Origin of the sequence: Sulfitobacter sp. TBRI5, assembly GCF_051013555.1 — a bacterium.
Lineage (GTDB): Bacteria > Pseudomonadota > Alphaproteobacteria > Rhodobacterales > Rhodobacteraceae > JL08.
Genome location: NZ_CP112884.1, coordinates 2,336,764 through 2,393,460, shown reverse-complemented (window position 1 = coordinate 2,393,460; position 56,697 = coordinate 2,336,764). Strand labels below are relative to the sequence as shown.

General features: G+C 57.7%; 58 protein-coding genes and 1 tRNA gene (2 of these 59 cut by a window edge). 15 read left to right on the top strand and 44 right to left on the bottom strand.

Going from position 1 to position 56,697, the window contains the following annotated elements; translation table 11 throughout:
* Window positions 1-1,091, bottom strand: the 5' portion of a protein-coding gene (locus OLX72_RS12025; RefSeq protein WP_433990461.1) for a primosomal protein N'. The gene continues 1,075 nt to the left of window position 1, outside the view; only the first 1,091 of its 2,166 coding nucleotides appear in the window; its start codon is at window positions 1,089-1,091; its stop codon lies off the left edge, out of view.
* Between the two features lie 123 nt (window positions 1,092-1,214).
* Between OLX72_RS12025 and fsa the strand changes: the two genes are divergently transcribed.
* The 4 genes from fsa (at window position 1,215) to OLX72_RS12005 (ending at window position 4,377) form a co-directional block, all read left to right on the top strand.
* Complete coding sequence (gene fsa, locus OLX72_RS12020; RefSeq protein WP_114871052.1) at window positions 1,215-1,868, top strand: fructose-6-phosphate aldolase; 654 nt, start codon at window positions 1,215-1,217, stop codon at window positions 1,866-1,868.
* Between the two features lie 37 nt (window positions 1,869-1,905).
* On the top strand, window positions 1,906-2,613 hold the full coding sequence (locus OLX72_RS12015) for a DUF484 family protein (protein WP_433988742.1): 708 nt from the start codon (window positions 1,906-1,908) through the stop codon (window positions 2,611-2,613).
* Window positions 2,610-3,530 carry a tyrosine recombinase XerC gene (locus OLX72_RS12010; RefSeq protein WP_433988741.1) on the top strand — a complete coding sequence of 307 codons (921 nt, stop codon included), beginning with the start codon at window positions 2,610-2,612 and terminating at the stop codon, window positions 3,528-3,530. The genes OLX72_RS12015 and OLX72_RS12010 overlap by 4 nt, the downstream gene beginning before the upstream one ends.
* A gap of 145 nt (window positions 3,531-3,675) precedes the next feature.
* Window positions 3,676-4,377, top strand: coding sequence for a CDP-alcohol phosphatidyltransferase family protein (locus tag OLX72_RS12005; protein WP_114872362.1), 702 nt, complete (start codon window positions 3,676-3,678; stop codon window positions 4,375-4,377).
* A gap of 3 nt (window positions 4,378-4,380) precedes the next feature.
* Here OLX72_RS12005 and OLX72_RS12000 read toward each other — a convergent pair whose 3' ends face one another.
* Window positions 4,381-4,836: a methylated-DNA--[protein]-cysteine S-methyltransferase gene (locus OLX72_RS12000; RefSeq protein WP_114871055.1), complete on the bottom strand. Its 456-nt coding sequence runs from the start codon at window positions 4,834-4,836 to the stop codon at window positions 4,381-4,383.
* A 264-nt stretch (window positions 4,837-5,100) separates the two neighbouring features.
* On the opposite strand from OLX72_RS12000, the gene OLX72_RS11995 reads away from it, so the two are divergent.
* The gene (locus OLX72_RS11995; RefSeq protein WP_302622779.1) at window positions 5,101-5,235 is read left to right on the top strand and encodes a hypothetical protein; all 135 of its coding nucleotides are present in this window, start codon (window positions 5,101-5,103) and stop codon (window positions 5,233-5,235) included.
* Window positions 5,236-5,258: 23 nt separating this feature from the next.
* On the opposite strand, the gene OLX72_RS11990 is transcribed toward OLX72_RS11995, so the two are convergent.
* The 6 genes from OLX72_RS11990 to OLX72_RS11965 form a co-directional block, all read right to left on the bottom strand.
* Window positions 5,259-5,726 (bottom strand): hypothetical protein, encoded by a 468-nt coding sequence (locus OLX72_RS11990; RefSeq protein ID WP_254684622.1) that lies wholly within the window; start codon window positions 5,724-5,726, stop codon window positions 5,259-5,261.
* A 103-nt stretch (window positions 5,727-5,829) separates the two neighbouring features.
* Complete coding sequence (gene ileS, locus OLX72_RS11985) at window positions 5,830-8,733, bottom strand: isoleucine--tRNA ligase (protein ID WP_433988740.1); 2,904 nt, start codon at window positions 8,731-8,733, stop codon at window positions 5,830-5,832.
* A gap of 193 nt (window positions 8,734-8,926) precedes the next feature.
* The gene (locus tag OLX72_RS11980; RefSeq protein ID WP_433988739.1) at window positions 8,927-9,637 is read right to left on the bottom strand and encodes a VIT1/CCC1 transporter family protein; all 711 of its coding nucleotides are present in this window, start codon (window positions 9,635-9,637) and stop codon (window positions 8,927-8,929) included.
* A 68-nt stretch (window positions 9,638-9,705) separates the two neighbouring features.
* A complete protein-coding gene (locus OLX72_RS11975; protein ID WP_433988738.1) occupies window positions 9,706-10,719 on the bottom strand; it encodes a YcjF family protein in 1,014 nt (337 codons plus the stop codon).
* Between the two features lies 1 nt (window position 10,720).
* The gene (locus OLX72_RS11970) at window positions 10,721-11,167 is read right to left on the bottom strand and encodes a GNAT family N-acetyltransferase (protein ID WP_114871060.1); all 447 of its coding nucleotides are present in this window, start codon (window positions 11,165-11,167) and stop codon (window positions 10,721-10,723) included.
* A complete protein-coding gene (locus OLX72_RS11965; RefSeq protein WP_114871061.1) occupies window positions 11,164-12,579 on the bottom strand; it encodes a YcjX family protein in 1,416 nt (471 codons plus the stop codon). The genes OLX72_RS11970 and OLX72_RS11965 overlap by 4 nt, the downstream gene beginning before the upstream one ends.
* Window positions 12,580-12,678: 99 nt before the next feature.
* Here OLX72_RS11965 and truA point away from each other — a divergent pair, with 99 nt between their 5' ends.
* Window positions 12,679-13,470, top strand: a complete 792-nt coding sequence (truA, locus tag OLX72_RS11960) for a tRNA pseudouridine(38-40) synthase TruA (protein ID WP_114871062.1) — start codon at window positions 12,679-12,681, stop codon at window positions 13,468-13,470.
* On the opposite strand, the gene OLX72_RS11955 is transcribed toward truA, so the two are convergent.
* The 6 genes from OLX72_RS11955 to OLX72_RS11930 form a co-directional block, all read right to left on the bottom strand.
* The gene (locus OLX72_RS11955) at window positions 13,467-13,901 is read right to left on the bottom strand and encodes a DUF3726 domain-containing protein (RefSeq protein WP_205388974.1); all 435 of its coding nucleotides are present in this window, start codon (window positions 13,899-13,901) and stop codon (window positions 13,467-13,469) included. The two genes, truA and OLX72_RS11955, sit on opposite strands and share 4 nt — an antisense overlap.
* Window positions 13,898-15,496 carry a hypothetical protein gene (locus OLX72_RS11950; protein WP_433990460.1) on the bottom strand — a complete coding sequence of 533 codons (1,599 nt, stop codon included), beginning with the start codon at window positions 15,494-15,496 and terminating at the stop codon, window positions 13,898-13,900. The genes OLX72_RS11955 and OLX72_RS11950 overlap by 4 nt, the downstream gene beginning before the upstream one ends.
* Before the next feature lie 50 nt (window positions 15,497-15,546).
* Window positions 15,547-16,530: a membrane dipeptidase gene (locus tag OLX72_RS11945; protein WP_433988737.1), complete on the bottom strand. Its 984-nt coding sequence runs from the start codon at window positions 16,528-16,530 to the stop codon at window positions 15,547-15,549.
* Window positions 16,531-16,578: 48 nt separating this feature from the next.
* The gene (locus tag OLX72_RS11940; RefSeq protein WP_254684623.1) at window positions 16,579-17,157 is read right to left on the bottom strand and encodes a hypothetical protein; all 579 of its coding nucleotides are present in this window, start codon (window positions 17,155-17,157) and stop codon (window positions 16,579-16,581) included.
* A complete protein-coding gene (locus tag OLX72_RS11935) occupies window positions 17,144-18,985 on the bottom strand; it encodes a glycerophosphodiester phosphodiesterase family protein (protein WP_433988736.1) in 1,842 nt (613 codons plus the stop codon). The genes OLX72_RS11940 and OLX72_RS11935 overlap by 14 nt, the downstream gene beginning before the upstream one ends.
* A 65-nt stretch (window positions 18,986-19,050) precedes the next feature.
* Window positions 19,051-20,286 carry an acyl-CoA dehydrogenase family protein gene (locus OLX72_RS11930; RefSeq protein WP_114871064.1) on the bottom strand — a complete coding sequence of 412 codons (1,236 nt, stop codon included), beginning with the start codon at window positions 20,284-20,286 and terminating at the stop codon, window positions 19,051-19,053.
* Between the two features lie 103 nt (window positions 20,287-20,389).
* Here OLX72_RS11930 and OLX72_RS11925 point away from each other — a divergent pair, with 103 nt between their 5' ends.
* Entirely contained in the window at window positions 20,390-21,406 is a 1,017-nt protein-coding gene (locus tag OLX72_RS11925) for a phosphotransferase family protein (RefSeq protein WP_433988735.1), read from the top strand.
* Between the two features lie 6 nt (window positions 21,407-21,412).
* Here OLX72_RS11925 and bhcD read toward each other — a convergent pair whose 3' ends face one another.
* The 4 genes from bhcD to bhcA all read right to left on the bottom strand — a co-directional run bounded on the left by bhcD (window position 21,413) and on the right by bhcA (window position 25,803).
* Entirely contained in the window at window positions 21,413-22,402 is a 990-nt protein-coding gene (gene bhcD, locus OLX72_RS11920; protein ID WP_114871066.1) for an iminosuccinate reductase BhcD, read from the bottom strand.
* Window positions 22,403-22,467: 65 nt separating this feature from the next.
* Window positions 22,468-23,634, bottom strand: coding sequence for a 3-hydroxy-D-aspartate aldolase BhcC (gene bhcC, locus OLX72_RS11915; protein WP_114871067.1), 1,167 nt, complete (start codon window positions 23,632-23,634; stop codon window positions 22,468-22,470).
* A gap of 12 nt (window positions 23,635-23,646) precedes the next feature.
* The gene (gene bhcB / locus OLX72_RS11910) at window positions 23,647-24,609 is read right to left on the bottom strand and encodes a beta-hydroxyaspartate dehydratase BhcB (RefSeq protein WP_433988734.1); all 963 of its coding nucleotides are present in this window, start codon (window positions 24,607-24,609) and stop codon (window positions 23,647-23,649) included.
* Between the two features lie 3 nt (window positions 24,610-24,612).
* Window positions 24,613-25,803, bottom strand: a complete 1,191-nt coding sequence (gene bhcA, locus OLX72_RS11905) for an L-aspartate--glyoxylate aminotransferase BhcA (RefSeq protein WP_114871069.1) — start codon at window positions 25,801-25,803, stop codon at window positions 24,613-24,615.
* A 211-nt stretch (window positions 25,804-26,014) separates the two neighbouring features.
* Between bhcA and OLX72_RS11900 the strand changes: the two genes are divergently transcribed.
* Together OLX72_RS11900 and OLX72_RS11895 are read left to right on the top strand one after the other, a co-directional pair.
* Entirely contained in the window at window positions 26,015-26,839 is an 825-nt protein-coding gene (locus OLX72_RS11900; protein ID WP_114871070.1) for an IclR family transcriptional regulator, read from the top strand.
* Between the two features lie 247 nt (window positions 26,840-27,086).
* Window positions 27,087-29,177 (top strand): DEAD/DEAH box helicase, encoded by a 2,091-nt coding sequence (locus tag OLX72_RS11895; RefSeq protein ID WP_433988733.1) that lies wholly within the window; start codon window positions 27,087-27,089, stop codon window positions 29,175-29,177.
* On the opposite strand, the gene OLX72_RS11890 is transcribed toward OLX72_RS11895, so the two are convergent.
* The 6 genes from OLX72_RS11890 to gabT all read right to left on the bottom strand — a co-directional run bounded on the left by OLX72_RS11890 (window position 29,147) and on the right by gabT (window position 38,015).
* Complete coding sequence (locus OLX72_RS11890; RefSeq protein ID WP_114871071.1) at window positions 29,147-29,800, bottom strand: sugar transferase; 654 nt, start codon at window positions 29,798-29,800, stop codon at window positions 29,147-29,149. The two genes, OLX72_RS11895 and OLX72_RS11890, sit on opposite strands and share 31 nt — an antisense overlap.
* 205 nt (window positions 29,801-30,005) lie before the next feature.
* The gene (locus OLX72_RS11885; protein WP_433988732.1) at window positions 30,006-30,977 is read right to left on the bottom strand and encodes a C45 family autoproteolytic acyltransferase/hydolase; all 972 of its coding nucleotides are present in this window, start codon (window positions 30,975-30,977) and stop codon (window positions 30,006-30,008) included.
* An 18-nt stretch (window positions 30,978-30,995) separates the two neighbouring features.
* Window positions 30,996-32,456 carry a biotin carboxylase gene (locus OLX72_RS11880; RefSeq protein ID WP_433988731.1) on the bottom strand — a complete coding sequence of 487 codons (1,461 nt, stop codon included), beginning with the start codon at window positions 32,454-32,456 and terminating at the stop codon, window positions 30,996-30,998.
* 13 nt (window positions 32,457-32,469) lie between these two features.
* Entirely contained in the window at window positions 32,470-35,208 is a 2,739-nt protein-coding gene (locus tag OLX72_RS11875) for an aminotransferase class I/II-fold pyridoxal phosphate-dependent enzyme (protein WP_433988730.1), read from the bottom strand.
* A 72-nt stretch (window positions 35,209-35,280) separates the two neighbouring features.
* The gene (locus OLX72_RS11870; protein ID WP_114871075.1) at window positions 35,281-36,255 is read right to left on the bottom strand and encodes a carbon-nitrogen hydrolase family protein; all 975 of its coding nucleotides are present in this window, start codon (window positions 36,253-36,255) and stop codon (window positions 35,281-35,283) included.
* Between the two features lie 371 nt (window positions 36,256-36,626).
* Window positions 36,627-38,015, bottom strand: a complete 1,389-nt coding sequence (gabT, locus tag OLX72_RS11865) for a 4-aminobutyrate--2-oxoglutarate transaminase (protein WP_433988729.1) — start codon at window positions 38,013-38,015, stop codon at window positions 36,627-36,629.
* Window positions 38,016-38,213: 198 nt separating this feature from the next.
* Between gabT and OLX72_RS11860 the strand changes: the two genes are divergently transcribed.
* Entirely contained in the window at window positions 38,214-38,777 is a 564-nt protein-coding gene (locus OLX72_RS11860) for a cupin domain-containing protein (protein WP_114872368.1), read from the top strand.
* Here the strand turns inward: OLX72_RS11860 and OLX72_RS11855 are convergent.
* Window positions 38,774-39,547: a hypothetical protein gene (locus OLX72_RS11855; RefSeq protein WP_162798106.1), complete on the bottom strand. Its 774-nt coding sequence runs from the start codon at window positions 39,545-39,547 to the stop codon at window positions 38,774-38,776. The genes OLX72_RS11860 and OLX72_RS11855 overlap by 4 nt on opposite strands.
* 190 nt (window positions 39,548-39,737) lie before the next feature.
* Entirely contained in the window at window positions 39,738-40,271 is a 534-nt protein-coding gene (locus tag OLX72_RS11850) for a Hint domain-containing protein (RefSeq protein WP_433988728.1), read from the bottom strand.
* Window positions 40,272-40,859: 588 nt separating this feature from the next.
* Here OLX72_RS11850 and OLX72_RS11845 point away from each other — a divergent pair.
* Window positions 40,860-42,107: a flavin-dependent oxidoreductase gene (locus OLX72_RS11845; RefSeq protein WP_433988727.1), complete on the top strand. Its 1,248-nt coding sequence runs from the start codon at window positions 40,860-40,862 to the stop codon at window positions 42,105-42,107.
* A gap of 24 nt (window positions 42,108-42,131) precedes the next feature.
* On the opposite strand, the gene OLX72_RS11840 is transcribed toward OLX72_RS11845, so the two are convergent.
* Genes OLX72_RS11840 through OLX72_RS11815 form a run of 6 tightly spaced genes read right to left on the bottom strand, consistent with a single transcriptional unit; the run spans window position 42,132 to window position 47,135 of the window.
* Window positions 42,132-42,572 (bottom strand): cupin domain-containing protein, encoded by a 441-nt coding sequence (locus OLX72_RS11840; RefSeq protein ID WP_114871080.1) that lies wholly within the window; start codon window positions 42,570-42,572, stop codon window positions 42,132-42,134.
* 25 nt (window positions 42,573-42,597) lie between these two features.
* On the bottom strand, window positions 42,598-43,296 hold the full coding sequence (locus OLX72_RS11835; RefSeq protein ID WP_114871081.1) for an ABC transporter ATP-binding protein: 699 nt from the start codon (window positions 43,294-43,296) through the stop codon (window positions 42,598-42,600).
* A complete protein-coding gene (locus OLX72_RS11830; RefSeq protein ID WP_114871082.1) occupies window positions 43,293-44,039 on the bottom strand; it encodes an ABC transporter ATP-binding protein in 747 nt (248 codons plus the stop codon). Before OLX72_RS11830 ends, OLX72_RS11835 begins: the two co-directional genes overlap by 4 nt.
* Entirely contained in the window at window positions 44,036-44,983 is a 948-nt protein-coding gene (locus tag OLX72_RS11825) for a branched-chain amino acid ABC transporter permease (RefSeq protein WP_114871083.1), read from the bottom strand. The genes OLX72_RS11830 and OLX72_RS11825 overlap by 4 nt, the downstream gene beginning before the upstream one ends.
* Before the next feature lies 1 nt (window position 44,984).
* The gene (locus tag OLX72_RS11820) at window positions 44,985-45,911 is read right to left on the bottom strand and encodes a branched-chain amino acid ABC transporter permease (RefSeq protein WP_433988726.1); all 927 of its coding nucleotides are present in this window, start codon (window positions 45,909-45,911) and stop codon (window positions 44,985-44,987) included.
* 57 nt (window positions 45,912-45,968) lie between these two features.
* Window positions 45,969-47,135: an ABC transporter substrate-binding protein gene (locus tag OLX72_RS11815; protein ID WP_254684625.1), complete on the bottom strand. Its 1,167-nt coding sequence runs from the start codon at window positions 47,133-47,135 to the stop codon at window positions 45,969-45,971.
* A gap of 179 nt (window positions 47,136-47,314) precedes the next feature.
* Between OLX72_RS11815 and OLX72_RS11810 the strand changes: the two genes are divergently transcribed.
* Window positions 47,315-48,136, top strand: coding sequence for an alpha/beta hydrolase (locus OLX72_RS11810; RefSeq protein ID WP_433988725.1), 822 nt, complete (start codon window positions 47,315-47,317; stop codon window positions 48,134-48,136).
* Here OLX72_RS11810 and OLX72_RS11805 read toward each other — a convergent pair.
* The 9 genes from OLX72_RS11805 to OLX72_RS11765 form a co-directional block, all read right to left on the bottom strand.
* On the bottom strand, window positions 48,125-48,712 hold the full coding sequence (locus tag OLX72_RS11805; RefSeq protein ID WP_433990459.1) for a GNAT family N-acetyltransferase: 588 nt from the start codon (window positions 48,710-48,712) through the stop codon (window positions 48,125-48,127). The genes OLX72_RS11810 and OLX72_RS11805 overlap by 12 nt on opposite strands.
* A complete protein-coding gene (locus OLX72_RS11800) occupies window positions 48,712-49,104 on the bottom strand; it encodes a ketosteroid isomerase-related protein (RefSeq protein ID WP_433988724.1) in 393 nt (130 codons plus the stop codon). Before OLX72_RS11800 ends, OLX72_RS11805 begins: the two co-directional genes overlap by 1 nt.
* A complete protein-coding gene (locus OLX72_RS11795; protein ID WP_114871088.1) occupies window positions 49,101-49,559 on the bottom strand; it encodes a low molecular weight phosphatase family protein in 459 nt (152 codons plus the stop codon). The genes OLX72_RS11800 and OLX72_RS11795 overlap by 4 nt, the downstream gene beginning before the upstream one ends.
* Window positions 49,560-49,562: 3 nt before the next feature.
* Window positions 49,563-50,042 (bottom strand): UPF0262 family protein, encoded by a 480-nt coding sequence (locus OLX72_RS11790; RefSeq protein WP_114872371.1) that lies wholly within the window; start codon window positions 50,040-50,042, stop codon window positions 49,563-49,565.
* A 13-nt stretch (window positions 50,043-50,055) separates the two neighbouring features.
* Window positions 50,056-51,357, bottom strand: a complete 1,302-nt coding sequence (gene hisD, locus OLX72_RS11785; RefSeq protein ID WP_433988723.1) for a histidinol dehydrogenase — start codon at window positions 51,355-51,357, stop codon at window positions 50,056-50,058.
* Between the two features lie 63 nt (window positions 51,358-51,420).
* Window positions 51,421-51,915, bottom strand: coding sequence for an N-acetyltransferase family protein (locus OLX72_RS11780; RefSeq protein WP_433988722.1), 495 nt, complete (start codon window positions 51,913-51,915; stop codon window positions 51,421-51,423).
* Window positions 51,912-52,391: a DUF2948 family protein gene (locus tag OLX72_RS11775; RefSeq protein ID WP_433988721.1), complete on the bottom strand. Its 480-nt coding sequence runs from the start codon at window positions 52,389-52,391 to the stop codon at window positions 51,912-51,914. Before OLX72_RS11775 ends, OLX72_RS11780 begins: the two co-directional genes overlap by 4 nt.
* Window positions 52,388-53,656, bottom strand: coding sequence for a UDP-N-acetylglucosamine 1-carboxyvinyltransferase (murA, locus tag OLX72_RS11770; protein WP_433988720.1), 1,269 nt, complete (start codon window positions 53,654-53,656; stop codon window positions 52,388-52,390). The genes OLX72_RS11775 and murA overlap by 4 nt, the downstream gene beginning before the upstream one ends.
* A gap of 5 nt (window positions 53,657-53,661) precedes the next feature.
* Window positions 53,662-53,880 carry a hypothetical protein gene (locus tag OLX72_RS11765; protein WP_114871092.1) on the bottom strand — a complete coding sequence of 73 codons (219 nt, stop codon included), beginning with the start codon at window positions 53,878-53,880 and terminating at the stop codon, window positions 53,662-53,664.
* A 110-nt stretch (window positions 53,881-53,990) separates the two neighbouring features.
* On the opposite strand from OLX72_RS11765, the gene OLX72_RS11760 reads away from it, so the two are divergent.
* A tRNA-Thr gene (locus tag OLX72_RS11760) sits at window positions 53,991-54,065 on the top strand.
* Window positions 54,066-54,150: 85 nt separating this feature from the next.
* Here the strand turns inward: OLX72_RS11760 and OLX72_RS11755 are convergent.
* A complete protein-coding gene (locus tag OLX72_RS11755; protein WP_433988719.1) occupies window positions 54,151-54,576 on the bottom strand; it encodes a hypothetical protein in 426 nt (141 codons plus the stop codon).
* Window positions 54,577-55,085: 509 nt separating this feature from the next.
* On the opposite strand from OLX72_RS11755, the gene OLX72_RS11750 reads away from it, so the two are divergent.
* Complete coding sequence (locus tag OLX72_RS11750; protein WP_433988718.1) at window positions 55,086-55,370, top strand: hypothetical protein; 285 nt, start codon at window positions 55,086-55,088, stop codon at window positions 55,368-55,370.
* 78 nt (window positions 55,371-55,448) lie between these two features.
* Here the strand turns inward: OLX72_RS11750 and OLX72_RS11745 are convergent, their stop codons facing one another.
* Window positions 55,449-55,988, bottom strand: coding sequence for a hypothetical protein (locus OLX72_RS11745; RefSeq protein WP_433988717.1), 540 nt, complete (start codon window positions 55,986-55,988; stop codon window positions 55,449-55,451).
* An 88-nt stretch (window positions 55,989-56,076) separates the two neighbouring features.
* On the opposite strand from OLX72_RS11745, the gene OLX72_RS11740 reads away from it, so the two are divergent.
* Window positions 56,077-56,301 carry a hypothetical protein gene (locus OLX72_RS11740; RefSeq protein ID WP_433988716.1) on the top strand — a complete coding sequence of 75 codons (225 nt, stop codon included), beginning with the start codon at window positions 56,077-56,079 and terminating at the stop codon, window positions 56,299-56,301.
* A gap of 354 nt (window positions 56,302-56,655) precedes the next feature.
* On the opposite strand, the gene OLX72_RS11735 is transcribed toward OLX72_RS11740, so the two are convergent.
* A protein-coding gene (locus tag OLX72_RS11735; protein WP_162798004.1) for a LysR substrate-binding domain-containing protein crosses the window boundary here: on the bottom strand, window positions 56,656-56,697 show its end. It continues 846 nt past the right edge of the window; 42 of the gene's 888 nt are visible here — the last part of the coding sequence; its start codon lies off the right edge, out of view — the gene reads right to left on this strand; its stop codon occupies window positions 56,656-56,658.

The following is a 56,697-nucleotide window of genomic DNA, read 5'->3' as shown; positions in this document are numbered from 1 at the left end:
TTGTCGTATTTTCCGGCTTGCGCGTTTGTCCAGCTTTCCAGCGACGGTGTGGCGCTGGCCAGCACCACGCGCGCGCCGCAAATAGAGGCCCGCAAAACCGCCATGTCGCGCGCATTGTACAGCACCCCGTCTTCCTGCTTGTAGGATGTATCATGTTCTTCATCGACCACGATCAGGCCCAGATCCTGAAACGGCAGAAACAGGGCCGAGCGCGCACCAACGACAAGTTGCGCGCCCCCCTGCCCGATCATGCGCCATGTGCGGCGCCGTTCCGTCATCGTGACGCCGGAATGCCATTCGGCAGGCTGCGCCCCGAAACGCGCCTGCACGCGGGTCAGAAATTCGGCTGTCAGGGCAATTTCGGGCAACAGCACCAGCGCCTGCCGCCCCATCGCCAGACATTCTGCCACCGCTTCCAGATAAACCTCGGTCTTGCCCGATCCGGTGACGCCGCGCAGCAATGTGGTGCCGTAGGTTTCCGCCCGCACCGCCTGTTTCAGCGTTGCAGCGCCCGCCGCCTGATCCGGGGTCAGCGCCTTTCCGGGCAAGGCGGGGTCAAGCCGCGCGAACGGCATGTCGCGCGGGCTGTCTTCTTCGCGCACCACGCCTTGCACAGCCAGCCCTTTGATAACGGATGTTGATACGCCTGCCACCTCGGCCAGTTCCTTCAGCGTAAAGGCCAGACCGCCATATTCCTCAAGCGCGTCAAGAACACGGCTGCGCGCTGCCGTGGCGCGATCGGGCAAACCGGTCCCGCGCCGGTACACCTTGCGCATCGACGGCGGATCGCCCAGCCCCGGTGCCCGCGTGGCAAGCCGCAGCATGGCGGGCATTGGCGTCAGCGTATAATCGGCCGCGCGGCGCAGAAATTCGCGCATTTCCTCGCGCATCGGGGCGGCATCCAGCACCCGGATGACCGAACGGATTTTTGCAAGATCATAATCGCCCTTGCCCGGCCCCCATACCACACCCAGCACCTTGCGCGGGCCCAGCGGCACCTCGACAAAGGCGCCGCGCTGACAGCCACCTTCGGGTGCCTTGTAATCCAGCAGCCGATCCAGCGGCTGGGCGGTCAACACCCCCACCAGCATGCCTTCGTCAAAGAATTGCGGATCGGTCACGCGGCCTCGTTCAAGAATTCAGGGTTTCAGCGTCGCACGTCATGAGGTAAAGCCATCGCAAGCCAACGCCAACCCATCAAAGGACCGCTGCCCATGAAATTTTTTGTCGACACCGCCGAAATCAACGAAATCGCCGAACTGAACGATCTGGGCATGGTCGATGGCGTCACGACAAACCCGTCGCTGATCATGAAATCGGGCCGCGACATCCTGGAAGTGACCAAGGAAATCTGTGATCTGGTCGATGGTCCTGTCAGCGCCGAAGTCGTCGCGACCGAAGCAGACGCCATGATTGCCGAGGGCCGCAAGCTGGCCAAGATCGCAGACAACATTGCCGTCAAGGTGCCGCTGACATGGGCTGGCCTAAAAGCGTGCAAGACATTGTCGGGCGAAGGCAACATGGTGAACGTGACCTTGTGTTTTTCGGCCAATCAGGCGCTGTTGGCGGCCAAGGCTGGTGCGACATTCATCAGCCCCTTTATCGGGCGGCTGGACGATATCAATCTGGACGGCATGGACCTGATCGCGGACATTCGCACGATCTATGACAATTACGGCTACGAGACCGAGATTCTGGCGGCATCGATCCGGACGGTGAACCACATTACGCAAAGCGCGCTGATCGGGGCTGATGTCATCACCGCCCCGCCTGCCGTGATCAAAAAGCTGGCGGATCACCCGTTGACCAAGTCCGGCCTTGACGCCTTTTTGGCAGATTGGGAAAAAACAGGTCAAAAAATCCTGTAAGTCGTGTTATAGCCAAACAAATCGGTAAGAGGTCGGTATGAGTGGACAGCCAAAAATAGAAGATGCTTTGCGTAAAACGATCATGTCTCAGCCTGATGTGATTCTGGATGATCAGGATGTGATGCAGGCCCTGGTCGCTGCGAATGAAAAATCGATGGGCGGCAACATCATTGATTTGCGCGGCATCGCAATGGAACGGCTGGAAGCGCGGCTGGACCGGCTGGAAGACACCCACCGCAGCGTGATTGCCGCGGCCTATGAAAATCTGGCCGGTACAAATCAGGTTCACCGCGCAATCCTGCGCCTGCTGGATCCGGTCGAGTTCGAGACCTTTCTGCGGGATCTGGGCGGTGAGGTGGCCGAAATTCTGCGGGTGGACGCGATCAAGCTGGTTCTGGAATCTGTCCAGTGCGAAGCTGACCCCGCTGTTGCGCGGCTGGACGGAGTTCTCAATGTTGCGGCCCCCGGATTTATCGAAAGCTACCTGAACGATGGTCGTGGCGATAACTCTCGTCAGGTCACATTGCGCCAGGTTCAGGATGCATCACCCTTTATCTATGGGCAGCAGGCAGACTGGATCCGCTCTGAAGCGGTGCTGAGGCTGGATTTTGGCGAAGGCCGTCTGCCCGGGTTGCTGGTGATGGGGGCGGAAGATCCGCACCATTTCACCCCGCAGCACGGCACTGATCTGCTGGCATTCTTCGCGGGCGTGTTCGAGCGTGCGATGCGCCGCTGGTTGTCTTGACCCTGATTTCACCCGCTGCACAGGACAGTCTGGCCCGTTGGCTGGAAACACAAAAATCGCTTGATGGCGCGTCTGACAACACGATCACGGCCTATCGGGGCGATGTCAGCGAATTCATTGCCTTCATGAGCACACATCACGGGCAAAGCCAGGGTCTAGGCGCATTGGCACAAATCGACGTTGCCGATATGCGATCCTGGATGGCGCATATGCGCAGTACGGGAACAGGTGCCCGATCCCTTGCGCGCAAGCTGTCGGCGGTGAAATCCTTTTATCGCTGGCTTGCGACGCGCGAAGGGTTTGAACCCACGGCGGTATTGTCCACCCGATCGCCCAAATTCCAGAAAAAGCTGCCACGCCCGCTGGCCGAAGACGCGGCGCGCGCCATGATCGACACTGTCGAACTGCAAAGCCAGAGCGATTGGGTCGCTGCGCGGGACGTTGCTGTTGTGACTGTGCTTTACGGTTGCGGATTACGCATATCCGAAGCTTTGGGGCTGTCCGGCAAAGAGGTCCCATTGCCCAAGGTCTTGCGCATTGTCGGCAAGGGCGGAAAAGAACGCGTCGTTCCCGTGATCGATGCCGCGCGTCAGGCTGTATCCACATATGTGCGCCTGTGTCCCCACCCGATGGAACCGAAACAACCGCTGTTTCGCGGCGTGCGCGGCGGCCCGCTTAATCCGCGCGCCATACAAAAAGCGATGGCGGCCGCGCGCATGCAGCTTGGCCTGCCTGCATCGGCGACGCCGCACGCCCTGCGCCACAGCTTTGCAACGCATCTGTTATCGGCGGGGGGCGATCTGCGCGCGATACAGGAATTGTTGGGGCACGCATCCCTGTCGACCACACAGGCCTATACGGCGGTCGATACGGCGCGCCTGATGGAGGTGTATAACCGGACGCATCCCAAAGCCTGAATGGGGTCCCCCCCTGTTGTCCGGTCTATGCAATCCACATTCACGCAACCTGTCCGTGCCTCTTGCGCAACCTCTGGATAGAGATTGCCCGTCTGGTCCGGTTTTCGTTTTGCAAATCCGGTGCGCTTGCGCCATGACGGACGGCATGACACCTCAACGCCAAGCTCTTGCCGTGCACCTTCTTACCGCCACCGGTGCTGTTTTCGCGATGTTGGCCATGCTGGCTGCCGTCGATGAAAAATGGGACCTGATGTTTCTGTGGCTGGTCGTCTCGTTCGCGGTAGATGGCATAGATGGTCCGCTGGCGCGAAAATACCACGTCAAGAAATATGCACCCGAATTTGACGGCGTGTTGATGGACCTGATCATCGACTATCTGACCTATGTGTTCATTCCGGCTTTTGCACTGTTCAAATCCGGGCTGATGGACGGCTGGACCGGCTGGTTCGCGATTATTGTCATCACCTTTGCCAGCGCCATGTATTTCGCAGACACCCGCATGAAAACAAAAGACAATTCCTTTTCGGGCTTTCCCGGATGCTGGAACATGCTTGTGCTGGTTATCTTTGCGCTGGAACCGAATTTCTGGGTGTCGCTTGCCCTTGTTACCGCGCTCGCCATCGCGATGTTCCTGCCGCTGAAATTCGTGCATCCGGTGCGCACGGAACGGTGGCGCACCCTGACCCTGCCGATGGCGCTGGCCTGGACGTTTTTTGCAGGATGGGCCGCTTGGGTTGATTTCCATCCCGAAAGCTGGGCCCATTGGGGGCTGGTCATCACCAGCGTCTACCTGACATTTGCAGGCATCGCGCAGCAGATCATTCCGGAAAAAAACGCGGCCGACTGATCGTCAGATCAACAATCCTGCCGCCCCTTCGTGCCGCAACAGTGCCACTTTGGTTTCTATACCCCCGGCACCGGAAAATCCCGTCAATCCTTTGGCGCCCATCACCCGGTGGCACGGGATGATAACCGGGATCGGATTGCCCCCGCAGGCACCGCCCACAGCCTGCGCCGGCGCGCCAAGCGCCTTGGCAATATCACCGTAGGTTTTGGTATCCCCGAACGGAATGTCTGAAATCGCTGCACAAACCGCTTGCTGAAAATCCGATCCAACCACCTTTAGCGGCAAATCAAAACGCGTCAGACGACCTTCGGCATAAGCGCGCAGCTGGCTTACTCCTTCGCGTAAAAGTGCGGAGGGTGCGCCGACGCTTTGCGATGTCCATTTCAACGCAACAATCGCGCCGTCTTCCTCGACCAGACCAAGCGGGCCGAATTGCGTATCAAGGGTAAGCGTTGCCATGGCATATTGTGCGGTGCCTGATGGCCGGGCGCAATCCGGAACCTGCGGTTTTGTGCCTTTGCGATCTTCGTTGAAAGACGTCTTTGGCACTGGTATTATGCCTGCGCAGGCGTTCGATGATCCGGGCGTTTCCGGTTTGTCGAAAAACCTGCTGCCTCATCCGAAATCATCGCCCTGACAGCCATTGTCAGGCAACCCTGATCTTCCTGAGCAACGACCCGATGGGCACAAGCCGTTCGGTGATCCAGCAAAAAGGAAATGACCATGTCCAAAGGTAACAACAAGCGCGGCAACAAAGAGGCCAAGAAACCCAAGGCAGAAAAGCCCAAGGTTCTGGCAACCGCGAACTCCGGAGCGTCAAAGGCTTCGCCCGTGATCGCAGGTAAATCTGTCAAATAGGTCCGGAACGATCGCAGGCGGGCCTACATCACATCCTGAAGCGTGAAGGTTTGACCGTTATGGGTGAATGTATCGCCCGCCTGCAGACCCTCCATCGCCTTGTAGATCGGACTGGCGGTGGAAATACCCATATAGGTGATCCCGTCACAGTCGAACCGTTTGGTTGATGCAACGACAATGAAATGGCGGTTGTTGAACGCCACAACAGCACCCGGACGCACTACATCCGTCACGGAAAAGTTGGCGTTTTCAATCGCGTCGATCTTGGCATGGTGGGTGTGCACCGGATGATCGAAAGCTGCGGCCAGATCGGCATTGCCGCGCGCCAGTGCAATGTCTTCGCGATCGGGATTGTCACGCTCGTCCGTCATCGCCTCGTGCAGGTAATGCTCGTAATGGGCCACGGCGGTTTCCAGCTCTTCGGCCTCAAGGGCCAGCATGGTATCGCGCAATTTGGTTTTCAGCGCCTGTTTGTCAGTCATGTCGGACATGGGGCATTCCTTCGATTATCTGGCGATTATCCGGATCGCGTCAGACCAGCCTGACGCCGCCTTTCGGAAAATGCAATATACATTCCGAAAGGCGCATCAGTGATCAGGCAAGCGCGCTGTCGCACCGTTTGCATACACCCGGATGTGTGTGACTGCCGACATCCGGCAGAATTTTCCAGCAGCGCTGGCATTTTTCGCCGGTCGCTTTTTCAAAAACGACCCCCACACCCGGCACTTCGGGCAGGTGGAACGCTTCGGCAGGGGCAGGATCGGCGGTAAGCGAAATGGCAGACGTGATACACAGATCATCAAAGGCCACCGATTTCAGCGCCGCCAGCATGGTGGCATCTTCGATATGGACCACCGGTGCCGCCTCAAGCGAGGCGCCGATCACCTTGTCGCTGCGCTGGATTTCCAGCGCGGCGGTCACCGCACGGCGCGCGGCGCGTACCTTGGCCCATTTTGCGGCCAGATCGGGGTTTGCCCAGGCGGCAGGTGTTTGCGGCATATCGATCAGGTGCACCGAACTGTCATCGCCGGGGAACCGCTCCAGCCAGACCTCTTCCATGGTGAACACCAGAACCGGCGCAAGCCATGTTGTCAGTCGGTGGAACAGGATATCCAGAACCGTGCGCGCGGCGCGGCGGCGATCGGTGTCGCCGTCGCAATACAGAACATCCTTGCGGATATCGAAATAGAACGCCGAGAGATCGACTGTCGCAAAGGTAAACACCGCCTGAAACACGCCCTGAAAATCGAAAGCGGCGTATCCGTCGCGCACAACCTTGTCCAATTCGGCCACGCGGTGCAGCACCCAGCGTTCCAGTTCGGGCATGTCGGCAGGATCAACACGATCCGCTTCGTCGAACTGATCCAGCGCGCCCAGCATAAAGCGCATGGTGTTGCGCAACCGGCGGTAACTGTCGGCCACACCTTTCAGGATTTCCGGCCCGATCCGCTGATCCGCGGTATAATCGGTCTGCGCCACCCACAGACGCAGAATATCCGCGCCATATTGTTTGACGATGGTTTCGGGCACGATGGTGTTGCCCAGCGACTTGGACATTTTCATGCCCTTTTCGTCCAGCGTGAACCCATGCGTCACCACATTGCGATAAGGCGCGTGCCCGGTGGTGCCGACCGATTGCAACAGCGACGAATGGAACCAGCCGCGATGCTGGTCGGTGCCTTCCATGTAGACATCGGCGATGCCGTCCTTGGTGCCATCGACACGGTCGCGCAGGGTAAAGGCATGGGTTGATCCGGAATCAAACCACACGTCCAGAATATCGGTGACCTGGGTATATTCCTCGGGGTTCACGATACCGTTCAGGAACCGTTCCTTTGCACCGTCTTCGTACCAGGCATCCGCGCCTTCGGTTTCAAACGCTTCGATGATACGCATGTTCACCGCAGGATTGCGCAACAGGAAATCATCATCGGTGGGCAGCGCGCCGACCTTGGTAAAGCAGGTCAGCGGCACACCCCATGCGCGCTGGCGTGACAACACCCAGTCAGGGCGCGATTCGATCATGGAATACAACCGGTTGCGGCCCGATTTCGGTGTCCATTTGACGTTGTCGATTTCGGTCAGGGCACGTTCCCGGATGGTTTTGCCGAACGTGTCCTGCCCATCACCCACAGGTTTGTCGATGGCGGCGAACCATTGCGGTGTGTTGCGGTAGATCACCGGCGCCTTGGATCGCCACGAATGGGGATAGCTGTGCTTGATCTTGCCGCGCGCGAACAACCCGCCCACTTCGGCCAGCTTGTTGATCACGGCGGTGTTGGCATCGCCTTCCTTGCCGTTCGGTTTCAGGATGGCCTTGCCGCCGAAAAACGGCAGGTCAGACCGGAACGTGCCGTCTTCGGTGACGTTGTAGGTGATCACCTGCCCCAGCATGCCCAGATCGCGGTAAAGTTCGTATTCCTCAAGCCCGTGGGACGGGGCGCAATGCACAAAACCTGTGCCTTCGTCATCGGTGACGAAATCGGCGGCGCGGAAATCGCGGAGATCGTCCCATTCGCCGTTGCCGCCTTCGGCACCGGCAAGGGGGTGGCGCAAGGATGTGCCGGAAAGATCGCCGGCTTCGCCAACGCGCTTGAAAGCGTCAACGCGCGCCTTGCCCAAGACATCTTCGGCCAGCTTGTCGGCCAGCAGAAACCTTTCACCGGTCTTGACCCAGTTGTCTTCGGGCGCATCTGTCACTTCGTAGATGCCGTATGAAATATCATTTGAGAATACGACGGCTTTGTTGGATGGCATTGTCCACGGCGTTGTAGTCCAGATCACCACTTGCGCGCCCTCAAGTGCAGGATTGTCCGTCTTGTGCACGGCAAACTTCACCCAGATCGTAAAGCTTTCCTTGTCGTGATATTCCACCTCGGCCTCGGCCAGTGCGGTTTTTTCCACCGGCGACCACATCACCGGCTTTGATCCCTGATAAAGCGTGCCGTTCATCAGGAATTTCATGAATTCCTCGGCGATCACGCGTTCGGCGTGGAAATCCATCGTCAGATACGGATCGGACCAGTTGCCGGTGACGCCCAGACGCTTGAATTCCTCGCGCTGGATATCGACCCAACCGGCGGCGAATTTGCGGCACTCGGCGCGGAAATCGTTGATCGGCACCTCGTCCTTGTTCTTGCCCTTCTGGCGGTACTGTTCTTCGATCTTCCATTCGATCGGCAGGCCGTGACAATCCCAACCGGGGATGTAACGCGCATCAAAGCCCATCATCTGGTGGCTGCGCACGATCATGTCCTTGATCGTCTTGTTCAGGGCGTGGCCGATATGCAGATGCCCGTTGGCATAGGGGGGGCCATCGTGCAGCGTAAAAGGCGTACGCCCCTGTTTTTCGCGCAAGCGGTCATAGACACCGATTTTTTCCCAGCGCTCCAACCAGCCGGGTTCGCGGTTGGGCAGGCCCGCGCGCATCGGAAAATCGGTTTTGGGCAGGTTCAGCGTTGATTTGTAATCGGGTGTCTGGGGCGTGTCGGCGCACATGGCGGGCGTCCTTGGATAGAAGTGTCTGATGTGTGAAAGGGGCGGTGCGAAGGATCAAACACCTGTGTCCCGGCCGTTTGGAAAGATCAAACGCCGGGGGATATAATTCGAATAATGATCGCGGTCGGGCGGTTCATGGGCGCGTTATAGGCCCGCACATCCGCCGCGTCCAGAGGCCCGCAATGCCGCACCGTCAGACGTAAAACAACGACCCGACAAAATAGGCGATGCCCGCCGCCAACCCGCCAATCAGAAAGGTTTCGATACCCGATCGCCACCACGGTTCAAGCGACCATTTGCTTTTGAGCGCGCCAATCGCAAAGAACACCGCCAGCGTCATGCCCGAGGATACAACAAAGGCGTTCTGCACGCCGAACAGAAACGGCAGCAGCGGGATCATGCCCGCCACCAGAAAGGCACCGAACGTGGCCAGCGCTCCGCGCATCGGATGCGGCATGGTGTTGGACAGGCCGTATTCGCCCTCGAGCATCAGTTCGATCCAGTTGTCATGATGGCGGGCAATTTCATCGGTGGCCTGTTCCAGCACATCGCCACTTAAACCCTTAAGGGACAGGATATGGCGCAGCTCGCGTCTTTCGCCTTCGGGATTGGTGGCAATGTGGCGTTCTTCCACCGCCCGCAGGCGCAGCATGTTGTCTTTTTCGGCCTTGGTGCCCGAATAGTTGCCCGCCGCCATGGAAAAGCCGTCGGCCAGAACATTGGCCAGCCCCAATGCGACAATCACAAAAGGCGAAAGCCCTGCCCCCGCAACACCAGCAACGATCGCAAAGGTCGTGACCGCGCCGTCAATCGCGCCATAAACCGTATCGCGCAACACACCGTGGCCGGTGGCGCTTTCGATGCGGGCTTCAATCTCGTGCTGGCTATGTCCGTGATCCGGCATATCTGGTCCCCTGTTTGGCTAACAGGGGTGTTTATGACCAGTTTGCCAACCGCGCGCTCTGCGCCAGATCAAACCGGGGCGTCAGGGGCCTTGGCAGAGCCGAACAGCCCGGTCAGGCTGCGTTTCACAATGCCGCGCACAGACGGGCGCTTGGCGCGGGTAAAGGGCAGCGGGCGGCAAACCTCAATCGCGGCCACACCAACACGGGCCGTCAACGCCCCGTTCACCAATCCTTCGCCAAAGCGGCGCGACAGCTTGCCAAGGATTGACCCGCCCAGAAACGGTTCCAGCATGTCATCGCCCACGGACACGGCCCCCGTGGCCACCAGATGCGACAGCACCGCACGAGTCAGCCGCCAGCTTCCCAAGGTGCCGGACCGCCCGCCATAGACTTCGGCGATGCGGCGGATCATGCGCAGATTGGCCGTCAGAGCCGCAACCACATCCGCCAGCGCAATCGGCACCAGCGCCGTCACGGTGGCGACCTGTCGCGCCGCAGCCTCAACCTCGCGGCTGGCGGCAATGTCCAGCGGTGCCAGAACCTCGGCTTCGGCCAGCCCGATCAGGCTTTCTGCATCGAACTGGTCGCCCTGCCGTTCCGCCAATCGATCACGGCCCCAACTTGTATCATCGCGATGCCGGTAAAGCGCGTTCAGTTTGCCAACCACATCGCGTGCCGCCGCCAGATCGTTCCCGGCAAGCGCCTGGGTTGCGCCGTGGCGCAGGCTGTCGATACGCGCCAGCCGCGAAAACGCCGCCGCCTCGCGCAGGGCAATGGCCAGCAGCACCAGAACAAAGGCGCCGATCAGCCCGGTCATGGCCCAGCCAAGCAGCGGATTGCTGGCCACCAGCGCCGTTACAAAGTTCCATGCGGCCAGCGACACCATCGCGCTGACCAGCGCGGCCAACAGTCCCCAGAACCAGCGCGCCAAACGCGATGGTTTGCGCGTCGCCAGCCGTGCCGCAGCCTGCATCGCGCGCCCGTCCGGGGTTGGCACCCCCAGATCAGGCACTGGCGGTGCATCCGCAACATCCGTTACCGGTTTGTCATCAAGTTCGATCAAGACCGGACCCTGTGCCATGTCAGCCTGCCTCTCTTTGCCATTCAAACCGGATGTCGGGCAGCCCCGCATCGTTCCCGGACCCGTCCGTGCGCTGCGTTTCGCAAAACCCCAGCGCGCGGTAAAACGCCTGCGCGTTCATGTTGGCCTGATAGACCCACAACCGCAACGCAGGTTCAACCGCCTGTGCGGCCTGAACAAACGCACGCCCCAAGCCCTGTCGCTGCACCGACGGATCAAGGTACAACCCGTGAATGTCGGCCCCGTTGCGCGACAGGAAACCGGCAATGGCCCCGTTGCGACGTGCGACCTGAACCCAGCCCGCATCAATCATGTCTGCCGCAAAGCGGATTTCCTGCGCACGGCTGTGCACGCGGGGAAGCCACGGCGCATCATCCGTCGCCCGTGACAGGATCGCGCCAACAGCACCTGCATCCAGCGGCCGCGCCGCATCCAGAGACACCGTCACAGCATATCCCCGATCAGAAACTCTGCCGCCCTGTCCAACCGGATATGGGGCGGACCATCGCCTAGTTTAAGGGTCAGCGGCGCGGGTGCAAAGGACATCACCTGATAATCTTCATCCAGCCATTTTTGCGCGCCGTCACGCGCCGGCCCCAGAAGATGCGCTGGATCTTGCGGCAATGCACCGGGATAAAACGCGGCCTGCTTTCCAGTCTCAAGCAAGGTACCGCGCACCAGATTGAGGTCTTTGCCATTGTGCTGGCGGGTTTCCTCGACCGTGGCGCGCAGCGACGCGATGGACATCGCCGCTGTTTGCGCTCCGGCAAAACGCGCACGATCCCGCGCCTCGCGGGTCAGCGCCTCCATGATTGCGGTCAGGCTTTGGTGTTGCGTGTGGTGCAGATGATCCGCCTTGGTGGCCGCAAACAGGATTTTTTCCACCCGTTTGCCCAACAGCAGCCGTGTCAGGAACGCATTGCGTCCGGGGCGAAAGGCGGACAGCAAATCCGCCATCGCGTGGCGCATATCCTCGACCGCCTGCGGGCCTTTGTGGATCGCGCCCAACGCATCCACCAGAACGACCTGCCGGTCGATCCGCGCAAAGTGATCGCGAAAAAACGGCTTTACCACTTGCGATTTGTAAGCTTCGTAGCGGCGTTCCATTTCACGGATCAGCGATTTTCGCGGCATCGCGCCACAATCCGGCAGCGGCGCAAATGTCAGCACCGGCGATCCTTCCAGATCACCGGGCAACAGGAACCGCCCCGGCGTGCAATCATAAAACCCGTCGCCCCGCGCGGCCTGCAGATAGGCGGTAAAGCTGGCAGCCAGCGCTTTGGCCTGCATTTCGTCCAGAGGTGCAGTACCATCAACGGTCGACATCTGCGCGATGTACTCTGCGGCTTGTGGCCGGTTCCTGATCCGATCCAGTACATCGCGGGACCATTCGCTATAGGATTTGTCCAGCAGCGCCAGATCCAGCAGCCATTCACCGGGATAATCGACGATATCAATGTGCACCGTGCGTGGCCCCTGCAACCCCGACAACAGCCCCTTTGGGCGGACCCGCAGAGACAGGCGCAATTCGCTGACCGCGCGGGTGCTGTCGGGCCAGTGGGGCGTTTTTGCCGTGAGCGCCCCGATATGCGTTTCATAATCAAAGCGGGGCACCGTATCGTCCGGTTGTGGTTGCAGATAGGCAGCGCTGATGCGGCCTTCGGCTGCAGCGATAAGGCCGTGCATCCGCCCGCGATCCATCAGGTTGGCCACCAGCGATGTGATGAACACCGTCTTGCCCGACCGGGCAAGACCGGTCACGCCCAGCCTGATGACAGGTTCGAAAAACGTTTCGGAAACCGTATCCTGCACGTTTTCGACGCCGCGCCAGATACCGCCCGCAATCGTTGAAATGACCAAATTACTGCCCCTGTTTCTGCGTTGTCGCAAGATAGGGTGTGCCAGGCGCGGTTACCAGTGGGGATTGCCCGGCACGTCCCGTCAGTTTAAGGCACAGATATGCCCCGCTATGCACTGAAAGTTGAATATCACGGCAAGCCTTTTGCAGGATGGCAAAGGCAAAAGGACCAGCCGTCTGTGCAGGGCGCGATCGAGGCCGCGCTGGCCAAACTGGAACCGCGTGATCATGCAATCGCTGCCGCCGGACGCACCGATGCAGGTGTACATGGTCTGGGCCAGGTGGCGCATTGCGATCTGGAGCGGGACTGGGACCCGTTCCGCCTGTCCGAAGCGTTGAACTACCATCTGAAACCCGCGCCCGTTGCCATTCTGGACTGCGCCATCGTGCCCGATGACTGGCACGCCCGGTTTTCCGCACGCGAACGGCGCTATCTGTTCCGCATCCTGATGCGTCGCGCGCCCAGCGCCCATTTCAACGGTCTGGTCTGGCAGGTCGCGCATGAACTGGACGTTGAAGCAATGCAAAACGCTGCCGGCTTTCTGGTTGGAAACCATGACTTTACAACCTTTCGCTCAACCATATGTCAGGCCGACAGTCCGGTGAAGACGCTGGATCGCCTGGATATCCGGCAGGTCACCACGATGGCAGGACGCGAGGTGCATTTCGATGTGCGGGCGCGATCCTTTCTGCACAATCAGGTGCGCAGTTTTGTCGGAACACTGGAACGCGTCGGGGCAGGATCGTGGCAGCCCGAAGATGTCAAATCAGCGCTTGATGCTCGCGCGCGCGGCGCCTGTGGGCCGGTGTGCCCGCCGCATGGGTTGTATCTGCATTCGGTCCAATACGACGTGAATCCTTTTGCGCAGGGCACTGATATAACAGCGTTTTAATCGTTGTCCGTAAGGCCCGCACCGGCACCTGCGGCGCGCGATTCTTCCGAACTGGGCACATAGGTGCGTTTCGCCAGTACATTCAGGCGGGCCCAGACCTGACCAGACACATCCTGCGCGCCTGATGCCGGTTCGGTATTGCAGTCCGGCAATACCCCGCGTGCCGCCGCCATGGCGTCGTAAAGTGCAGGCAACAACCCGGAGGGCGCGACTGCATCCTGTCCGCATTGACGCGCATCCAGTGCCGAAACGGCATCTTGCAACGGTACAAAGGACGCCCCTTCCAGCACATCAACAACATCACTCAGCGCATTGTTTTTCAATATGAACGGAACAGCCACCCACAAGTCTTCGGCGATACCCAGTGGCACACCCGCCCCGCGCGCAGCCTTGAGAACAAGCCCCTGTATTTCATTGACCGAGCGTTTCATACCAGTCCGAAATGCGGCAGGAACCAATCATCGGCGCGGGACAGTTCATCAAACAGCGGCGCGCCTTGCGCCAGATTGATCCGTGTCCAGCGATCCGATTTCGGATCGAATTTTGCCGCCCCGAAAAAGGACAGTTTGCAGCGCAGCATATCAATCGGGCGGCACTGCGCACCAATCAGGTTGTCGCGGATTTCCGCATAGGGGTGGCGCTCCAGTGTCTGAACCCGTCGCAGCGCAGACCGGTGTTGCGGATGCGCCCGAAGAAAGCCGGCGACATCGCCAGTCGCGCCTTCAAGATCGGCCCACAACGCCTTGACCTGCCTTGCAATATCCAGCGGGCTTTCCAGATCGGCACCGTCTTCGGCAAACCGGTTGCCAAGGCGCGGCTCCAGCTTTTCTTCCGACACGTACCAGAATTGCGCGCAATTTTCGCGCTGCGTGTAATCCGGCGTCAACGCCCAATCCCAGCGGGTTTTCAGGATATCGCGCAGTTGATCCAGCCCCATTTGCGGGTCCAGTTGCGGGGTAAAGGGCGTGGCCATGCAATCGGCTAGCCCATCGACAAGATCGCCAAACGGTTCCAGTACAAAGGCAACAATCAGTTCCTGCATCTCGACGGACCAGCGCGCACTGTCCTTGATCAGCGCATCAATCGGAGAGGCGGCAGTCATCGCATCCGGTGTCAGGCTGGCGGTGACCTGTGGCCATTCGCGGCGCAAAACATCAATTGCTGCTTGCGCCTGCGGATCGGGCACCTGCCATTCGGCCAGATGCTGAGCCACGCGCGGGGCCAGACTGTAAAGATGTTCTATCTGCTCTATACTCAGGAATTCAACGCTGCGCACGCGGGCCAGTGCGGTTTCACGCACCTGCATCCACGCATCCAGCAACAAGGGATGGGATACCAGAAACGGCGCCATGCCCAGCCCGGTGGAATTGCCGATGCCCAGATGCCGTTTCAACCCGACATCCAGTTGCGCACCGCCCATATGTTCGACCAGATCATGGGTAAAGCCACGGATCAGCCAGACGGTCAGCATTTCGGCCATGAACGGGCCGCCCAATCCGGGGCGATCCGCGATCCGGGCGCGGTCCGCGATCCCGAATTTGCCATTGCCGTAAACGGCTGTCGTCCGCATCAGATAGCCGATGTCGCGGATCATCGTCTGATCCGGCTGCTGCCCCGCGCGCAGCGCGTCGACAACATGGGCAAACAGGCGCACGGACTTGTTCGCGCGGGACAGAACCAGATCACGCTCTTCAAAGCGCGCGGCCTCCTGCTGGGGGGCGGCGCGGCAGATGCGGGCAACCTCGTCCGCGGATGGCACACCGTCATAAAGAACATAAGACGTATCCCACGCCGTTGCGATAACACGATCTGTCCGCTGATCGGGTGGCAGATAGGTCGATACCGCAACCAGCGAATAGGTGTACCCACCCAGATCAACCGAATAAACCGCATGGCCGAACCCGTCCGCGTCAATCGACCAGACAGGGCGGGTGACGCGCGCACCTTCGTCGCGCAACTGCCGCATCAGGGTGCGCAGGAATGACAGGCGCGTCGGAAAAGATGCGCCCATGCGCTCAAGCCGCATCACCTGATCCGGCGCGCGCAGCGGGACAACGGGATCAGCAGGAAAATCCTTCACTCTAACGCTCCGAATGATGTTTCATAAAACCGCAACCAGTTGCCGCCCATGATACCGTCAACTTCGTCTGCGGCAAAACCGGCAGACGCCAGACCCTGACGGATGTTCCCGAAATCGCGGTTGTCGTTGAACCAGTCAGGCATGGGCGGAAACCCTGCATTGCTGGCTGAGCCTTCGCCGTAATCCATCACCTTTGACCAGCGCCCGACGCGCATCCACTCGACGATGCTGTCGGGCTGGTCCTGACACAGGTCCGTTCCAATCCCCAGGTTTTCCGCACCGTACCGATCCGCCGCTTCGGCGATCATGCTGCAAAAACTATCCAGTGTGCAGGCCGGTCCGCCCGCCAGATGGTGCGGATAGACGGAGAACCCCAACATGCCCCCTGCCCCTGTCAGCGCCTTTAACACCTTATCGGATTTGTTGCGCAGGGCCGCGTGCCACCAGTGCGGATTGGCATGAGTGATCGCGATCGGGCGCGTGGAATGGTCAATCGCCTCAAGCGTCGAACGTTCGGCAGAATGCGACATATCCACAACCAGCCCGACGCGGTTCATTTCAGTCACGGCCTGTTTGCCAAACCGGGTCAGGCCGGTGTCTTCGTCTTCGTAACAACCCGTCGCCAGAAGCGATTGATTGTTATAGGTCAACTGCATGAAGCGCACGCCCAACTGGTGGCAAATCTCGATCAGGCCGATATCGTCCTCGATCGGGCTGGGGTTCTGAAATCCGAAAAAGATCGCCGTGCGACCGGTTTGTTGGGCAAGGGCCACATCGGCGGCCGTGGTGCCTTTGAAAATCAGATCGGAATGGGTTTCAAACCAGCGGTTCCACTGTTCCAGGTTCAGAACCATTTCGCGGAACGTTTCGTGATAGGCGATTGTCACGTGCACCGCATCAACCCCGCCGACGCGCATCTGTTTAAAGATCGCGGGCGAAAAGTTGGCGTATTGCAGATTATCTATCAGTGGGGCTGGCATGACCGGAACATTGACCAGAAAATCAAAGGGACGCAAACGGAAATTACATCAGTCAAACGCCCCGGTCAGAACCGAGCATTGCGGATAGCCGTACCCCCACCGCCATGGCAGGCCGGAACAGGGTGCGCCACCGAAACGCACCGCCAGATACATCGCACCTGCGATGGTGTTATAGGCCGAGCGCACCTGACCCTCTTCCACATCGTAAAGCGCGATCAGGTCGTCCATGCGCGTATCGGCGGTTTCGATCACACAACCGCGCAGGGCCTGATCCGCACGTAACCGCGCGCTGAAACTTGCGGCCGCATCCTGCGCTTCGCCGGCATTGTGATAGGCGCGATCATGGGTCACACAGCATCCCTGCCAAGGTGGTTCATTGTCGTGGGTGTCCTGAAAATCGGGAAAGGTTTCGGCCACCAGATCCCACACCCGTGACAGGCCACCACTGCACCCGTCGGTCGCGAACAGGGCCAATTCAGTGTCGCTCCGGGCGATTACGGATTGCAACGCTTTGTGCGCCGGCAATTCCAGACTGCGTGACAGCCCGCCTTCATCTTCTGTCTGTGCGGCAGCGACACCCGCAAGCAGACAGGCCGCCAGCGCCAGATACGGCTTAAGGCTGATCATCGCGATAGGCCTTTGTGTTGAACTCAAGCCCCAGCGCCTCGGAAAGCCACAAGAGCAGCCGTTCGGGCGTGCTGAGCCCGGCGCGGAACGCCAACACCTGATGGACAAGCGCCGGTTCATCCGTGATCAGCCCGTTCACACCTTTGGAAATCATCTTGGACATGTCCAGCGGATCATTGACCGTCCAGACATAGATATCCTTGCCCGCAGATTGCGTGGCCCGGATCAGACTGGACGATGCAAAACCCTGACTTATGGCGATGAAATCACCATCCAGTTTTGCCGTATTGCCGACAGAGCTGGCCGCCAGAACGCCGGTGCGCCATGTTGGCCGCAATTCCTGCATTTTCTGGATCTCGGGATACTTCAGCGACATGATGGCAATCTGGTCCTGCATTTCCATGTCTTCGACGACGCGGGCCACCCGTTCTCCCAGAGCGATATCGTGGCCGTAGTATTTCAGTTCGATCAGAACCTTTGACTTGCCCTTGGCCAGTTCCAGAACATCGCGCAAAAGCGGTGTGCGCTGATCGTCATAAGCGGGATCAAACCAGCTTCCGATATCTATTTCCTCAAGATCTTCCAGCGTCGAATCCCAGATCTTGAGGTTGACGCCCGCCAGCTTCATCAGGTCGCTGTCATGGACCACGACAATCTCGCCGTCTGCCGTTTCCTGCACGTCAATCTCGATCCAGTCTGCCCGATCCTCGATCCCTTTCTGGACCGAGGCGAGCGTGTTTTCCGGACGGCTGCCTGCCGCACCACGGTGGGCAATGATTTCAATGCTGTCCGTTGTCGTGACCCTGTCCAGAAGAAACGCGCCGGAGATCAGCCCAAGCGGCACCAGCACGATGATTGCAAGTACTGCCTTTTTGATCGCGGATGTTTTTTGCGTGTCAGGCACCGGCAGGGATGCACCGCCGCCCACTTTGTCAAAATGCCGGTTCAGAAGCTTGGCCAGCGCGCCAACTGACACACCCGCCACAACAAGACGCATCAGCATCCAAAGACCCGCCAGCACAAGGATCAGAACCAGCGCCGTGCGCAATCCCGCGCCGGGACGGATCGGGATCACCCCAATCGCAAGGCCGAAAATCAGCGCAAGCACACCCATTGCGATGGCCCGCAGCAAGACCCAGATCGCAATCTGGCCAATCAGTTTGGTCCTATCACCGGCCATGCTGCGCGCGCTGATGCCAAACGCACCGCGCGGTGACGTTTCACCGAAGACGACAAAATGAAGCGACAAGGCCCAGGCTGAAAGCTGCGACAGCAGCAACCAGCCCATAATCAGCAGCAGGGGTATAATCACTGCCGCTGCCTTGTAAAATTCCGGCGGGCGGGCCGACAGATAATAATTGATATCAAATTCGGACAGGAACACGCCAACAGCCAACAGGCACGCCAGCAAGAACGGAACCGCGATAAATGTAACCCGCAACACCAGCAAAACAGAGAACAGGATCAGCGATTTGCTTTTTCTGAGGATCGCGGCCAGACCCGTGCGGACCGGTTGTGCGACGCCTGCGTTTTCCGCGCGCAAAAACGCCGTCATCACAGCAAGGCTGAGCACCTCGTTCAGAAGCAGGATACTGACCAGCCCGATGCACACCACGAAACCTGTAGGGGTCAGCAAAAACCGTGCGATATCCTGATCCGTCAGCGCGCTTTGATCCGAAAGAGACACGCCCAGATTGATCATGACACCCAACAAGGGCACGATTACCGCATAGGCGGCCAGCCGCAGTGCGATGTAGACGGGAACGATAAGATGACGGCGATGCCATGCCGAAGAATAGCAATCCTTGACCAGATTAAAGTGGGTCACGTATGTCTCCTGTCTGCATCATACCGTATGCCCCACGCCCTGATACCTGGTGAAGTCATTCCAGCCTAGACGTTTTCCTGTGTAAAGCGGCGCAGTTCCGCACGCGCGACTTGTCGCCGATGCACCGCGTCCGGCCCATCAGCCAACCGCAAGGTACGCACATGGGTCCAGGCCTGCGCCAGCGGCGTGTCTTGCGAAATCCCTTGCGCACCATGCATCTGCACCGCTTCGTCGATCACCTTCAGCGCGACTCGCGGGGCCACCACCTTGATCTGCGAAATCCACGGGGCGGCGGCACGTTTGTCACCGCGATCCATGTACCACGCAGCCTTGAGGCACAGCAGGCGGGCCATTTCGATTTCCATGCGGCATTCGGCAATAATGTCGTAATTGGCACCCAGCTGGGCCAGATTTTTACCGAATGCCTCGCGGGCAAGGGCACGGCGGCACATTTGTTCCAGCGCGGCCTCGGCCTGACCGATGGCGCGCATGCAGTGATGGATACGCCCCGGCCCCAGTCGGCCTTGCGCAATCTCGAACCCGCGCCCTTCGCCCAGCAGCAGGTTTTGTGCGGGCACACGCACATCCTTGAACCGGAAATGCATGTGGCCGTGGGGGGCATCATCGTGGCCGTACACCTCCATCGGGCGCAGTTTTTCGATACCGTCGCTGTCTGCATCAACCACGATCATCGATTGCCGCTGATGCTTGGGCTGTTCGTTTCCGGCGGTTTTCACCATGACGATGTAAACCTTGCAGCGCGGATCGCCCGCGCCTGTCGCCCACCACTTTTCACCATTCAGAACATATTCGTCCCCGTCGCGTACGCAGGACATGGCGATATTGGTCGCATCCGAACTGGCCACATCCGGTTCCGTCATCAGATAGGCAGACCGGATCTGCCCCTCTAGCAGCGGCGCAAGCCACTGATCCTTCATCTCTTGCGTGCCGTAGCGTTCGAACACTTCCATGTTGCCGGTGTCGGGCGCCGAACAGTTGAACACTTCGGCGCCAAGCGGGGTTTTCCCCATTTCCTCGGCGAAATAGGCATATTCCACGGTGGTCAGGCCAATGCCCTTTTCGCTGTCGGTCAGCCAGAAATTCCACAGCCCCGCGACCTTGGCATCGGCCTTTAACCCTTCAAGTATCTGCGCCTGACGGGTGGTATAGGTCCACCGATCACCCTTGTTGATCTCGGCGTGGTACTCCTGCTCAAGCGGGATCACCTTGTCGCGGATCATGTCTGTGACCTGGCCCAGAAGGTCGCGCATTTCGGGGCGCATCGAAAAATTCATATCCATAAACCGGGCTTTCCTTCTGTAGTGCTGCGACTGTCTTTACCTTTGACCCAAATAATGGATGACTGAAAGGCACATTGTCCATCACCGGAAACCGACTGGCCCCATGCATAATTTCGATCACGCCGCGCTGGAAACCTATCTTGCCACCCATGTCGCCGGATTTAGGACGCTGGACAGCATCGACAAATTTTCAGACGGACAATCCAATCCGACATACCGACTGCGATCGGGGGGGCAACAGTTTGTGCTGCGGGCCAAACCGCCGGGCCAGCTGATGAAATCGGCGCATCAGGTGGATCGGGAATACCGCGTCATGCAGGCGCTGGCACGGACGGATGTACCCGTGCCGAAAATGTTGCATCTGTCCGGCGAAGACACACCGCTTGGCACGATGTTTTTCGTGATGGAGCATATCGACGGGCGGGTGTTCTGGGATCCTGCCCTGCCAGAATTGACCAAACCGGACCGCAGCGCAGTTTATGACCAGATGAACGCGGTTCTGGCCGCGTTGCATTCGGTTGATCCGGTTGCCGTCGGATTGCAGGATTTTGGCAGGCCCGGAAATTATTTCGCACGCCAGATCGGGCGCTGGTCATCCCAGTACAAGGCCGCCGAAACCACCCCCCTGCCCGATGCCGACTGGCTGATCGCCTGGCTGGAGGACAATCTGGTCGCTGACGATGGCGCCGCATCTATCGTGCACGGTGATTACCGCATTGATAACATGATGTTTTCACGGAACGGCACGAATGTGATTGCCCTGCTGGACTGGGAGTTGAGCACATTGGGCCATCCGCTGGCCGATCTGGCCTATCAGTGCATGCACTGGCGACTGCCCCACACAGGGCATTTTCGCGGGCTGGGCGGCGTGGATCGCGCCGCCACCGGTCTGCCCGAAGAAGCGGATTATTTGGCGCAATACTGTGAACGGCGCAATATTGCCCGCCCTGACAACTGGAAATTCTATGTGGTTTTTTCGTATTTCCGCCTGCTGGCAATCCTGCAAGGCGTGCTGCGCCGCGCGCTGGATGGCAATGCGTCCAACCCGAAAGACACGGATCAGACGCGCAATGTGATCAAGGTGATGGCCCGGGACGCGCGACACCTTGCCAGCAGTTGACGCGCTTTACAGCGCCACCTGCGTCGCCAGCCCCTGTTCATGGGCCAAACGCGCAGCCACGGACGCCACGGCCAGATCCTGAAGCCCGACGCCTGTACCGTCGAACAATGTGATTTCGTCATCGCTGCTGCGACCCGCGTGATCACCGTTGATAACAGCGCCGATAGGGGTGATGTCGCTTTCATTGATCATGCCGGCACCAAAGGCGTGTTGCGCTTCGCCCAGCGAAATCGATTGTGCAATTTCGTCAGTGAACACTGTTGCCGCCGCAACCAGATCGGCATCAACCTCTTGTTTGCCAACGGTATCGGTTCCCATGCAGGCGATATGTGTGCCGGGTTTGATCCAGTCTTTTTTCATCAACGGCTCGAACGCCGAGGTGATGGTGATGATCACATCGGCCTGTGCGCCCAGATCTTCGCGACTGACGGATTGGAATTCCAGCCCAAGTTCGACTGCGACCTTTTCAAGGTTCGGCAACATTTCGGGATGGAAATTCCACGCCACGACCTTTTCGAAATCGCGCTGTTCTGCGGCGGCGCGCAATTGAAAGGTGGATTGATGCCCTGCCCCGACCATGCCCAGAACCTTGCTGTCCTTGCGCGCCAGATGCGCAATGGAAACCGATGACGATGCAGCCGTGCGCACCGCGGTCAGGTAATTGCCACCCACCAGCGCGCGCAATTGCCCCGTATCGGGATCGAACAGGAAAATCGTCGATTGGTGGTTGGTCAGGCCCTTGGCCGCATTGCCCGGCCAGTAGCCGCCCGATTTCACGCCCAGCGCCATACCCGCCTTGTCAAAGCCCGATTTGAAGCCGTAAAGCGCGTCAGCATAGCCGATCGCCTCGCGGATGACCGGAAAGTTGTAGGCATCACCGCGCGCCATTGCGCCAAAAACGTCTTCAACGGCACGGAACGCATCGTCGCGGCCGATAACATTGGCGCAAACGTCTTCGGATACGATCAGCAGACCGTCGGATGTGGGGCTGTTCATGGGGGAATTCTCCGTGGATATTCAAAGGGTCGGCTGGCGGCCCAAAGCAGCGCAGCCACGATGCGTCAGTAGGCTTTGCCGCGGGCCGACACCGGCCAGAGGGTTTCAACCTTGCCGTTGCGCACACCGACATACCAGTCGTGGACATTGCAGGTCGGGTCGCAATGGCCCGGCACCAGTTTCAGCTTGTCATTGACCTTCAACACACCATCAGGGTCGGCGACTACACCATGTTCATCGGAACATTTCACGTATTCCACATCGTCGCGGCCATAGATGGTGGGCAGACCGCTGTCGACCGATTGCGCCTTCAGTCCCGCATCGACGATCGCCTTGTCCGCCTTGGCGTGGGACATGACGGATGTCAGGATAAACAGCGCGTTTTCCCATTCGTTTTCGTCGATCCGTTTGCCGTCCTTGTCCAGAATGCGGCCATAATCCGCATCCATGAACGCATAAGATCCGCACTGTAATTCGTTGAAAACACCACCGGAATTACTCTCGAAGTAATACGAGCCCGTCCCGCCGCCACCGACGATATCACAGTCCAGACCTGCTGCTTTCAGCAGATCGACGCTTTCGCGCACCTGATCAATTGCGATCTGGGTCTTGCCGCGGCGGTCTTCGTAGGAATCCATATGCTGCATCGCGCCCTGATAGGCTTGAATGCCCGCAAACTTCAGGCCATCCGCTGCATCAATCGCCTGTGCCAGTTCGACAACAGGTTGCCCGTACTGAACGCCACAGCGCCCCGCGCCCACATCGATTTCAACCAGACATTCGATCTCGGTTCCGTGCTTGAGTGCGGCTGCGGACAGATCGGCCACATTGTCGATATCATCGACACAGCAGATCGTGCGCGCGCCCAGTTTCGGCAGGCGGGCCAGACGATCGATCTTTTCAGGCTGGCGCACCTGATTTGATACCAGCACATCCTTGATCCCGCCGCGCGCGAACACTTCTGCCTCGGATACTTTCTGACAGCAGACACCGCACGACCCGCCTAGACTTTCCTGAAGCAGGGCGACATCCACCGACTTGTGCATTTTTCCGTGCACGCGATGCCGCATTCCGTGAGATTTAGCGTAATCGCCCATTTTCTTGATGTTGCGTTCCAGCGCGTCCAGATCCAGCACAAGGCAGGGGGTCTGGATGTCGGCCTCGTCCATGCCGATGGTCGCGGGGATGTCGTATCCAACTTCAAGATCGTCAAAGTTCACTTGCTTGTTCATGTCTTGTCCTCCTTAGCCCTTGATCCAGGGCAGTTTATCCAGATCGACGTTGCCGCCGGTTATGATCACGCCAACCTTTTTGCCGGCAAACACTTCGGGGTTTTTCAGAATCACGGCCAACGGAACGGCGCAGCTTGGCTCCATGACGATTTTCATCCGTTCCCATGTCAGCTTCATAGCGGCGATAATCTCGTCCTCGCTTGCGGTCAGAACATCGGTCACGAAATTGGACACATAGTGCCACGTGTTTTCCTTTAACGGCACCTTCAGCCCGTCCGCGACCGTTACAGGCGCATCATCTGCAATGATGTGCCCCGCTTTGAAACTGCGATAGGCATCATCGGCCTGTTCCGGTTCTGCCGCGAAAATTTCGACATGCGGCGCTATATTGGACAATGTCAGGCACGTGCCCGAAATCATGCCGCCGCCGCCGATGGGGGCGACAATGGCGTCCAGATCCTCGACCTCTTGCATCAGCTCCAGCGAACAGGTCGCCTGCCCCGTAATCACGCGCGGGTCATTGTAGGGATGCACGAATTCGCCACCGGTTTCCGCCTGAACGCGGGCAAACACCTCTTCCCGGCTGGATGTGGATGGTTCGCATTCGGTGATCTTGCCGCCATATCCGCGCACAGCCGCTTTTTTCGCATCCGGAGCGGTGCGCGGCATGACCACATTGCACGGTATTCCACGCTGTCCTGCCGCATAGGAAAGGGACAGCGCATGATTGCCCGAGGAATGGGTACACACGCCCTTTGACGCCTGCGCGTCGCTTAACCCGAAAACTGCATTGCAGGCACCCCGCACCTTGAACGCACCGGCCTTTTGGAAATTCTCGCATTTAAAGTACAGCCGCGCGCCGGTACGCTCGTTCAGATATGTCGATGTCAGAACAGGGGTGCGGTGAATATAGGGGCGTATGCGTTCATGCGCCCATTTCACGTCCTCGATGGTCAGGTCTGGTGTATCAAGCATGGGTCAAGCCGCCGATTTAAGCGCGCTGTCGCGCGAGTGTCTGAAATAATTCTGTGCTGCGGTCACGCCCGTGCCCAGAGTGATCGGATAATCCAGATCGGCCATCGCCATTTCGATAGTGGCCAGACCGGACAGTACCATGACATCGGTCAGCATACCCAGATGACCAATGCGAAACGCCTTGCCGTTCATTTCGCCCAGCCCGATGCCAAAGGACACGCCGTAAGCCCTGAACGCATGCTCAACCAGCGCGTGGCTGTCAAACCCGTCCGGCACATAGATCGCGCTGACCGTATCGGAGTAAAGATCGGGCGATTGCGCAACCAGGTCCAGACCCCAGGCGGCGACAGCGCGGCGCACCCCTTCGGCAAGACGGTGATGACGCGCATAGACGTTATCAAGCCCTTCCTCGAACAGCATGTTCAGGCTTTCGCCCATGCCATAGATCAATTGCAGCGGCGGAGTATAGGGAAAGCCCCCCGTTGAATTGGCCTTCATCATGTCGCGGAAATCAAAGAACGTGCGTGGCAGATCGGCCGTTTCCATATGCGCCAGCGCCTTGGGGCTGACGGCCAGAATTGCCATGCCCGTGGCCAGCATAAAGCCCTTTTGCGAGCCGGCGATCGCTATATCCACGCCCCAATCATCCATTTCAAACGGCATCGACGCCAAAGAACTGACACAGTCCACGAACAACATCGCCGGGTGATCGGCTGCATTCATCGCACGCCGCACCGCTGCGATATCCGACACAACGCCCGTTGCCGTTTCGTTATGCGTGACCAGTACCGCCTTGATCTTGCGATCTGTGTCCGCCTGCAAAGCAGCCTGAAACCTGTCGGCAGGTGCGCCCCCACCCCATTCGCATTCGATGATCTGAACGTTGAGACCGTGGCGCTGACACAGATCGATCCACCGGTGCGAAAACATGCCGTATCGCGCGATAAGAACCGTATCGCCTTTGGACAATGTATTGGTAACAGCCGCTTCCCATCCCCCCGTTCCGCTTGAAGGAAAGGTAATGATCTGACCCGCGGTCGTGCCGAAAACGGCCTTGGTTTTTTCCAGCACCGGCGCGAATGTCTTGACGAAGTCGGGCGAACGGTGATCCTGCGACTGCACCTGCATCGCACGGCGCAGACGATCCGGAATATTGGTTGGTCCGGGAATGAACACAGGGTTCTGATCTGACATCTTACCAACTCCTCGTTTCGGTCAGAACAAGATACCCGATCCTGTCTTTTTCACAATTTTCTCAAAAACATTTTTCATTTTGAAAATTTTTACTTATTGCGATGTTTTTATTGCCTTTTTATATTTTCATTTTTGTCAAAAGATTTTTATTGAAAATATTTTTCAAAAATGAAAACATGACTCAACCGTGATTTCAGCAAGGATTCGCACCATGTCAGAACCTGTCAGAAAACAACGGGGGCGGCCCAAATCACAATTTACCGCAAGCTCTGCTTCGACCTTGCAGTCACTGGATCGTGCATTGGGTATTCTGGATGCCCTGTCGCGCCAGAATGCCGCGTCGCTGACTGATGTTGCCATGCGTCTGGGCATTCCTACCGCCACCACGCACCGCATTCTGACCACATTGCAAAAGCGCCGGTTTGCCGAATTTGACGAAGACACCCAAACCTGGATGGTCGGCATCGAAGCCTACCGTGTCGGCACGTCTTTTCTGAAGCGCACTAACTTGCTGGACATCAGCCGCCCTGTAATGCGCGCGCTGATGCAGTCGACAGGAGAAACTGCCAATCTGGCTGTGCCTGACGGATCCGAGGTTGTCTTTATCGGGCAGGTTGAATCGCAAAACCCGGTGCGTGCATTCTTTGATCACGGGACACGCACGTCCATGCACGCATCCGGCACCGGCAAAGCGATCCTGGCGGCATTGGACGAGTCAAAGGTGGTGAAACTGATGCAATCCGCCGGACTTGAGGAATTCACGGCGCGCACACTGGTAACGCCGACCTTGCTGCTGGATGATCTTTCCAGAACACGCGCCCGCGGCTGGTCATTTGACCGCGAGGAAAGGTTTGAAGGCATGTCCTGCATCGGCGCCGCAATCTGTGATGCAACGGGCGAACCAATTGCCGGAGTTTCGATTTCGGGACCCAGCAACCGGTTTGGTGATCGTCAGGTTGACGGTTTTGGCGCACAGGTGGCACGCGCGGCGGCTGAAATCAGCGCCAGCATCGGCGGCGCACCGGTCCGCGATTAGACGAACGGTTTGCGCAATCTTCACACCGGCATCCTGCGCCGATGCAAAAAATCCGTATTTGAAGCAAAAAGAACAGTATCCGTTGTCCAATGTCCGGCTGACTGAATTTCGTTAGTCGGCCCTGCGTGAAAGCGCCGTGTGACGGATTGCCCCTATACAACGCGCGCCATTCCCATTAGGGCAAGGCGCTTGGGCGATCCTGCGTGGAGTGTCCCTGCCCTTTTTTGCCAAACCTGTGGAACCCCAAGTGATCCAGACCCTTTCCGATGCGCTGCAAGAGCGTGGATATGAAACCCTCACCCCGGTTCAGGAGGCTGTGACAGCGCCTGATCTGGAAGGCGCGGATATGCTGGTTTCGGCACAAACGGGGTCGGGCAAAACAGTTGGCTTTGGCCTGGCGATTGCGCCAACGCTTTTGGGGCCGGACGGACGTTTTGAAGGCGCCGCCGCGCCGCTTGCGCTGGTGATTGCGCCGACCCGCGAACTGGCCCTTCAGGTCAAACGCGAGTTGAGCTGGCTTTATGCGAAGGCCGGTGTTGTCATGGCGTCCTGCGTCGGGGGCATGGATATGCGCGACGAACGGCGCGCGCTGGAGCGCGGCGCACATATCGTTGTCGCGACACCGGGTCGTTTGCGCGACCATATCATGCGCGGATCGCTGGACATGGGCAATATCCGGGCGGTGGTTCTGGATGAAGCCGATGAAATGCTGGATCTTGGGTTTCGCGAGGATCTGGAATTTATCCTTGGCGAAGCACCGCAAGACCGCCGCACTCTGATGTTTTCGGCGACAGTGCCGAAATCCATCGCGACACTGGCCAAGACCTATCAGAAAGATGCGGTGCGGGTTCAGACGGTTGCCGAGCAGACCCAACACAGCGACATTGAATATCTGGCCATGAACGTCGCCCTGCGCGATGTGGAAAACGCCATTATCAACGTCTTGCGGTATTACGAGGCACCGAATGCGTTGGTGTTCTGCAATACACGGGCAATGGTGAACCGGTTGACCACGCGGTTTTCCAATCGCGGGTTTTCCGTTGTGGCCCTGTCGGGCGAGTTGACGCAGAACGAACGGACACATGCGCTTCAGGCGATGCGGGACGGACGCGCGCGGGTGTGTATCGCCACGGATGTGGCTGCGCGCGGCATTGACCTGCCCAATCTGGAACTGGTGATCCACGCCGAATTGCCGACCAGCTTTGAAACGCTGCTGCACCGTTCCGGCCGCACCGGGCGCGCAGGACGCAAGGGGGTCAGTGCGCTGATCGTGCCGGCAAAATCGCGCAACAAGGCGCAGCGGCTGATGAAAATGGCCAAGATCAACGCCGAATGGGTATCGGCCCCATCTGCCGAAGCCGTGCAGGCGCGGGATGCAGAACGGCTTTTGCAGGATCCCGTCTGGGACATGCCGGTTGAAGAGGGCGAAGCCGCGTTTGTCGGTGAACTGGTCGGACGCTACAACGCCGAACAGATCGCCGCCGCCTATATCAGATTGTTTCAGGCACGCCAGTCTGCGCCGGAAGAACTGGCCGATCCCGGCGGGGCCCCTGATCCGCGCCCAAGTGAAGCATTTGGCCCCTCTGTCTGGTTTTCCGTTTCCGGCGGGCGCGATCAGAATGCAGAGCCGCGCCGCCTGCTGCCAATTCTGTGCAATGCGGGTGGCATCACCAAGGACGATATCGGGGCGATCCGAATTCGTCAGTCCGAAAGCTTTGTTGAGATCAAGGCGGCCCGCGCCGACGATTTTGCGCGAAAAGCCGGTGAGAAAGTGGAAGGCGGGGCGACATTAACGCGACTGGCGCAAGCCCCCGATTTCAGTGCAGGCCCGGCCCGAAGCAGCGGCGCGCCCAAACGGCGCGAGCCCCGCCCGGCACGCGAGGCAACGGATAAAATGCCGGCACGTCCGCGCCCCGAACGATCACGCCCCGAAGGCGCTGTGAGTGAACGCAAACCGCGCCAGAAACCGGATCGCCCACAGCCGGCGAAACCGGTAAAAGACCGCAAAGCGGGGAACGAACCTTCGGAAAAGCGCGCACCCGCGGCCAAGCCCGCGCACAAAAAGGCCAAGGCCGAGGCGCCAAGACCTGCTGCGCCAGCCACCGCACCCGCTACGGCCACGCCCAAACCCAAGCGCCCCAAATTTGATGCAAGCGATCCCTCAAAACGGATTGAACGCCCCGGCAGCAAACCGGGCAAGGGCAAACCCGGCGCAAGGCCCGGCAAGCCCGCGGGCAAACAGGGCGGAAAGCCATTCGGCAAACCAGCCGGAAAACCTTCGGGTAAACCCGGTGGGAAGCCCAGCGGTTACAAGGGCGGACCACCGCGCCGGAAATAAGGCCGCCCGTGGAATTTGACCCCAAACAGCACCGCACCTGTGGCCAGAATCAGGTACAGATCGAACAACAAAGAACGGTTGCGCTGATAAATCAGGTCAATCGCTGCCTTTCGCGGCACGCACCGCGCATTGTAAACGGCGTGAGTTTGTTCTGCGGTCGTGCAGCGGGCCAGATGGCGCGCCTCGGCATCCTTGTAAAGCAGGCTGGCCAGACCGGTTATGCCGGGTTTCGCACTAAGAACCTTGGCGTAAAGATCGGGGTTGTTGCGCACGTAACAGGGCAGCGGCGGGCGCGGCCCGACCAGACGGATATCGCCCCGCAACACATTCAAGGCTTGTGGTAATTCATCAAGCCGCGTCTGACGAAGCAGCCGCCCAAGCGGCGTTATGCGCGCAAATTTGTCACCACCGGTGACACCGGCATCCGAAGTGCAGGCGCGCATGGTCCGGAACTTGATCAGGGAAAAATGCTGATCCTGCGATTTCATCCGCCGTGACAGGTAAAACACCGGCCGCCCCTGCGTCACAAGCAACAGAAAACTGATGAGAGGCACGGCAATGATCAGAAACGGTGCGAGCAGCGCCAGAATCGTCAGATCGAACAGCCGCTCACGCCACGACATCACAGGCTCCACGATGCTGACACATGTTCGGCCTTAGTGTCGGGGACCCCCCCGAGCACAGTCGTTTCCCGGGGGTTCGTGCTATTGTTCTGTGAGACATTGCGCGCTTTGCCATTGATCACGGCAATCGGTGCCGCAGGTCAATCTTAGACGGCACCGGCAATCAAACTCTCAAGACGCCACCGGAAAGTGCAAACAATTCGATCTATGCCGCGCCCGGTATCTGCACCCGGCGACCGCCTTCCTGAAAATCATCCATCGACATGGGCCAGATCGTGCCGGGCCAGCGGATTTCCATTTCAAGCTTACGTGGACGATAGACGGCAGTGTAAAGCGTGCCAAATCCGGCCGAAAACGCGGTGGAATACAAGGGCGGCTTTAAAAAGGCGTCGATGAATTTATCCTGCGGATCGCGGTGCAAGGTCAGCCGTTGCAACAAGTATCTTTCGCGTTCCACAGTCGAGGTGAAACGCGCGTGGCTGATCCATTCCACTGTTTCCTGGTGGTTGGTGGCGACCGCGGCATGGGTGATCATGGCGGGTCTGTCCGGCCCCATCATGGCCGTCAGATAGTTCCGCTTTGCATCAAGAACCGTCACATTATAGCTCATGTGGGTTGGTATCCGCGCCAGTGCCGCACCCGCATCCTGCGCGGTTTCGCAGGTTTGCAGCACGTAACGCAGGATCAGCGGTACGCCAAACCCGTCACCGACAACCCGCCGCCCGCCAAACGTTAGCGAAACGGCAAGGCCCGCGTCGTTCATGCCATCCACCAAACCCCACAAGCCGTCGCTGGTGCCGATCACCCGCCGTCCCTGCCATCGCGTTTTAAGCAACAGGCTGTCAAAGGCATTCGGATTGTAATCGTAGTTGCGGACAAGAACTGGTTCTTTCCCCGGCCAGATCGCCTGCGAGCATCCTGCAAGATAGGGCGGCGGGCGATAAAAACTAAGGAACCGTGCAGCGTGGTCACTGCCGCCCGCCAGTTCACAGAGGTTTTCATATAATGGCACGATTTCCGGCATGTGCGTTGCCAGAGCGGCCCGGCTTTGGGCGTAGGTTGGTCGCACGCCTTCGCCTTCTTTCAACCACCAACGCTTGTAGTCGGGCCAGTATTCAGCAAAAAGCCCGGCCCATTTCGGGCCGGGTTGATCTTCTGATATGGCACGCCACAGCATTGATTGATGGTTCCCGGGCTACATGATCTTGAACGCAGGATCTGCCAATGCCGGCCCCGCTTCGGCCACCGGCAGCGGCCGACCCGCAACGGTTTGTTTGATCCCGTGTATCCACTTCTTGGCGCGTTCATTCAATTGGAAACCTTTGGTCATCGACCGGCCACGGGTGACCAGAATGCCGATATCGGCCCCTTCATAGCGGTAATCACCCGGTTGCAGGATACGCAGGAAAAACGCTTCGTTTTCGGATTCGACGGCGCGGCGGTGGTAATCGAAACGGTCAAACACGACACGCCCGTCTTCCAGCATCTTGTAGATACCGGTTTCGGGGGATTGCGTGCAGATATCCACGCTGTCATCCGTGTGCTTGATCACCATCTGGCTCCAGCTGTCGATCATGTCGGCATTGGCCCAGCGCGAGTTCAACTCATCCACATCCAGCTGGAATTTCTTTTTCGAGAATTCAAGCAGGTGGAACAGGAACAACGGGGCGTCCGCATGGGCAAAAGCGGCGTGGTTTGTCATTGATGACGCGCCGGTGATACGCGGGTTCAGTTCACCCAGCCACAAGTCACCAGTTTTCTTGTCGATCAGGAAATCCAGTTCGAAATAGCCACGATAGCCTTCCTTGCGCAGTTGTTCGCCGAATTTGAATGTCAGTTCGCGCGCTTTCTGGCGCACCTTGGGGGGAAAGGCAGTGGGCAGGATTTCATTGCCGCACCAACCGCCACGGTAAGGGGTCAGTTCCTTGAACCCGACAAGTTCGGTCATCAGCGGGCCGACAATGGTGCCTTCCTTGGTGGCGCAGGCCTCAATCGCGGAACCGCGACAATCAATGCGCTTCATGATCTTGATCTCGCCCTCGCCGACGATCTCGTGCTCGTGGCGCAAGAAATCGGCTTCGGACTTGATGAAAAACGTCGTGTGGCCGCTATCCCCGAAAGCAGATTGCAGCACCAGATCATGCCCGATTCCGGCCTTTTCACAGGTCTTTTTCAGATCCGCATAGCTTTTCACTTCGGCCAGAACATTGGGCACGGATGGCACACCCGCCTTGTTGCCGATGCGGACAGTTTCGATCTTGTTGTCCATCGAGGTGCGCAGCTTGGCCTTGGGAAACCAGACGTCCGCGCCCAGTTCCTTGGACAGGCGTTCCGTTTCCTCGTCAAACATCAGAAACACGAACTTTGGCTTGCCGCCGCGGCGCTTGATGAAATCGATCACCTCTTTGTGCTGCAAAAGGTAATTGTTGATGTCTTCGATCGACTGGAATTCGGCATGTGGCTGTTCGGACGGGCAAAACACGTTGGGATGCTTGCCGCCGTAGCAGTCGATGTAGCAGATGTACTTGAAATGGCGCACCCATTCATCCAGCCCCAGCAGGTTGAAGTTCGTGGCCGAAATGAAATAGATCGGATCTTCGTTGCGGTGAAAGAACCGGCGGATTTCCGAGATGTTTTTAAGCACGGTCGCGGGCATATGGTTTCCTTTTCTATTCGGCTGCGGTGGAAAGTTTTTTGTTCGATTTCCGGGCCAGCGCATCGGGTGTGAAAACGCGCAACCCCAGATCGGCGCGGTAGCCGTGGATTTCATTCACATCCAGCGCCCGCATAAAGGCGAGGATTTCTTTCGAGACGACCTGTCCCGGAACCAGAATGGGAAATCCGGGCGGATACGGAATGATAAAGCTGGCCGAGACCACTTCCTCTCCGGCATCCAGCGCGTCCTGCAAGCTGCCTTGCAGTTCCAGATAATCACAGTTCTTCTCGTCATAGCTGAGGTAATAAGCGGTGCGAATATCACCTTCGGTTGTGACGCCATCGGCGCGGAATGCATCGTGGAAGCGGCTGAAATCGGGTAAGGGGGGCAGGTCTTCCATCAGGTTCCGGACGCGCCGTTCAAACGACAGTTTTTCCATTCGACTGGCATCGTCCAGCAAATCATCCAGACCTTTGGCAATTTCGACCAGAACCTCGATCAGATAGGCGACAGAGGACCGCGTCGTGCCGATATTCGTCATGAACAGTACCGTATTGCGCGAGGTCTTGTTGATCTGGATACCGTATTTATCCATCAGAATATCGGTCTTGAACGTGTCACCATCCCAACCCGTTCCTCCGACAGACAGGGTAACGCGGGTGGCATCCAGCACGAATTCGTCTTTTTCCCAACAGTCCCAAAGGTCGGTCCAGCCTTGTTCGGTATCATAATAGCTGGTCACTCCGCTTTCGCGGTGGGCTTCAGGGATCATGTCGCCTGCGGTCAGAACCTTGAAGTATTTCTGCAGCAAAGGATGATCCGAGATCGCACGGCGCATGGACATGGCCGCCTCGACCTGCCGCTGAACAAATTCAAAGCCTTCCAGTTCAACCTGCCTGCGCCCCACATCCAGTGATGCTATGATCTGGTAGTTCGGCGACGTCGATGTGTGCGTCATGTATGCTTCGTGAAAGGATTGTTCGACCTCGCCTTTGAAATCCTGATCATTGACGTGGATCATCGACCCTTGCCGCAAAGACGTCAGCGTTTTGTGGGTGGATTGCGTTGCATATACCCGCACCCGCGCAGAGGGCGGCGGGATCAGGCGCGTCTTCAGAAGTGTTTCTTCATCCGCGTCCTTCAGCTTTTTCTGCTGTTTTTCATAGGCTTCTGCATAGTCGTTGCTGCGCAGCTTTGCGCGCAACGTATTGGCTGCGTTCATCGCGGTGCGCTGGCGATAGGTCGGGCTGAAGCGCGCAAAAGCAAACCACGCTTCGTCCCACAGAAAAATCAAATCGGGCTTGATGGCCAGACATTCTTCCATGACGCGTTCAACATTGTAGACGATGCCGTCAAAGGTGCAATTCGTCAGAAGCAGCATACGGACCTTATCAAGCTTTCCGGCCGCTTTCAGTTTCAGCAACTGATGCTTGATTTCGTGCAGGGGCACGGCGCCATACATGGAAAATTCGTCCAGCGGATAGCTGTCCAGATAACAGACCTGCGCCCCTGCCAGCACCATGCCGTAATGGTGGGATTTGTGGCAGTCACGGTCCACCAGAACGATATCACCGGGGCGAACCAGGGCCTGCACGACGATCTTATTGCAGGTTGATGTGCCGTTGGTGGCAAAAAATGTCTGCTTTGAACCGAACGCGCGCGCCGCCAGTTCCTGCGCTTCCTTGATCGGACCATGCGGTTCCAGCAATGAATCAAGCCCGCCCGATGTGGCCGATGTTTCGGCCATGAAGATATTGGGCCCGTAAAATGCGCCCATATCCTGTATCCAGTGCGAGCGGGTGATCGATTTGCCGCGGCTGATCGGCAATGCGTGAAACACACCTGTCGGCTGGCGCGAATATTCGACCAAAGCGTTGAAAAACGGCGTTTTATTTCGCGCCTGAACACCGCGTAGGATGTTCAGATGCAGCTCCATGAAATCTTCCTGATTATAGAAAACGCGGCGGCATATTCCCAGATCAAGCCCGGCGATATCTTCGACAGACCGTTCAGTAACCAGATAGGCATCAAGTTCGGGGCGCACCCGCGCAATAAGCCGGCACAGTTCCGGCCCGATATCTTCCGGTGCCATCGCCTCGATCTGTTCCTGACCGCCCGCATTGTTCAGGTATTTTGTCAAAATCGGCTGGTCGACCTTGGATTGCAGGACCAGACCCGGGCGCACCACAATGGCCTGAATGTTGTAGTTGAACAGAACCGCAATCAATGCGTCTTCGAGCGACGGCACCACCACGGCTTCATAGATAAACGGATCTTCGGAGCGGCGCATGCGGTTCACGTTGCTTTTCAGCCAGCGTTCCTGATGTTCGTTGACCTGATCGACAATCAGGACCTCGAAATAGGGTTTGCTCATCGCGCGCGCTTCGGGGGACAGCATCGCCTCGTCGTCGTGCTCTTCGCTGTCGATTGAATCCCGTTCCAGCGGGATATGCCGGCGTCTGTAAGCCCCTGTCGTCAGGGCGCGTGTGACACGATTGACCGCAAAAGACAGATCATCAAAGCTGCCATGCTCAAACTGACGGCGCATATGGTCAAACGCTGCCATCCCCGGAAAGGCCCAGTAGGGTTCTATCACCGCCAGAGAGACGAACAATTCTTCAATCGCGGCCTTGCACTTGTTGGCCTGTCTTTCAGAAGGCTTGCGCGCAAGGCTGGATGTGGCTTCGCGCAGGGCGCTCCACCGATCCGAACGCAACTGGATCGCCGAATGATAGTCGTTCACAGAATGCATCGTTCATACTCCGTTTCCGGGGCAGGATACCGATGCAATCGGCCGCGTCAGACGGCCGGAACAGAGCGATATCTAGCCGCTGGATGTTTTCCCCAAGATCGGCGTTGCGCCGATATCGTGGACTGATGGTTGCGACTGGATGCCTGCCCCCGGTTCTGATGTCGGCACATCGACATGCAGCCCGGCACGCGATCCCTGTCGCGGAATTTCAAGCGGCCCCAAAGTATGCAGGAACGCATCGGTGCCGCTGGTACGGTCATAGACAGGAAAGTCGCTGGACCGGTCGCGGAAACTTTTCAGAACCTGACCCAACCCTTTCATGCCGGTTTCGCGCTGGCGGCGCACCATGCTCAGATCGACTTCGATCGGGAACATATCTTCCTGCCCCGCTGACTGGTGCAGAACGGTCGACGACGGATCAATCACGCAGGATTTGCCGACGCCGCCCGCACCCAGACCGTTCACGTCAATCACATAACACTGGAACTGTGCCGCAGTGGCGCGCGCAATGGCGAGTTCCGCATCCCGGTCGGTGGTGCCCGTCAGAACGGGGTGCAACAACACCTCAGCGCCCATGCTGGTCAACTGGCGTGTCGTTTCGGGGAACCAGATATCATAGCAGATCGACAGGCCGAACCGCCCCACATCAGGCACATCGAACACGCAGAATTCAGTGCCCGCGGCGATCCCTGCCTCGTACGGGCGGAACGGGAACATTTTCGAATACCGGCGAATAATCTCGCCTTCGGGATTGATCACGACGGCGGTGTTGTAAATCTGGCCATCCGCAGCCTTCAGAAACATCGACCCCGGTATCAGCCAGACGCGGTGGCGCCGTGCCGCTTCGCAAAACCGGTCAAGCGTTTCGTTTTCCGGGGTCTGGGCAAAGCGATCCAGTGGACCGAAGGGCGCCAGTTCGCTGAACAGCACCATCTGCGTCCAGGGGAATCGCGCCATCAGGATATCCAGGCGCTGGATCATACCGTCGACATTGGGCTGCAACGCGTTCACATACATCTGAACGCCCGCAATTGCGAAAGGGGTCATACTCATCGGTCTCCGTGCTGACGAAGCGGATTGCGGATCAACCCGGTGATTGGCTTCGTGTCCGGCACGTCTTACGCCCTTCCAACCGGAACGGAAACAGGCGAAATGCGCCAATTTTGCCCCCGGAAACCGGTTTGTTTGATGAACCGAGTGTTCAGTATCTGTTTTTCTCCCCTTTGGGCCGTGTATAGCGCTTGTCGTTGCAACCGCCGGCCCGGATACTCACGATATGAGTGTTTATTTTATTAATCAACAGGCTTGCGCGATTTGGGTTTTCCCGTGCTTTTCACCGGGCAGACCTGTCGATGTGATCCGAAACGAAAAAGGCGCGCAATAATGCGCGCCTTTCAGTCACGCAAGGTCTCAACGCGTCAGGCGGCCATTTGTTCCGCAACAGCTGCGCTCAGGGCGTCTTCGAAGATTACAAGGCCTTCCTCGATCAGTTCCTCCGACGCCGTCAGCGGCACCATGATACGCAGCGCGTTGCCGTGCATGCCACATCCCAGCAGGATCAGGCCGCGTTTCAGCGCATGGGCGCAGATCGATTTGGCAAGGGCTGCATCAGGCTTGGCACTTTCGAAATCGGTAACGAATTCAACAGCAATCATCGCGCCCAACCCGCGAATATCCCACATACGGTGGGGGGCAGACCGTGCTCCAATCTCGGCGAAACGGGCGCGAAAATGTTCACCCATCTTGGTCGAGCGTTCCAGCAAACCTTCTTCGTCGATTGCCTGAATGGCAGCCATTGCGGCGGCACACGCGACAGGGTTGCCACCATATGTGCCCCCCAGACCGCCCGGTTCCAGCGCATCCATGATGTCGGCGCGCCCGATCACACCGGCCAGAGGATAGCCCCCTGCCATGCTTTTGGCGACGGTGATCAGGTCAGGCACCACACCGGAATGTTCGATGGCAAACCATGTGCCTGTCCGGCCAAATCCGGCCTGAACCTCGTCCGCGATCAACAGGATGCCGTGCTCGTCACAGATTTCACGCAATGCCTGCATCATTTCGAACGGAACGGGAATGTAACCACCCTCGCCCAGAACAGGTTCCAGAATGATCGCGGCCACGCGGCTGGGCTGGGCGTCTGTCAGGAACAGGTTTTTCAGCCCGATCAGCGCATCCTCGACCGTGATACCATCCCGCACGGACGGGAACGGTGCGCGGAATACATCGGCGGGGAACGGGCCAACGTCTTTCTTGTAGGGCGAAACCTTGCCCGTCATCCCAAGGGTCAGCAACGTACGACCATGATAAGAACCAGTGAACGCGATGATACCGGGGCGGCCAGTGGCAGCGCGCGCGATTTTAACTGCGTTTTCAACGGCTTCTGCACCGGTTGTCACCAAAAGCGTTTTCTTCGGATGGCTGCCCGGGGCCAGTTCGTTCAGCTTTTCTGCCAGCGCCACATAGGGCTCATAAGGCACAACCTGAAAACTTGTGTGGGTATAGTGATCTTCCTGCGCCTTGGCAGCGGCCACCACATTGGGGTGGCGATGGCCTGTATTCAAAACGCCGATGCCACCCGCGAAATCAATGTAGCGGTTGCCTTCAACGTCCCACAATTCCGCATTCTCAGCGTATTTCGCATAGATCGGCGCCGCTGATGCAACACCGCGCGGCACCGCCGCGTCACGACGCGCGACAAGCGACGCATTGGTTTGCGCCGACGGCGTCAGATCGGAAACAGCTACGATTTTCGGTTTGTTCTTTACGGCGGATTTTGCAGTTTGTTTTTTAGCAGCACGGGCCATTGCAGGGTTCCCTTTCAAAAGAAATGTTCCGTTACGTTTAAATTTTCAATATTGCGTTTAATATTATTGTCAATACGGATTTGGCCAAGATACCGTCTGGCGGCAGAATCTGACCGGCTCAAGCGCTTTGGCGCTGACCGCGTTGGGCCTTTTATTTAGCACATGTTTGTGCCACCTGTCAGGTCAAAGGAGTTTGCGTTGGATATTGGACAGAAAATCAAGATGATCCGAAAGGCACGCGGTCTGTCGCAACGGGAACTGGCATCGCGCGCTGGCCTGACCAACGGAACGATTTCCCTGATCGAAAAGAACAAGTCCAGCCCTTCGGTCGCGTCTCTCAAGCGGCTATTGGATGCCGTGCCGATCAGCCTGTCCGAATTCTTTTCCGACTTCGAGGTCGAAGACCGGGCCAAGATTTTCTTTCGCGCGGATGAATTCACCGAGATTGCCCCCCAGGGCCATGCCAACGGGTCGGCCGTCCTGTCTTTGCGACAGGTCGGCGATGCATCCCAGCATACGCTGCAGTTTCTGCATGAAAACTACCCACCGGGCGGTGATACCGGACCCGAGCTTTTGTCACATCCCGGCGAAGAGGCCGGTATCGTCATTTCCGGCGAAATCGAGATTACGGTAGCGGATCAGGTTTGCGTGCTAAAAGCCGGGGATGGTTACCTTTTCGATAGCCGCCTGCCCCACCGGTTTCGCAACATCGGCAAAACCCATTGCGAGATCATGAGCGCAAGTACGCCACCAACTTTCTAGAACCGAAAGGCAGCACCGACAATCGGACCCTGCTGCACGGTGTCATATGAAAAACCGCCGCTGCTGTAATCCACGCCCGATGCCCGGTAGCCAACGATGATCGAAGTCACATCGCTGACCTCGTAACCGACGACCCCAAGTGCATCCCAGACCAGATCGGAAGACACGCCAAAGCCGCCCACCATGCCCCAGCCGGATACATAGAAGTTTTCCGAAAGATCCTTGCGGAATTGCAGGCCGATAACCGGATCTATCCAGTCATCACCGTCACTGGCGGACGTGCCGGCCAGTGCACCGCCGTTAAAGCGGAAATCGTTTTCAACCGACCAGACCCGAATGCCCCCGATGACATCGACCGATGCGGTGGGTTCGTCAACAATCTGATATCCGCCGTAAAAAGTGCCCCAGAATGTCGTAGCATCGACATCGATATCGGATGCAGCGATGCCGTTGGGTGTTCCGATATTTGTGCCAAGTTTCGAATAGACCAGATCAACGCCGAAACTGTAGGGGCCGTTGCGCGCCGTAAAAACGCCCATGAATGCCATATCAAGATTATCAAGAACGTCGCCAAAGCTGATATCGACATCCTGTGCCGGAAAGCCGAACAACCCTATATCGCCGTCAAGCCCCGTGCCCCAGACATAGGGCGCTGCCGTAAAGGTCCAGTCGCTGCCCGACATGGTCGAAACCCGGCCATCCTGCGCCAAAGCCGCACCCCAAGGTGCAGAAGAACCGACAAGTGCGACTGTGATGATCGAGCGTAGCAAAACAAGCTCCAGAGTTTTACAATCAGGGCGCGCCGGAATCGCAATGGAAAACAGCGCAAGGTTTTCTAATTCTACAGCAATATTCGAACTTTCGCAAAATATTTCGGCGTTCCGCCACCATGATCAAAAACCGGCATTTCGGAAAAAGGCCGAAGAAAAATCGCGCTGAACAGATTGTTTTCACGTTCACCTACGGCGCAACGTGAAACCATATCCCTTCCACGTTGATCACCGCCGGTTTTTCACAGTGGAATACATAATAGGTGAAACCGGAATGCGGCAGGCGCGTCGCCGATGTGCCCCCCACGAGTTCTGACGCAGGTTTCAACGCTTCACGGCCCACACGCCCCGGTTCTTTCAGCCGTTGCGCCGGTGAAACCAGCATGTTCGTTTCCGGCTGCAATGATCCCAGACCATTGCGCGGGATGAACACAGGTTGCGCCTGCGGATGATGTAACAGGAAATCTTCGTCCAACTGGATTTTGTCGACCCACGTCACTTCAAGGTATTCTCCCGAAAGGGTTTTGACGGGATCACGCTTGCGCAACGCTTCGATCGGCAGCTTGCCAAAAGACGTCATTATACGGCACTTGCCGAAAAAGCCGGGCAAGCTCCAGGTTTTGGCGATACGGGGTTTCGGCGTCGGTGCCCGCAGTTTTACATCTGACAGGACACTTTGCGTTACGGCCGACAAAATGGCGGCATCATTGTTCTGGTTACTCATTTTACACTCGTCACTTGAACTACAAACACTAAAACTGGGCCCACCCCAGTCACGCAGCCCGGAACACAATTGCCGGGGCCACACGCGGCAAGCCCCGGCAGGAACCAGACCGCGGCTGACAATCAGCATACACCAAATTGCCGTTTGCGGATACTCTTTACCAACTACACTTACGTTTTCGCTGAACAACAAGGTGTTGGTATGACGGATTTCTTTTGATGCCGCGGCAAGTTTTGGTCAGAACAAGGGCAGTTGGATAACGCAAAAACCCTTCACATTGTAACAACATGCGAAACAATCCAAGATAGTCGGTTTTTCTGTTTCAGGAAAAACAAGCAATTATCCGAAAATTGTTTCCAAATACGAGTCTGAGAAGCATGTTTCAGGACGCCGCCGATTGAGGCCGGTTGGCCTTATTTCGCAGGATTTCCGGAATCGAAACAAATCGTTTCACGCCGGGTTTTCAAATCATGCGGGCAGCAAACTCCCCCGGAACTCAGAGAATCAGCACAGCCACTGATCAATCCGTAGACTCGCGTCCGATATATTATATACTTAAAATATCTAAGCCCAAAACGGAGACGCACGATGACCGAACCCCTGAAAATTGCAATCGCGGGCGGCGGCATTGGCGGCCTTGCTCTTGCTCTGACTCTGCATCGGGCCGGGTTTTCGCCAGTGGTGTTCGAACGTTCGAAATCCATCAACGAACTGGGCGTCGGCATTAACATTCTGCCCCACGCAATCCGGCAACTTGCCGATCTGGGGTTGCTGGACGCGCTGGACAAGATCGGCATCCGAACGCGCGAACTGGTGTACAAGACCACCACGGGTCAGGATATTCTGCGCCAGCCGCGCGGTACGTGGGCCGGATATGACGTACCGCAATTTTCGATCCATCGCGGTAAACTGCAAGCCTGCCTTGCCGATGCGGTAACGGAACGTCTGGGGCCAAACGCGATCCGGACCGGCCATAAACTGGTCGATTTCACGCAGGATGATACTGGGGTCAGCGTCCGGTTTGAAACTGACACCGGCCCTGTTTCCGACAGGATTGACGTTCTAGTCGGGGCCGATGGCATCCATTCTACGGTGCGCAATGCGTGGCACGGCGAACAGGGGCCGCCCAGCTGGCAGGGCATCGTGATGTGGCGCGGGGCCACTTGGTCGGCGCCGTATCTTGATGGGCAAACCATGATCATTGCAGGGGGAATGCGATCAAAGCTGGTGCTGTATCCGATCTATAATGATCCGGCACGCCCTGATGAAACGCTGATGAACTGGGTGATTTGCGCCAATGTCGCCACGGCTGACGATGCGTTGCCGCATCCGGATGACTGGTCGCGCCGCGGCGATCTGGACGAAGTGATGCAGCATGTCACGGGCAAGATCGACATTCCCGAAATGGACATCCCTGCCCTGATCAAGGCGACGGAGGATATCTATGTCTATCCGATGTGCGATCGTGATCCGCTGGATCAATGGACACACGGGCGTGTGACATTGCTGGGCGATGCGGCGCATCCGATGTATCCGGTTGGATCGAACGGGGCCAGTCAGGCAATATTGGATGCCGTGGCGCTGGCCGGATACCTGAAACAGGACGGGATTGCCGGGTTGGCGCCCTATGATGTCGAACGGCGCACCGCCACCGCCGATATCGTTCGGGCCAACCGCAAGGGCGGGCCGGAACGGGTGATCGATCTGGTCGAGGATCGCGCGCCAAACGGATTTCAGGCACTGGATCAGGTCGCCACACCGGACGAGTTGCGCGCCATCGTCGGCGAATACCAGACGATGGCGGGCTATCGGCCAGAACAGGTGAACCGCGCCTGACCACGCGGCGGGATCATTCGTTGATCATTCGGGGGGCGGCAGAAAATCCACATCATGCTCTGCGGAAATCCGAACGAGTTCGGCCGGATCGGTGACGTTGTTCAGATTCTGGAACAGTTCGAACAACTTGCCACAGGGCGCAACGCCAAACATCGCCGTCGCCTCGGCCCCGGATCGGTTGAAGATGCCGTGGGGTTCGTTCATCGGCATCCGCACCAGATCACCGGCATTCGCAACCAGCTTTTCAGAACCGAATTCGACCTCAAGCTGCCCGCTCAGAACGGAAATCCATTCGTCCTGCGTGGTGTGGATATGCGGCGGCACAAACGTGTCTGCCGGAAGGACCGCGTGCCAGACAAACGCATTGTCCGACAAAAGTTTGGGCGTGTAGGTGTGGCCAACCACATTCCACGGCTTGTCCTTGAAACTGTCCGAGGACAGCGTGACACCATGTTCCAGTTTCATCTTATTCTCCCTTTCTGATCTGCGTTTACAAGTGCAGGTACCCTTCGACTTCGCTACGGGCATCGGCAAATCTCGTATGATCGCCCGACCACACGATTTCGCCCTTTTCGATCACATAGTAATGATCGGAAATGCGCGACAACTCATCAAGGTTCTTGTCGATCAGCAGGATCGACAGACCTTGGGATTTCAGATGCGCCAGCATGTCCCAGATCTCGGCACGGATCAGCGGGGCCAGACCTTCGGTCGCCTCGTCCAGGATCAGCAATTCCGGGTTCGTCATCAGTGCCCGCCCGATGGCCAGCATCTGTTGTTCACCACCCGACAATTCGCGCCCCAGATTGCGTTTGCGTTCGGCCAGACGCGGAAACGCCTGATAGACTTTTTCTTCGTTCCAGCCCAGCAACCCGCGTGCCGTGGCGCGCAGATTTTCACTGACGCTGAGTGTTGGAAAAACCTGCCGCCCTTCGGGCACCAGCCCCAGACCGGCGCGTGCAATATCAAAGGGCTGTGCGCCTGTCATGTCCTGTCCGGCAATCGCGATGTGCCCTGCAGTCGGTTTCAGTAGGCCCATGATACACCGCACAGTCGTTGTCTTGCCCATGCCATTGCGCCCCATCAGGGTTGTGACCTGCCCTTTGGGCAAAGACATCGACACATCAAACAGAACCTTTGCCGCACCATAGCCCGCGCAAAGGCCCGATATCTCGACAAAACCGGTCATGCCGCGCTGTCTCCCAGATAAGCCGCGCGTGCAGCAGGGTCTTGGCGCACCTCGTCCGGCGTGCCACGGGCAACCACCACGCCATCGACCAGCACCGACACCACATCGGCCAGCCGGAATATTGCATCCATATCGTGTTCGACCAGCAGCATCGGGATATCGCGGCGCAATGCGTCCAGAATACCGATCAGCGTTTCGCTTTCGGCGCGCCCCAGCCCGGCCATCGGTTCATCCAGCAACAGAAATTTCGGCCGGCCCGCCAATGCGATCCCCAGTTCCAGCAACCGGCGTTCGCCATGAGACAGGTCCTGAGCCGCCATATCGGCCCGGTCGGCCAGTCCGATATCCGAAATGGCCTGCATCGCAGCATCGTTTAGCGCCTTTTCATCCCGCGCCGGTTTGAAGAACCGTAGGCTGGACCCCTGTTTGGCCTGCACCGCGAGAGCCACGTTTTCGAGCACCGAAAACGACGGAATGATCGAGGTGATCTGGAATGTGCGGCTTAGCCCGGCCTGAACCCGTTGCCACACGGGCAGATGGGTCACATCATGGCCATCAAAGCGCACATGTCCGCTGTCAGGAGACAGGACGCCGGATATCTGGTGGATCAGGGTGGTTTTGCCCGCACCGTTCGGCCCGATCAGCGCGTGACACTCTCCCTCATCCACGCTGAGCGACACGTTGTTCGTGACATTCACCGATCCGAACGATTTGTTCAGATTTTCAATGATCAGCACGCTCATGTTGCAGCGGCCTTTTTGCTGCGCACCTTTAGAAGGTCCGACAGACCGCCGCGCGCATACAGCACCATCAGCACCAATAGCGGGCCGAAAATCAGCTTCCATTCGTGGAACAGGCCGCCCAGGAATTCTTCGACCAGAACAAAAAAGAACGCGCCCAGAATGGCACCGTTGCGGGTGCCCATGCCGCCAAGGACGACAACAACGATCAGTTCACCGGATTTCTGCCATGTCGAAATGGCGGGGCTGATGAATTCGGTGTGCTGCGCCATCAACAGACCGGAGACACCCGCGATCATGCCGGCGATCACATAGGCGATCAGGCGGTAGCGGAAGACCGAAAACCCCATAACTTCGGTACGTCCTGGGTTTTCCTTGGCCGCGCGTAACACCCGGCCAAAGCGTGACCCCGCAATCCGGTGAACCAGCCACCAGGTGCCGATCAGCGCACCCACGATAATGAAATACAACCCGCCACCGTTTTGGACGATATCGGTACCAAACAGCTCTGCCATGCTCCACAAGGTCAGCCCGTCATCGCCGCCATAGGCCGCAAGGGACGTAAATGTAAAATACGCCATTTGCCCGAAGGCCAGTGTGATCATGATGAAATAAACGCCCGATGTGCGCAACGCGAGCGCGCCGGTGATCAGGGCGAACAGCCCGCTGACCAACAGCGTGATCAGCAACAGGATCAGGATATTATCAATCCCTTCTTCCAGTCCGATGCCAGTGACATAAGCCCCCAGCCCGATAAAGGCCGTGTGCCCGAAACTGACCATACCCCCCTGCCCGATCAACAGATCAAGCGACAGTGCCGCGATGGCCAGCAACATCGCCTTGATCAGAAGGGACAAAAGGTAGCTGCCGCCAAACTGGTTCGCCAGAACCGGTGCCGCCAGCAAAATGGCAAAGATCACAGCTGCAATCAGGACAGAGCGATCCATTTCAAGCCGCCCCTTTCGTCGGAAAAAGACCTTCGGGGCGCACGATCAGGATGGCGGCCATCAGGATATAAATCAGCATCGACGCCAGCGCCGGTCCGATCTGGTTGGCCATGGAACCGTCAAGAACCAGACTGAGCGTGCTGGTGGCCAAGCTGCGGCCCATCGTGTCGATCAACCCAACCAGCAGCGCCGCAATAAACGCGCCGCGAATGGATCCGATCCCGCCGATGATTATGACAACAAACGCCACGATCAGGATGTTGTCGCCCATACCCGGTTCGATGGAAAAGATCGGTGCCGCAATCACGCCGGCAAACCCGGCCAGCATCGCGCCAAACCCGAACACCACCATAAACAAACGCTGGATGTTCACGCCAAGCGCCGACACCATCGTGGGGTTGCTGGCCCCGGCGCGGATCAACATGCCCACGCGGGTGCGGGTGACAATTGCCCACAATGCGATCGCAACGGCCAGACCGGCGGCGATGGTCGCAAAACGATACACCGGATAGCGCAGGTTTTCGGTCAGTTGCACTGATCCTGACAGGAATTCGGGCGGCGGTATCGTCAGTGTCAGCGGGCCAAAGATAACCTTGGCCGCTTCGTTCAGAAAAAGGATAATCCCGAACGTGGCCAGCACCTGATCCAGATGGTCGCGATCATATAAGTGTCGGAACACCAGCACTTCCAGCAACAGGCCAAAGATCAGCGCGACAATCAGGGATAACACCAGCGCCAGAAAGAAATTTCCGGTCAGCCCGAAAAACGCGAAGGCCAGATAGGCCCCCACCATGTACTGCACTCCATGCGCCAGATTGATGAATCCCATCACCCCGAAAACCAGAGTAAGGCCCGCCGCGATTAGAAACAGCAACACGCCGTATTGCAGCCCGTTCAGGCATTGAATCAGAAGAAGGGAAAAGGACAAGACACCATGCCTCTGTCAAGGATTGGCCCCCGGACGATCCGGGGGGCCAATTCAGAGTTACATTGCGCAGTCTTGCTTGAAGCTGTCGGAATAGTCTTCGATCATGGTTTCCATGTAGGACGTATGGAATTTGCCATCAGCCCGTTCCACCACTTGCAGCATGTGGAAATCCTGCACCGGATAGTGGTTGTTGCTGAATGCGAAATCACCACGCACCGACGTAAAGTCAGCCGCTTTCAACGCCTCGCGCACCGCGTCCTTGTTCGACATATCGCCGCCCACTTTGGATACGGCACTGTCAATCAGCATGGCCGTATCATAGGCCTGCATCGCATAACCACCGGGAACGTAATCGTATTTCGCCTCGAATGCGTCAACGAATGCCTTGTTGGCGGCGTTGTCCATATCAGGGGCCCAGTTGCCTGCCGCAAGAAATCCGACAGCATCCTGCTGCTGTCCCGGCAAAGTGGTTTCATCGGTCGTGAACACCGACATGAAATCCATCTTGTCCTTGAGGCCCGCGCCGGCGAACTGTTTGACCAGACGCACCCCCATGCCGCCCGGCATGAACGTAAACAGCGCGTCCGCATCCGATGTGGAAATCTGCGCCAGTTCGGCCGAGAAATCCTGATGGCCAAGGGGCGTGAACACTTCGGTTACGACATTGCCCTTGAAAGTGCTTTTGAACCCTTCGACGTTGTCGCGGCCAGCCTGATAGTTGGGCACCATGACAAAGACGTTTTCGTATCCCTTTGAATTGGCGATCATGCCCGCAACTTCGGCGTTCTGGTTGTTCTGGTAGGACGTGACAAAGAAATACGGATTACAGTTCTTACCGGCGAACGTGGACGGGCCCGCATTCGGGCTGATCAGAAATGTTTCGGATTCCACGACCGGCTTGAAGATCGCCTGAAGCATGTTGGAAAAAATCGTACCGACAACGATATCAACTTCTTCGCGCTCAATCAGGTTCTTGGCCTTCAACAGCGCGACATCAGGTTTCAGCTCGTCATCTTCGACAAACATCTCAACCGTCTGACCGCCCAGCTTGCCGCCTTTTTCCTCAAGCGCGAGGGCAAAGCCATCCGCCGCCTGTTTGCCCAGCGCACCCGGAGGGCCGGACAGCGTGACAACCATGCCGATTTTAAGGTTTTCGGCAAAAGCGCCGCTGGCAAGGCCAACGCCAAGCGCTGCCGCTGTCAGTGTTGTTGTAATTCTGGTCATCTTTTGTGACATTCTGGTTTACTCCCCATTGGTTTATCCGTCTTCCGGATACGACATTCTGTTCTTTCAAACGAAAGGTCCACCCATCTTCGTCATAACTCGTCTTTTCAATCAAGTATTATTTTGAGTATAAAATATCTAAGCCTCAAACTTATTGCCAGCCAGCGGAAAGCCTTTACATGTTCAATATCACCGATTGGGACGATGCCTACGCGAACGCCGCCAACATTCCCGGAGGCGACAATTGGCCCGCCGCGTGGGTCGCGCCTGCGCAGAAATTCCGTGATCAGGCGCGCGGCCAACTGGACATAGCTTATGGTGCAGACCCGCGTGAAGCCTATGATCTGTTTCTGCCCGAATATGCACCAAAAGGGCTGATCGTGTTCGTACATGGCGGGTTCTGGGTGCGGCTTGACAAATCCTACTGGTCCAACCTTGCTGCCGGTCCTGTGGCTGCGGGGTGGGCTGTTGCAATGCCGTCTTATACCTTGTGCCCCGACACCAGCGTGACAGGCATTGTTGCCCAGATCGCAAGCGCGGTTGACCATGCGGCAGGCCATGTGGCCGGGCCGGTGCGATTGACTGGCCATTCCGCAGGTGGGCACATTGTCACCCGCCTGATGTGTGACGACAGCCCGCTGTCAAATGACGTCGCAGACCGGGTCCGGCATGTGGTTTCGATTTCGGGTCTGCACGATCTGCGCCCGCTTTTGCGCACGAAACTGAATGATGCGATCCGGTTAACACCAGACGAGGCCACCCGCCAAAGCCCTGCCCTGTGTACACCGCGCGGTGGTATCCCGCTGACCTGTTGGGTCGGACAATCGGAACGGTCCGAATTCTTGCGCCAGAATGATCTGTTGCCCAATATCTGGAAGGGGCTGGGCGCCAGCACACAGGCGATTGCAGAACCCGACAGACACCATTTCAATGTGATTGACGGTCTGGCCGATGCAAACAGTCCGCTATGCAAGGCATTGCTGGGCGATTCAGGATTTTAGCGACCGCATCCAGAATTGCAGCGGTTTGGCGGTCTGTTCGGGTTCGCCGATGTCTTTCCAGAAAAACTGTGCAATCACACCATCCAGTGGCGCATATCCCCTGCCCCGCCAGAACGTATCCAGTGCCCGGTAATCGGGCGGACGCGCCAGATGATCGGCAGGGCGCATCACCGCACAGAACGCCACGCTATCAAACCCCAGCGCGCGGGCATGTGCCTCGCGGTGATCAAAGAACGCGTGACCGATACCCTGCCCGCGATAAGCCGGCAAAAGAACGGATTCCGCACAATAAAACACTGTTTCAAGGTCTATGCCGCTGTCCTGAAACGCATCGGCAAAATCGCTGGCATGGCTGACAAGCGGCCCGCCGGTTGATGCGCCGATCAGACGCGTTCCGTCAAATGCACCCACCAGAATGGAACGGGGATCGTTGCGGTAAACCTGCAGATAATTACGCTCATACTCGTGATCGCCATCGTAAAGATATGGCCAGTCGCGAAACACACTGATCCGCAAGGTTGCCACATCATCCAGCGCAGACCCGAGCGCCGGACCGGTCAGGGTGCGAACGTCAATCAAGACACCTGCCGGATCCAGTCGGCCAGATTGTAATAGGTCGTCACGCGGGTGATTTTGCCGTCCGCCATATCAAAGAACGACCCACCCGGCAGCTTGTAACGCTGACCTTTGGCTTCGGGTAGTCCACTATCGGTTTCAAGGTAAGTGCCCTTGACGGTAAATTCGGCCGCGCCACGGGTACCGCCATTGGCCTCGAACACAACGATATCGGTCAGTTCTTCTTTGTAACAGCGGTTCATATGGGCGCAGAATTCCGCAAATGCGTCCTTGCCACGCCGGATCTGGCCCTCGTTTACGTGATGCGCCACATCGTCGGACACGCAGTCCAGCATGCTTTCAACATCGCCCAGATTAAAGGCGGCGAAATACCGTTTGATAACGTCGCTCATGGTCCCTCCGTTGGTGGCCCCCAGCGGGCCTGCAGTTTTTCAATGATCTGATCGCGGGCCTGCCGGTAACTGTCCAGCTTGGCTTCGCGTGTTTCGCCCAGACCGGTGGGGTCCAGAATGGGCCAGTATTCGACATCCAGATGGAACACGCGCGTTAGATCAAGCGCGCGGCGCTGTGATGCGGGCGACAGCGCCACCACCAGATCAAAGGACGACAGATCGTCGCCCCATTGTTCCATTTCATCAAAAGATCGCGACCGGTGGCGCGACAGTTCCACGTCGATTTCCTGACAGACCGCGATCGAAAAACCGTCAATTTCCAGATCGTTCTTCACGCCGACAGATTGCACATACGTCCCGGTCCCATAAAACTTTTTCATGATCGCTTCGGCCATCGGAGACCGCACGGCATTGTGGTCGCAACAAAACAAAACGGATTGTGGCAGCGGATCCAACGTTCAACCTCCGAAATGCAGGACGCAAATCAGGGTGAACAGGCGGCGCGCGGTATCTGTATCCACATCTGCCTTGCCTTCCAAACGTTCCTGCAAAACGCGACTGCCTTCGTTGTGGATGCCGCGCCGCGCCATATCGATGGTTTCGATCTGGCTGGGCGGCAGATTCTTGACCGCATCAAAATAGCTTTCGCAGATCTGGAAGTAGTCTTTGACAACCTGACGGAACGGTCCAAGCGACAGATGAAATTCAGCCGCCGGTTCGCGCGCTTCGGTCTGCACGTCAAACACCAAACGTTTATCACGAATGGCCAGCCCCAGATGGTACGGGCCATCGGGCACCGGACGGTCCGTGCGCGCCGGAAGGGAAAAACTGTTGCTTTCCAGCAGGTCGAACATGGCGACCTTTCGTTCCTGTTCAATCTCTGGCGTGGGGGGCGGCAGGCCGGAATCATCCAGCTCGATTTGCGAAATACGGGTCATATCAAGTACATTTTCAGTCATTCAAGTGATCCAAGCGCGCCCGCACAGACAAACCGTGCGCCTCAAGACTTTCTGAACGGGCCAGCCGCTCGGCTAAAGGCCCGATAGCACGCAAACTTTCCGGTGTCATCCGCGCGAGTGTTGTGCGCTTCAGGAAATCCATAACGGACAGACCCGATGAAAACCGTGCGGATCGGGCGGTGGGCAGCACATGGTTCGGCCCGCCGACATAATCGCCGATAGCCTCGGGCGTCCACTGGCCGAGAAAAATCGCCCCCGCATGGGTGATGTCAGCGGCCAGCGCGTCGGGGTCAGCCACACATAATTCAAGATGTTCCGGCGCGATCCGGTTGGAAATTGCTGCCGCCGTTGCCAGATCAGGTACGGTGATCACAGCCCCGAAATCCCGCCAGCTTGCCCCGGCGATCGCGCGCCGTTCCAGCGTTTCAAGCCGTTTCGCAACGGCATCTGCAACCGACTTACCGAACCCCGCATCCGTCGTGATCAGGATCGACTGCGCACTTTCGTCGTGTTCGGCCTGCGACATCAGATCAAGCGCGATCCAGTCCGGATTGTTATCGCCATCCGCGATCACCAGAATTTCCGACGGTCCCGCGATCATATCAATGCCGACCTTGCCGAACACGCGCCGTTTGGCGGCCGCCACATAGGCATTTCCCGGCCCGGTGATCTTGTCCACGGGCGCAATCGTTTCAGTCCCGTAAGCCAGTGCGGCAATCGCCTGCGCCCCGCCAATACGATAGATTTCATCAACACCGGCAAGGCGTGCGGCCTGCAACACCAGCGGATTGGTCTTGCCATCCGGTGTCGGCACCACAATGGCCAGTCGTTCGACCCCCGCGACCTTTGCAGGGATCGCATTCATCAGCACCGAAGACGGGTATGAGGCAATACCTCCGGGTACATAAAGTCCGGCGGCACTTACCGGTGTCCAGCGCCACCCAAGCTGTGCACCGGTTGGATCGGTCCAACTGGCATCTTCGGGCATCTGCCGCCGATGATAGGCATCGATACGTTCTGCCGCCAGTTCCAGCGCCGCGCGGTCTTGCGGCGCGACTTTGGCGCATTCGGCGTTCACCTCGCCCTTGGTAAAGGCAAGCGTATCCGGCGAAAGCTGCAAACGATCAAATCTGGCTGTCAGTTCGATCAGCGCAGCATCCCCACGCGTGCGCACATCCGCGATGATGTCTGCAACCGTGGCATCAACGTCCGGGCTGTCCTCGCGCTTGGCACCCAACAGGTCCGCAAAATGTGCCTCAAAATCGGGTTCGGAAAAGTTCAGAAAAACTGGCATGATCGCTCCGCTGTTCAGGGGGGACATAGCGGGCCGCACTTGCAGGCTCAAGCCCGCAAGGTGCTATGCGTCAATCTTCAGCACATAATGCAGATCGTCCTGATACCGGTCAGCCAGGCGCACGGCCCGCGGCATACGCCCCGCCAGCACAAATCCCGCACGTTCGTAAAACCGGATCGCATGCGGATTGTCACACGCGACATAGAGTTCAAGCTGCACAATTCCGCGGGCTTTCGCCTGCATGATCGCCGCGTTCAGCAGTTGATGCGCCGCGCCGCTGCCTTGCCAGTCCGGACGCACATAAACCGCATTGATCCACGCCCGGTGCGCCAGTGCCATTCTGGTTTCAGAATCCAGTGACAAGACCGCCGCCAGATCCCGATCCGAATACGCACCTAGTACGCACCCCTGATCCAGCATCTTTGACACATCGGCATCTTTTTTCTGACGTTCCTCAGCGTATGTGGTCAAGAACGCCTCGGGCAAGCGCTGCAAGGCTTCAAGCCTGATGTCCCGCCAGTCCGCCAGATCGTCCGCAGTCAGGCGTCGAATGATCATAAAGGGTGATCCGGTACTTTCTTTGAGGGTGCCAGATAGGGCCGCGTCACATCGCGCAGCGATACATCCAAGGCTTCGACTTCAAGCCGGATCGCGCCGTCACCTGCCAAAGTCAAAACCACGTACCCCGCCCCATCCGCACCCGGTTCGAACGTCACGGACAAAAGCGACAGGATTGTATCCTTGTCTGACCGGTCAATGCCCTGCGACGCGACATTCAACACCTGATCGATCACCAAAAGCGATTGCACACGTTCAACCGTCCGGTTACGCGCCTTGGCTGCATCGGCATCTTCCCAGCGAAATCGGTTCAGCAACACGGCAAACCGGCGATCCGCCGCACGCCAGGTCATTTCAGTGATCGGAAATACTGCATCCTGCGCCAGTGATGAAATCACCTTGAGATCTTCAGCGTCCAGCCCGCCAAGGTTCAGCGGCGCTTCGCGTCCGTCTTCGAATGTTGCGTCCTGTGTCACTTGTCTTTGATCCGTTCTATTCTGGCGCCGACGCCTTCGAGCTTGCGCACCACATGCTCATACCCGCGATCCAAATGATAGACCCGGCTGACAACGGTTTCACCCTGCGCCGCCAAACCCGCCAGAATAAGCGATACCGACGCCCGCAGATCAGTGGCCATCACCGGCGCGCCTTTCAGTTGCTTGACACCGGTCACGCGGGCCGTGCCGCCGTGCACATCGATTCTGGCCCCCATCCGTATGAGCTCGGGCGCATGCATAAAGCGATTTTCAAATATCTTTTCTTCCAGAACTGACGTGCCGTCTGCCGTGCAAAGCAACGCCATCATCTGCGCCTGCAAATCTGTCGGGAACCCGGGGAATGGTTCGGTGACCACATCAACCGCCTTGATCACGTCGTCACGGCGGCGCACCACCAGCCCTGTTTGTGTTTCGCTCACGTCGATACCGGCCTGGTCCAGCTTTTCACAAAACGCAGCCAGCAGATCCATCCGGCCACCCAGCAGTTCCACCTCTCCGCCACAGATCGCTGGGGCCAGCATATAGGTACCCAATTCAATCCGGTCGGTCACGACGGGATGGGTCGCGCCGCTCAAACGGTCCACGCCTTGAATTGTGATTGTCGATGTACCGTCCCCTTCGATCTGTGCCCCCATCTTGCGCAGACAGGTGGCAAGATCCACGATTTCAGGTTCACGGGCCGCGTTGTTGATCACGGTCGTTCCCTTGGCCAGCGTGGCCGCCATCAGCGCATTTTCGGTTGCGCCAACCGATACGATCGGGAAATCGATTGTGCCGCCACGCAATCCCTTCATGGCTTTTGCATGAACATAACCGTCTTTCAGATCCAGTTCTGCGCCCAAAGCTTCCAGTGCCTTCAGATGCAGGTCAACGGGGCGCGCGCCGATGGCGCATCCGCCCGGCAAGGAAACGATGGCATGGCCGTCGCGCGCCAGCATCGGCCCCAGAACAAGGATCGACGCGCGCATTTTGCGTACGATATCATAGTGTGCCGTGTGGTTGTTGATATCGTGGCTCGACATTGCCAACACCTGACCATCCTGCAACTGAGTGACTTCAGCACCCAGTGACGCCAGCAATTCCGTCATGGTCTTGATATCGCTCAATCGCGGCGTGTTGGTCAGGGTCAGGGGCTCTTCACTCAGCAAGGTTGCCGGCATCAGAGTCAGACAGGCGTTTTTGGCACCCGCGATCGGAATTTTTCCTTTCAACGGGCCGTTGCCAGTCACTACAATTGAATCCATCTGCTCTATTCCTCGGGTTTTCCGGCCATGTCCTGCTGCGCCGGGCGTGTTATGTTTGCGCCGTTATCGGTTTTCTCTGTGTTTTGCACCGCGTTTCTGGCCCGCATTTGTGCTTTGCGCTTCGCCAGATTTTCCTTGAGCGCCGACTTCAGCCTGTCTTCGCGCGATTGCTTTGGTGCCGGCCCCGGTTTTGCGTTGCGGTCAGAGGGTTTTTTGTTTGCCATAGCCGATGTCTATAGCACCGCCCCGAAAGGGTCCAGATTGCGCTTGCGTGACCGGTGATTTGCGTCTAATCACCCGCCAAATCGTTCGGGCGCTGTCCCGAATGCAAGATGCTGTGGTAGCTCAGTGGTAGAGCACACCCTTGGTAAGGGTGAGGTCGAGAGTTCAATCCTCTCTCACAGCACCATTAAAACATACTAAGTTATTGTTTTAAATTTGTTTTCCCATTTTAGTGTGAGTGATATCCACCCTGCTGCCCACCCTTAAGGTTTTCATTGGAGCGGTTTAAGCTGTCCCAAACGCTGAGAAATGTAAGAAGCAAAACCTCCATCACTTTTGCGGTCCCATTGATCCAATTCCGCGACAAGGCGATGATATGTTTGCCAGTGCATGCCCTTCGGCTTGATGCCTTCCATCAAATCCGGGTCATCAGCCCAACCCAGCCGCTCCCTGATTTTGTCTGCGCGCCTTCTGCAGCGCTCAAAGCTTGCTTCACGCTGCGAAGGGTAGGCCAACTGATAGCAGTGACGGCATGCGAAAATGCGTCCGCTGTAGAGCTTGGCCACGCGCCGCCCGCAACCTTGCGCCGGGCAAATGAACCAATAGCGGTGTCCGCCATAGTGACATGGCGTCGATGAAATGCGCACCGGGTAGTCCAAATCTTCCCAACCGTCGCCATAGCTTTTGTTACGGTACATAAGGCGCACGCGCCCTAGTTCAGACTTCACGCTGATACTGGCTACCGCCCGCCAGCCCCAGAAACCATCGTCCCGATGGAACCAAGGCCAATTATGCACTAACATTCAAACTGGACCACTTAGGTGGGGCTGATCAAAGGTACGTGACACACGTTTTGGTGGGGGTGGGTAGCCGTCCAACGCTAACCCATTTCTCGCGCTTCTTTCCCCAGAAGCGAAGCCAACCGTCGAATATCTTCCATCTGCTTGGTCCGAAGACCATGTTTGTAATTCGGATGCGCCTTGCCACGGGGCGCACCACCGCCAGCACCGTGCACCCGGCACACGGTCCATCCCTTCACAGCAGGGCAACGGCACCGCTGTCGGGTGGACTTGGCCGTAGCGCTGCATCTGGGCGCGTCTCTGAGGCGCTGGACCGGGTTCAAGAGGCAATCCGTTCCGATTTTTCTAGGTCTTTATGGTTTCTCATGCGAGCATCAGCCTCTTTCAATTTATATGGGGATCAAATCATGGCGTTTTCTACAATATCTCATTGGAATACCACTGAATGGACTGATGCATTAGAGGCCATCGCACGGGACAAATTTGTTCCTCTGATAATGTCCGTTGGAGCGAAACGGGTGCAGATGGTTCGCACCAGTGAAAACAGCTTTACAGTCATCACGGAGTATTCAGACGAAAAATCGGCTGAAGCGGCACAAACAAAAATTGCCGAAATTCGAGCGCAAGCGGCTGAAGAGCTTCCGATGACCATGGAAAGCGCGCACAGCGGCGCGGTTTTCGCAAACGGCTGACGCGAACGCCGCCAGTGGAAAACCTGCTTGTGGCGTCTCAAAGGCTTGATCGTTGAAACAGGGTTCATGGGGTTACCGTCACTTTTTATCATTACCCCTCCCCCGGTGGCTGACATCGCCCACAATCGCCTGTCCGCCGTCAGCGACATTGACGTGCTGCACTGTGACCGTCTGCTTGCCGCCGTTGCGGTGCTTGCGTAGCGCCTCCATCTGGATGGCATAGGTGCGGGCCAGCTTGGTGTATCCGGTGTAGTGCGCCTGAACCTGGTCCATAGTGTCCGCATTCGCCAGCCACCGCCCGGATCGTATCATCGCCACATGGGTCGCGGCCATCTGGACAGCAAGCATGCGTTCCACGACATCCCGGGGCTTGAGTTCCGCGATGGCTCCGAGCATGAAAAAACGTTCGTCATTGCCCGGATGTTCATCACTCGCTTCCGACGACTTTAAAACCTTCAGACAATGCGTCATCAACGCTTCTGCCAACTCCGGATGCTGTGTTCCGAAAATCTTCTGTAATGCGGCGTCTTGGTTCAGGGTGATGTGCTGCCCCTGTTCAGGAGTGCCCGTCAGCTTAACACCCAATTTGTCGTCAGACTTGGTTTGTAGCTTGCCCATATTGTGACCTGTCCTTGCGCTGTATTTTTTTGTGGATCGGCAGGCCGCAAAGCGACTCCGAAATCTGCTGATTTACCTGGTCTTGTGAATGTTCCGATTGATACTTGTTCATGCTTTGTACTATAGCATACTCATGCCATGGCCGTCCACAATACCGCATGATTTACGTGTCCTATTGCAAGCACTGGGCCAGTACCGCAACGCGGCAACCGACGCCGATCGGTGGGGCGCAATCAAGGAATGGCTGGAGAGCCATGCGGTGCCCGCACGCAAGGAATTGCCGACTGAGCCGGAAATCAAACGCAAAGACTAAATCCGCTTAGCCGACATTGGTGCAGTCTGCGGCGAATGACTACATCGAGCCCACAGGCGACGTTGATCCGGTTCATTAAATGGAAGGCAAATGCCAATGTTCCGATTTACGCCGCCGCAGAAAAGCTCGGCCGTGGTAGTATGAACAAAACGCGTCTTGTGCCGACGCCTTTGCGTGTCGATGGTTGTTAGAGACGCGCACATCGCCAAAGCTCTGATTTGGTCGAGCCCCCAGCCAGAATCTTCAACCGGCGCTCTATGGCGAAGTTTTTCACCATTTCTTACAGAAAACAGAGTTTTTCAACACAATCAGCCCAAAGCAGACCTGCCGTCAGCGCTCCATACAAGGTAAAGATCAAGCACGGTTTAGCTGCTCAAGTTCATTTTGGTACCATTC

Bases quoted from the DNA above. Each gene is read 5' to 3' on its own strand.
- OLX72_RS11825 (WP_114871083.1), bottom strand. From the start codon at position 44,983: ATGGATCGCTCTGTCCTGATTGCAGCTGTGATCTTTGCCATTTTGCTG.
- OLX72_RS11765 (WP_114871092.1), bottom strand. From the start codon at position 53,880: ATGGCAAACAAAAAACCCTCTGACCGCAACGCAAAACCGGGGCCGGCA.
- OLX72_RS11945 (WP_433988737.1), bottom strand. From the start codon at position 16,530: ATGCCAGCCCCACTGATAGATAATCTGCAATACGCCAACTTTTCGCCC.
- OLX72_RS11800 (WP_433988724.1), bottom strand. From the start codon at position 49,104: ATGAGCGACGTTATCAAACGGTATTTCGCCGCCTTTAATCTGGGCGAT.
- OLX72_RS11835 (WP_114871081.1), bottom strand. From the start codon at position 43,296: ATGACCGGTTTTGTCGAGATATCGGGCCTTTGCGCGGGCTATGGTGCG.
- OLX72_RS11980 (WP_433988739.1), bottom strand. From the start codon at position 9,637: ATGCCGGATCACGGACATAGCCAGCACGAGATTGAAGCCCGCATCGAA.
- bhcD (WP_114871066.1), bottom strand. From the start codon at position 22,402: ATGAACAGCCCCACATCCGACGGTCTGCTGATCGTATCCGAAGACGTT.
- bhcB (WP_433988734.1), bottom strand. From the start codon at position 24,609: ATGCTTGATACACCAGACCTGACCATCGAGGACGTGAAATGGGCGCAT.
- OLX72_RS11810 (WP_433988725.1), top strand. From the start codon at position 47,315: ATGTTCAATATCACCGATTGGGACGATGCCTACGCGAACGCCGCCAAC.
- OLX72_RS11975 (WP_433988738.1), bottom strand. From the start codon at position 10,719: ATGGCACAGGGTCCGGTCTTGATCGAACTTGATGACAAACCGGTAACG.
- OLX72_RS11885 (WP_433988732.1), bottom strand. From the start codon at position 30,977: ATGCTGTGGCGTGCCATATCAGAAGATCAACCCGGCCCGAAATGGGCC.
- hisD (WP_433988723.1), bottom strand. From the start codon at position 51,357: ATGCCAGTTTTTCTGAACTTTTCCGAACCCGATTTTGAGGCACATTTT.
- OLX72_RS12000 (WP_114871055.1), bottom strand. From the start codon at position 4,836: ATGGCAACGCTTACCCTTGATACGCAATTCGGCCCGCTTGGTCTGGTC.
- OLX72_RS12005 (WP_114872362.1), top strand. From the start codon at position 3,676: ATGACACCTCAACGCCAAGCTCTTGCCGTGCACCTTCTTACCGCCACC.
- OLX72_RS11780 (WP_433988722.1), bottom strand. From the start codon at position 51,915: ATGATCATTCGACGCCTGACTGCGGACGATCTGGCGGACTGGCGGGAC.
- truA (WP_114871062.1), top strand. From the start codon at position 12,679: ATGCCCCGCTATGCACTGAAAGTTGAATATCACGGCAAGCCTTTTGCA.
- OLX72_RS11740 (WP_433988716.1), top strand. From the start codon at position 56,077: ATGTTCCGATTGATACTTGTTCATGCTTTGTACTATAGCATACTCATG.
- ileS (WP_433988740.1), bottom strand. From the start codon at position 8,733: ATGTGCGCCGACACGCCCCAGACACCCGATTACAAATCAACGCTGAAC.
- fsa (WP_114871052.1), top strand. From the start codon at position 1,215: ATGAAATTTTTTGTCGACACCGCCGAAATCAACGAAATCGCCGAACTG.
- murA (WP_433988720.1), bottom strand. From the start codon at position 53,656: ATGGATTCAATTGTAGTGACTGGCAACGGCCCGTTGAAAGGAAAAATT.
- bhcA (WP_114871069.1), bottom strand. From the start codon at position 25,803: ATGTCAGATCAGAACCCTGTGTTCATTCCCGGACCAACCAATATTCCG.
- OLX72_RS11830 (WP_114871082.1), bottom strand. From the start codon at position 44,039: ATGAGCGTGCTGATCATTGAAAATCTGAACAAATCGTTCGGATCGGTG.
- OLX72_RS11840 (WP_114871080.1), bottom strand. From the start codon at position 42,572: ATGAAACTGGAACATGGTGTCACGCTGTCCTCGGACAGTTTCAAGGAC.
- OLX72_RS11955 (WP_205388974.1), bottom strand. From the start codon at position 13,901: ATGAAACGCTCGGTCAATGAAATACAGGGGCTTGTTCTCAAGGCTGCG.
- OLX72_RS11745 (WP_433988717.1), bottom strand. From the start codon at position 55,988: ATGGGCAAGCTACAAACCAAGTCTGACGACAAATTGGGTGTTAAGCTG.
- OLX72_RS11850 (WP_433988728.1), bottom strand. From the start codon at position 40,271: ATGAGTAACCAGAACAATGATGCCGCCATTTTGTCGGCCGTAACGCAA.
- OLX72_RS11900 (WP_114871070.1), top strand. From the start codon at position 26,015: ATGTCAGAACCTGTCAGAAAACAACGGGGGCGGCCCAAATCACAATTT.
- OLX72_RS11755 (WP_433988719.1), bottom strand. From the start codon at position 54,576: ATGTACCGTAACAAAAGCTATGGCGACGGTTGGGAAGATTTGGACTAC.
- OLX72_RS11990 (WP_254684622.1), bottom strand. From the start codon at position 5,726: ATGTCCGACATGACTGACAAACAGGCGCTGAAAACCAAATTGCGCGAT.
- bhcC (WP_114871067.1), bottom strand. From the start codon at position 23,634: ATGAACAAGCAAGTGAACTTTGACGATCTTGAAGTTGGATACGACATC.
- OLX72_RS11815 (WP_254684625.1), bottom strand. From the start codon at position 47,135: ATGACCAGAATTACAACAACACTGACAGCGGCAGCGCTTGGCGTTGGC.
- OLX72_RS11750 (WP_433988718.1), top strand. From the start codon at position 55,086: ATGGCGTTTTCTACAATATCTCATTGGAATACCACTGAATGGACTGAT.
- OLX72_RS11845 (WP_433988727.1), top strand. From the start codon at position 40,860: ATGACCGAACCCCTGAAAATTGCAATCGCGGGCGGCGGCATTGGCGGC.
- OLX72_RS11870 (WP_114871075.1), bottom strand. From the start codon at position 36,255: ATGACCCCTTTCGCAATTGCGGGCGTTCAGATGTATGTGAACGCGTTG.
- OLX72_RS11995 (WP_302622779.1), top strand. From the start codon at position 5,101: ATGTCCAAAGGTAACAACAAGCGCGGCAACAAAGAGGCCAAGAAACCC.
- gabT (WP_433988729.1), bottom strand. From the start codon at position 38,015: ATGGCCCGTGCTGCTAAAAAACAAACTGCAAAATCCGCCGTAAAGAAC.
- OLX72_RS11880 (WP_433988731.1), bottom strand. From the start codon at position 32,456: ATGCCCGCGACCGTGCTTAAAAACATCTCGGAAATCCGCCGGTTCTTT.
- OLX72_RS11875 (WP_433988730.1), bottom strand. From the start codon at position 35,208: ATGCATTCTGTGAACGACTATCATTCGGCGATCCAGTTGCGTTCGGAT.
- OLX72_RS11950 (WP_433990460.1), bottom strand. From the start codon at position 15,496: ATGCGGCTTGAGCGCATGGGCGCATCTTTTCCGACGCGCCTGTCATTC.
- OLX72_RS11925 (WP_433988735.1), top strand. From the start codon at position 20,390: ATGCATAATTTCGATCACGCCGCGCTGGAAACCTATCTTGCCACCCAT.
- OLX72_RS12015 (WP_433988742.1), top strand. From the start codon at position 1,906: ATGAGTGGACAGCCAAAAATAGAAGATGCTTTGCGTAAAACGATCATG.
- OLX72_RS11790 (WP_114872371.1), bottom strand. From the start codon at position 50,042: ATGACCCGTATTTCGCAAATCGAGCTGGATGATTCCGGCCTGCCGCCC.
- OLX72_RS11930 (WP_114871064.1), bottom strand. From the start codon at position 20,286: ATGGATATGAATTTTTCGATGCGCCCCGAAATGCGCGACCTTCTGGGC.
- OLX72_RS11940 (WP_254684623.1), bottom strand. From the start codon at position 17,157: ATGATCAGCCTTAAGCCGTATCTGGCGCTGGCGGCCTGTCTGCTTGCG.
- OLX72_RS11890 (WP_114871071.1), bottom strand. From the start codon at position 29,800: ATGTCGTGGCGTGAGCGGCTGTTCGATCTGACGATTCTGGCGCTGCTC.